Here is a 57,042-nt window from a genome sequence, read left to right on the forward strand (position 1 = left end):
GGCCAAGTACCTGATCGACCCCAAGGTCTCGGTCGCCGTCAAGGAAATGGCGCTGCGTTATGTTTCGGTGGAAGGCGAGGTCAAGAAGCCGGGCGTCTACGAGATTGACAGCAAGGCAACCCTGCTGTCCTCGCTTGCCCGCGCGGAAAGCCCGCTGGTCACTGCCAAGCTCGACGAAGTGGTCGTGTTCCGCACGGTGAACGGCCAGCGCATGGTGGCCCGCTTCAACGTCAAGGAAATCCGCACCGGCATCAGCCCCGACCCGACGATCATCGACGGCGACGTCGTGATGGTGGGCTATTCGGCGACCAAGGGCTTCTGGCAGGATGTCCTGAAGACCGCACCGCTGCTCAACACGTTCGTCGTCTTGAGCCGATAATCGACAACGCCGGGACATGCGACGCCGCAGCCTGAAAGCAGGGCTGCGGCGCATGTCCCCTGAACATTGAAGGACCGGCATGGCTTCGAAACCCGCAGTTCTGGTTACCGGCGGTGCCGGCTACATCGGCAGTCACGCCGTGCTTGCGCTGAAGGACGCGGAATGGCCGGTGGTCGTGCTCGACAACCTGGTGACCGGGTTCCGTTTCGCCATTCCCGAGGACGTGCCTTTCCATGAAGGCGACATCGAGGATGCGGACCTGCTGGCCAGGATCTTCGGCGAACACGGGATCGGCGCGATCATGCATTTCGCCGGGTCGGTGGTGGTGCCTGAATCGGTCGAGAACCCGCTCAAGTACTATCACAACAACACCGCCAAGAGCCGGGCGCTGATCGACGCCGCCATAAAAGGCGGGGTGCAGCATTTCATCTTCAGTTCGACGGCGGCAACTTACGGCATTCCCGAAGTCTCGCCGGTTACGGAGGACAGCCCGAAGTCGCCGATCAACCCTTACGGCACGTCCAAGCTCATGACCGAGATCATGCTGGCCGACGTCGCCAAAGCGCATGATTTCAATTACTGCGCGCTACGCTACTTCAACGTCGCGGGCGCCGACCCGCAAGGGCGGTCGGGACAGTCCACCGCCGGGGCGACGCACCTGATCAAGGTCGCGGTCGAAGCGGCGCTGGGCAAGCGTAGCCATGTCTCGGTGTTCGGCACGGATTTCGACACGCCCGATGGCACCGGGGTGCGTGACTACATCCATGTCTCGGACCTTGCCGCCGCGCACGTTCTGGCGCTGGAAGCCCTGATCGCAGAGCCGCAGCGTTCGCTGACGATGAACTGCGGCTACGGGCGCGGATTCTCGGTACTGGACGTGCTGGACGCGGTGGACCGGGCGACGAACCGGACCATCGACCGCCGCCTCGAAGGCCGCCGCGCCGGCGATCCGGACGCGCTCATCTCCGACAACAGCCGCATCAGGGCCTCCGTGCCGTGGGTGCCGCGTTACGACGACCTGCCCACCATCGTCGAACACGCACTGGCCTGGGAACGCAAGCTCAGCGACATCCGTCCCTCCTGACCGGCGCCGGGCGCCGGGGGTGGGGGAGCCAGCTCCCCCACCTCTTCAGAACGCCACGCTGAGCGAAGCGCGGGCCGACAGGTCGGTGCCGGTGCTGGAGCGCTCCGTACGGGCGGACAGCTTCCAGGTGAAGTCGTAACCGCCCGCCAGCACGCTGGCTTCGCCGATCCATGCACCTTTCAGGCCGTCTCCCGCGATCGTGAAGGCGGACCCAGCGGCATAGTCGTCGCCGCCGTTGAAGTAGGCGGTGGTGCTGCCCAGCCTGCCTGCAAGCACTTCGCGGCGCCCAGCTTCAAGCTGGAAGGTCAGCGGGCGCCAGTCGGGAGAGATCGTGCCCAGAGAGTAGGCCGCGGTAACCGTCGGCGTCGCCGTCAGCATCCTGCTGGTGCGGCTTGCCACGGTCAGCGCAATGGCATCGCTGTCGTCGGAGGTTTCGGAATAGCCGCTTTCCTTCAGCCACATCTGCTCCAGTTCCAGCCTGGGCTTGAGCGTGAAGCGGCGCGACATGTCGAAGCGGTAGGACGCCCCGGCCACGCCGGAAAACAGCCAGCCGTTCCAGCTGCCATCCGCTGCATAGGAGAAATCCGTATCGTCGATGGTGCCGGTATAAGTACGCGCCGAATCGATGGAAATGCGCGCGGCACCCAGACGCGCCCAGGCGATCAGCGGGCCTTTGGCGGTGCGCCAAAATGCGCCGAAGTCATGCTGCCCCAGATCCAGCATCTGCGAGCCGCCATTGTCCTTCACGGTTCCGTTGATCCAGGCATAGGACACGCCGAAATAACCAAGGTCGGTGCGCTTTTCGACACCGCCGGACAGTCCCCAGCCATTGGCCTTGTAGCTGGCGGTGCCGGTGGCGTCTTTGCTGGCGCGCCAGTAGATCGGTTCGAACCAGCCGCCCACGTCTGAAATGTCGAACAGGGTACTGTCGTCGCTGATGTGGCGTGCAGCCAGCCGGTCGGCGGTCGTGACGGCGCGGAACACGCCCCCGGCATGATCGGGCAACATGGTCCCCACCTGGCTTTGCAGCGTTGCCGAATCGGACACGTCGAGCAGGCTGTCGGTGATGTCGTCGTCGTTCTGCGCGGTGGCGTAGATCGCGTCCCACGCCGAAGCCTGCGACCGGGTCAGGCCCAGCTCGCCGGTCGTCTTGCGCGCAAGGGTGAGGTAGACGTTCTGGGCATCGCTGCTGACCGAACCGTTGTAGATGAACGGGCTGTCCACCGAATTGTTCAGCGTGCCTTCGACGTCGAGATTGCCTGACGTCAGCACGGTATAAGTGCCCTCGGCGGTGGCCAGGCTGTTGATCTTCGCGGTGATGCTGGCGCCGTCGGCAAGGCTCGCGCTGTTGGTGACGATGGTGGAGCTTTCGTCGCCGTCGACGTAGACGCCGATGGTGCCGCCCGACCCGACCGTCAGACTGCCGAAGCTGACCGTGGCGGCTTCGTCCGGGATCAGGGTGCCGCCGTTGACGGTGACCGCCAGATTGCCTGCATCCACGAAATTGCCGGTATACGTCGCGGTGTCGCTGATCGTCAGCGCGCCGGTCTCTCCGCCGAAATCCATGGTTCCCGTGAAGGTCGACGTGCCGGCCAGCGAGGCCGTGCCCGTTCCGGTGCCGAAATGGACGTCGCCCGTATAGGCGGTGTTTCCTGACAGCGTCAGAGTATCGTCGCCCGCGCCGAAGTACGTATCACCGACAATGGCGCCGGACGAGACCGCGATCGCATCGTTGCCCGATCCCAGCAGGATGTCGCCGGTGATGCCGGTATAGACAGTGGGGTCCGCCTCGTCGTTGTCCTCGACATAGTCCGCGCTGGTTTCGGCGTCGATGTCGTTGAGATACTGCGTGATGGTGACGCCGGTGGTGTTGGCGGACAGGTCCAGCGCGGTCGTCACGTCGGTGCTGGACCCGCTGGCGGTGATGAAGCCGGTGTTCTCGATTGTCGTCAGCGTGCCGGACAAGTCCTTTATCGCGGTCGTGGTGCCCTCTCCCGACGAAGTCAGCGCCGCAGAGATCGTACCGCTGTTGTAAAGCGTGGACACGGTGCTGCCCGCGTTTATGAGCAGCGCCGTCGCCGACTGGTCGTAGGATGTGGCGTTCAGCGTGCCCGACACGCCGATGCCGTGGGTCAGCGTCACGTTGCCGCCCTGCCCGCCGATGACGACGCCATAGGCATCGGTGTTGCTGTAGTAGGAGTTGGCCGTCACCGAGCCGTCGATCGCCAGTGAATACGTGCCGGCGTTGCCGGTCACCGACCCGACGGTGATATCGCCGGCGCCGCCGATCTGGATCGCCGGCCCGTTGCCATATGCGGTGACGGTGCCGGTCGCTTCCTCGCTGTCCTTGACCCCGTCGCCGTCCTCGTCGGTGTTGCTGGTGTCGGTATCGACTGGCGGCGCCGCGACGACGATACCGCCATCGACGTTGCCTGTGATCGAGACGGCAGCGGTCCCGGTCCGCAGCGCTGCACGGGACAGGACGATGGTGCTGCTGTCATCGTCGGTGAAGCTGTACCCCTTGCTCACTGCGCCCTGAATTGCGACGGTGCCGGTTACATCGCCTGCCACGTCGATCGCGCTGGCCTGGTAGCCGATCGCGGCTACCGTGCCTTCGACAGTCAGGTCGCCGTCGATGCCTCTGGTGGAAATGCCGACCGAGTTGTCGCCGATGACGCTGATCGTGCCGGTGTTGGTTATCGATCCGGTCCAGTCGCCATCCAGCATGATGCCGCCGGAATTCTGGCCTTCCACCGTGATCGCGCCTTCGTTGAGGATGGACCCGGCGGCCGCTCCGGCAACGTGGACGCCATAGCGGCTGCCGGCCGAAGCAACGCCGTCGGTGATGATTTCGTCCGAATCGGCGTCTTCGGGAACGAAGTCCTCCAGAACCTTGATCGTCGCGTCCTCGCCGATGGCGATGGTGGAAGTGGTGCCGGTATTCACGGTGATGCCGGATGCTCCCGCAGCCCCGCCCATGGAGATGGCGCCGTTGACGGTTGCGGTCGCATCGCTGCCGACGGTAATGGCGCTGCCGCTGGCCAGCGTGATCGTGCCGTTGGTGCCCACCGTGACGTTCCCGGCACCGGCGGTGTCGAGCGCGGTGGTGGTGGAGGTGCTAACCGTGGTGTCGGCGGCTGCGGGCGACGCGCAGATGGCAAGCGCGAGCGCGCCCATGGAGGCGGAATGTTTGAACGAGGGCATGAACGGAAAAGTCCCGGACGAAAGGGTATGGGAAACGCGCGCGAAGGCTACGCGCGGTGAAACAGGGCGCGGCGTCAGGTGGCGATGCCGACGACGACGGTGCCCGTGTATCCGGCGGCGATGCTCCCGCTCAGCGCAGGGGTCTGCTGGGCGAGCTGTGCGCTGGTATTGTTGCCAAAGACGTTGTCGGACGACAACGAGATGGCATTGTAGTTGGCGATGCTGGCGGTGTAGCGGCTATCGCCGGAGAAAACCGCCGTATTGGTCGCCGCCGGCATGGCCAGCTGCGAGATCAGCGTTGCGCTCCTGCCGGTGCTGGCGGACGTGAGGCCGCCGGTGAAGATTTCGAAATGGATGTGCGGCCAGCGCCCCGAATAGCACGCGGGGTAGATGGTGGTGAACGTCACCTTGCCCTCGCTGTCGGTCACCTGCACGCCGCGCAGGTAGCTCTCGGTGGTGATCCTGCTGGAATAGAGCGAGTATCTGCCCGCAGCATCGCAGTGCCACAGGTAGACCGCCGCGCCTGCGATGGCGGCGCAGCCGTTGCTCACATCCACCAGTTGCAGCACGATCTGCAACTGCACGCCGTCTGCGGTGTTGGTGGAACCAATGAAGCTGGACCGGATGTCCGAGCGCACGATCCCGCTTTGCGTCAGCACGTTGGAGGTCGCGCCGCTCGCGGTGTTGGTGCCGTCGGCCGGGTAGGGGCCGTTCGTTTCGGTCGGGTCGGCAACGCAGCTTGCGTCCGAAGTTCCGTCAGAGGTCGAAGTCGTGGACGTGCCTGACGACCCCGAGGCGGAAGATGTCGATGACGATGTGGTGGACGACGACGTTGCAGCGCTGTCCGAGCTGAAGGCACCGCCTGCATCGTCGCCTCCGCAGGCTGCCAGAGCTACCGTGCCGCCAGCCCCGACCATAAAACCCAGCGCCCGGCGCCGCCCGTACAGGGCGCGGCCCATCGCCTGCAGATCCTCTGCCAGGCTGTGCCCGTGCCTGTTTTCGTGCGCATGCCCCTGCGCACTGTCCCGATCCCGATAAGCCATGATACCCTCCTCGCGCCGGCGCTGTCGCCGGACCCTGCGAAAAGGACTGTGCGCCGGGCTTTGCGGCCCGATTTCAGGGGGATTGCAGCGGCATTTCGGTCAGATTGCAGGCCGCGCTTCGGTGACGGCGGGCACGAACAGGTAGCCCTCGTTGCGCACGGTGCGGATGATGTCGCTGCCGCCCTGCCCTTCCGACAGCTTGCGGCGCAGACGCGAAAGCTGGACGTCGATGGCGCGGTCGTAATGGTCCGAATCCTCGCCCCGCGACCAGTCGAGCAGCTGGTCGCGCGTCAGCACCCGGCGCGGATGCTCGGCAAAGGCGCGCAGCAGACGGAACTCCCCGTCCGACAGCGAGATCAGCGCGCTGGCCGGATCGAACAGCAGCCGCAGCCCCAGGTCCATGCGCCAGCCCGCGAAGCGCAGGCAGTCTCCGGAGTCCACTTCCAGCACGCCCGCAGGCTGCGCCGGGTTCGTGGTCCGGGGCGCATCGGAAATCAGGGCTTCTGGCGCGGCACGGCGGCGCAGGACGGTGCGGATACGCGCCAACAGTTCGCGCGGATTGCACGGCTTGGCAAGGTAGTCGTCCGCGCCCATCTCCAGCCCGACGATTCGGTCCACATCGCTGCCCACTGCGGACAGCATGATGACCGGCGGCGCATCCGGCCCCATCTGGCGCAGCGCCGTCAGCCCGTCCTCGCGCGGCATCATGACGTCCAGGACGATGAGGTCGAACCGCTCCCCCGCCAGCAGCCTGCGCATTTCGACGGGGTCGGCGGCAGTGGCAGTCTCATAGCCGTGCTTGCCGAGGAAATCGCCGATCAACGATCGGATGCCCTCGTCATCATCGACGATGAGGATGCGGGTGTTCAGGTTCATCAGGCAAGGTTCTAGGATCATTGCGCGCTGATGGATAGTGCATGTTCCCTGCGGATTTCAGCGCCCGATACACCTTGCGACAGCTCTGAAATGTCACTGCAAAGCGGTGAAATCCGCAAGCAATCTGCCCCAGCCACAAATCGGTCCATGGACGATCCAGCTTGCCGCGATACGCATCGGCCAGCCATGATCGCGGACCGACCGGCGCCCCCCGCGCTCGTTGCCGCGCCTCATGGTTCCCCTGCGTTCAAGGCCACCGTCCGGGGTTCCACCGCCAAGGCACCCCGCGGTGTCGGAGCCGTCGACCGAGTGGGTCCTGTAGTCGCACCCGTCCCGCTCGCCGACGGCTCCGAAACATTTCGTTACATTCATCCTGGAGCCATATTCGCGCGTTATTTCCGAACTGCGCATGAAGTCCCGGCGGATAGTCCGGAAACTGACATGAGCGGGTGCTACTCGCCGCCTCGCGCGGTGGAGCAGTCCGCAGCAGGAGATTCTCTCTGGACGCGGCCCGAAAGCGGGCGACGCTCCGGATCGGCCCGAGGTGACCGTTCCCGCAGTCCGTTCCGGATCGCGGGAACGCGGAGCGGGGACAGGAGGGACGTGTCCCTCTCTCCTGTCCCCGCTTCGCAACTCTTCCCGCTCTCCATCGCGATGCGCCACGATCCATCTCGCCTCCGCCGCAGCCGCGTGGCATGGCCATGGACATGAACCCGCCCCCGATCGCGCCGCCGCTTCGGCATTCCTTCAGGCCGCCCTTCCGGGGCAGGTTGGGCATGCCGCTGGCGATGCAGATGGTCGCCATCCTGGTCTGTGCACTCGTCGCGGCGCAGGCGGTGACGCTGGCATTGACGGTGATCCTGCCGCCGCATCCCACCGAACGCTGGGACATGGACGAAGTCGCCGACGCACTGGCCGGAAGGCGCGCTGCCGATCGCCTCGACAGCAAGGTGATGGCCGGGCCGCCCGACGTCAGCGGACAGGGCTGGCTCGTGTCCGAATCGTCGCGCGATGCGCTGGCGCAGCGGATAGGAAGCGCGCCGGGCGACGTCGTGCTGGCGTTCTACACCCAGCTTCCGGTCGGCGGCGTCGCGGTGCCCAGCGATGCCCGTTCGCCACTGGCCGTGTCTGCGGGCCGCAGCGGTGGACTGTCCGCGATGCTGATAACGCAGGCGAATGCGCAGGCGATCCCCGGCGGACCGCCCGCCGGCGGCCGCCCCGGCCCGGCCGGAATGCCAGGCGGGGGCTTCCCTGGAGGACGGATGCCCGGTGGTCACCTTCCCGGCGGTGGTTTTCCGGGCGGCGGAACAGGCCCGCATGTGCCCTCGCGTCCGATGCAGCCCGGTGCGGTCCAGCCGGGGGGCAACCAGCCCGGGACCGTGCGTCCGGCCGGTCCCGCCGGCACGCCGTCCGGGCCGACCACCCCCGCCCGCGCCGGCGACACATCTGGGGCGGGCGAGGGGATCGGCGCGGCACAACGCAAACCCGGCGCGCTGATGCGTCCGGGGATGAACCCGGGTCCGTCCAATCCCGGCATGTCGGGCGGGATGCCGCCCGCCATCGCGCCCGGAGTCATCGGCAACGCGGGCCTGCCCACGCCGACACCAGCACCGGTCCGCCCGCTCGCGGCAACGCCGGTTCCGACGCTGACGGCTGTGGAGCGCCCCGAAGTCCAGCCCACCGCCCCGGCGCCCGTCCTCCAGCCTGCACCGCCGGTTGCCGGCCCTTCAGCACAAGTCCCGGCGGCGACCACACCGCAGGACGCCCGCCCGGCCCCGACCCCCGCTCCCCTGCCGATCCCCTTCCGTCGCACCGCGAATTCGCTGTTCGATGCAGTCTCTCCGCCTTTCATCGAAGGCGATTTCGTCGCCGCCGCCCGGCAGAAGGACGGCACCTGGCTGGCGGTGGCCCCACGCGCCGAACCTTTCCCAAACGCCTGGCAGACCCGCGTGATGCTGTGGTTCGCGCTGTCGCTGGCCATCGTCAGCCCTCTGGCCTGGCTGTTCGTGCGCCGCATCGTCGTACCGCTGCGGGATTTCGCCAAGGCGGCGGAGCAGCTTGGCCGGGATCCGTCGGCCACCATCCTGCCGCTGTCCGGCCCGGCCGAGATCGGCCGCGCCGCCAATGCCTTCAACCAGATGCGCAACCGCCTGCGTGCCTTCGTGGATGACCGCACGGCGATGGTCGGCGCCATCAGCCACGACTTGCGTACCCCCCTTACCCGCCTGCGCTTCCGCATAGAGGACGTGCCCGACGATCAGCGCGAAGGGCTGCTGAAGGAAGTGACCGAGATGGAGGCGATGATCAGCCAGGTCATCGCGTTCATCCGCGACGCCTCCACCCCCGGCCCGCGCCAGCGGCTGGACTTTGCGGACCTGATTGCGGGCAGCGTCGCCGACTGGCAGTTGATCGGCGCCGATGTGGAGATAGAACGCAACGCCCATATCCCGGTCGAGGTCGACCCGGTGGGTATCCGCCGCCTGCTGGGCAACCTGTTGGAAAACGCGGTGAAGTACGGCGAAAGCGCACGCGTGCGCGTGACGCTCAGCGGCGGGGAAGCCGTGGCGGAGATCATCGACGCCGGCCTCGGCATTCCCGAGGATGAATTCGACCGCGCCTTCGAGCCCTTTTACCGCAGCGACGCCGCGCGCCGGTCCGGCCGCAAGGGCAGCGGGCTGGGCCTTGCCGTGTGCCGCTCCATCGCGCGCGCGCATGGCGGCGACGTGTCCTTCGCCCATGGCCGCGATGGCTTCGTGGCGCGGGTCACGGTGCCCGCCGCGTTCGTCCCCACCTTGCGCAAGGTGGCCTGACATTCCCGCCGTCCTGATCCGCAGGGTTTGGGCAGCGCTGGCTTTGGGCTTGGCGGTGTTTTCGCCGCCGGCATGTGCACAGCAGGCGACGGAAACGGATACTGCAGAAACCGACACGGCGGACACGGCGGACACGGCGCAGGTCGCCCCGCTATGGACCGCGACCGCCTCCGCCGGGCTCAGTGACAGGGACGATGGCCCGGACGGCAGCTGGCAGGCGCTCAGCCTGTCCCGCACAGTGGGACGCGGATACGTGCGCGGCACCCTGATGCGCTACCACGGCACGCTGACGCAGGCTGATCTGGCGCTGCCTTCGGACTACTACGTCGGCACGTTGGGGGCGGGCGGCAATTTCGACAACTGGGTGGTGGACGGCTGGGCCAGCTATGGCCGGCAGGATTATGGCCGCATCACGACGTCGCAGGGCAGCCGCGCCAGCACCGGCGCGAAGGGCAGCGACTACTATGCGGCCGGCGGCGACTTCGGACGGGTGGTGCCGCTGGGTCGCCGGTGGTTCCTGACCTCCACCGTCGCCGCCTCCTTCGCGCAGGGCAAGCTGCTGCGCCCCGCCCCGACCGAGGCCGCCGGTAACCCCGATCTGCGCGATCTGGAGACCGAGGAGCCGACATGGTCCGCCAGCGCCGTCGCGCGCATCGACCATGCATTCGGCGCTTCGGGCGAGCACTACATGGGCCTGTCCCTTTCGCGCAACTGGACCAGCAACGGCTTGTCCCAGCTGTGGCTGCGCCCCGGCCACGATGCCGGAACGGGCCTGCCTTTCCGGCTGGACAGCAAGCACTATGCCGACAGCTGGTTGGAAGTGGGCGCCACCGCCAACATGAAACTGACGAAAAGCCTCTACCTCGACCTGTTCGCCACACGTGGCTTTGGGCTGAAGGCAGGCGACACGACGTCCGCGGGCATCACGCTGCGCCGAACTTTCTGACGCGGTAGGGAAAAAGCGTGTCTTCGTTATCGTCTGCTCCACTTTTTGCCTCTAGCAGGGGTTCGGCGGCGCGGGCTGCAGGCTGAAGAGGCATGATGACGGTGCAGGGTTCGACGGTACTGGTGACGGGTGCGGCAGGTTTCATCGGCGCTGCCGTGGCCGAAGCGCTGATGGCGAATGGCCGCACGGTGGTCGGCATCGACAACCTGAACGACTATTACTCCATCGCGTTGAAACAGGCACGGCTGGACCGGCTCGCCTCCCGGCACGGCGACCTGTTCCGGTTCCATGCGCTGGACTTTTCCGACATGGCGGCACTGACGCAGGCCATGGCACCCGTCGAGATTGGCTCCATCGTGCATCTGGGGGCCCAGGCCGGGGTGCGCTATTCGCTGGAGAACCCGCACGCCTACGTCGCATCGAACCTGGCCGGACACGTCAACATCCTTGAACTCGCCCGTGCGCGGCAGGTCGGCCACATGGTCTATGCCAGTTCAAGCTCGGTCTACGGCGGCAACGCCAAGCTGCCATTCGCGGTGGAGGACCGCACCGACAACCCCGTCTCCCTCTATGCCGCCACCAAGCGCGCCGACGAACTGATGAGCGAGACATACGCCCATCTGTTCCGCCTGCCGCTGACCGGCCTGCGGTTCTTCACCGTCTACGGTCCCTGGGGCCGCCCCGACATGGCGATGTGGAAATTTGCCGAGCGCATCCTCACCGACCGCCCGATCGACGTCTACAACCACGGCGAGATGAGCCGCGACTTCACGTATATCGACGATATCGTCGGCGGCGTGCTGGCCTGCCTCGACCGTCCGCCGCTGGACGACGGGCTGGAGAAAGCGGGCGGAAGCGTAAAGCCGCATGCGCTCTACAACATCGGCAACAACCGGTCGGAACACCTGCTGCGGCTTATCGAAGTGCTGGAACAGGCCTGCGGTCGCAAGGCCATGCGCAACCTGCTGCCGATGCAGCCGGGCGACGTTCACGCCACGTATGCGGATATCACGGCGCTGACGCGGGATACCGGCTATGCCCCGTCCACCCTTATCGAAACCGGCGTGCCGCGGTTCGTCGAGTGGTTCAGGGACTATACGGGACTCTGAAGCCGCGCCTTAGAAAACGACTGCGGCAACCCCCGCAATCGCCACCCAAAGAACCGCGTTCGCCATCAGGATGACCGGCAGGTCGAATGGCGGAACTTCGATGAACGTCCTTTCCGTATTGATCATGGCGAACCTGTCTTTTCAGCGTTGCCTGCAGCAACCTCTCAAAGGGAAAACAAAGTCCGTTGAGCGCAGTTCCTGAAAATTTCATCCAGCGTTCAGACTTGTTCCCCATTTCGCGTTGTCCCGACATGGCACCCTGTGCTTTGCGTGGTCGCGCTGTCCTGCAAATTCTGTATTAATACGTAGAATTGTTCGGTTGATTTCACACGCATGACGCCATCTGATTCGCTTGCCGACAAAGTTCACGTGGAACTCGTTCGCAGTCTTTACGCGAACCCGTTGCCATCGAAGATCATGCTCGGCATCACCGCGCTGCATGTCGCGCTGATTTCCGCCGATCGGGCGGACCCCGTAGCGTGATTGCTGGGCGGGTGCGCATTGGCGACGTGCGTGCTGCGGATCGCGATCACCCTGATCCTGCGCGACAGGACGATGACGGCGCCGCTGGACACGGTTCAGGCGCGGCGGCTGGAAAGCGCGTTCGCATGGCCATACTACCTCTTCGCGGCATCGCTGGGGCTGCTGGGCGGCTATGTCTTCGCCACCTTCGGGGAGCGGGCGCAGATGCTGACGATCTGCGTCCTCGTCGGCTATTGCGCAGGGGCGGCCACCGGCACGGCCCTGCGCCCGCCGATCGCGATACCGAGCATCGCCATGGCCATAGCCCCCGCCATCATCGCATCGGCGCTGCGTCTCGATGCCTATCACTTTGCTGTAAGCGGGATCGCAACCGCATTCCTCGTCGGCGGATCGCACAGCGTACTGGCCCTGCACCGCGCCGCCAGCACCGAGATCGCCAGGCGCATGACGTCGGTTTCGCTGGCGCGGCATGACGGACTGACGGCCTTGCCCAACCGCCTGGCCCTGCGCGAATATTTCGACGAGCACGCCTCGCTGCTGGGGCCGTCCAGCATCATCGCGGTGCATTACCTTGATCTGGACGGGTTCAAGCCGGTCAACGACCGGTTCGGCCACGCGGCGGGAGACGAACTGCTGGCGGCGGTAGCTTAACGCCTGCGCGGCGCGGTGCGCAGCGGCGACATCGTGGCGCGGCTGGGCGGTGACGAGTTCGGCGTGGTCCAGTTCGGCCTGAACCGCAGCGAGGAAGCCGAACTGCTTGCCCGGCGCATCACCGCCGCCATCGCGCAGCCCTTCGAACTGGACGGAGACGCGGTGGCGATCACCGCCAGCGTTGGCACGGTCCTGTCCACCGAAGCCGCCGCCGATCTGGAGGCGCTGCTGCGCGCCGCTGACGCCCGCCTCTACGAAGCGAAGCGCGGGCGGGCGCAGCCCCCCGCGCCCTATTGGACGAGCGCGTCCTAGCTTTCGCGCGAGACCTGAAAACCCGCGAACGACTGGTTCACCGGCATCAGTTCCAGCGTGTTGACGTTGACGTGCGGCGGCAGCGAGGCGACCCACAGCACGGTTTCGGCGATGTCGTCGCCGGTCATCGGGTTCACCCCCGAATAGAAGGTGTCCGACGCCGCCTGGTCGCCGCCGTTGCGCACCACGGTGAACTCGGTCTCTACCATGCCCGGCTCGATCGAGGTCACGCGCACGCCGGTGCCGTTGAGGTCGGACCGGAGGCCAAGCGAGAACTGCCGTACGAAAGCCTTGGTCCCGCCGTAGACGTTGCCGCCGGTATACGGATAAGTCGCCGCCACCGAGGACAGGTTGACGATCGCGCCCTTGCGCTCGATCAGGCCCGGCAGCAACTTGTGCGTCAGCGATACCAGCGACACCACGTTGGTGTCGATCATTGTCTTCCAGTTGGCCAGATCGGCGTTCTGCGCAGGCGAAGCGCCCAGTGCCAGCCCGGCATTGTTCACCAGCGCGTCGATCTGCGCGAAGGCCGCAGGCAGGGCATCCAGCGCGGCATCGCGCGCGGCATCGTCACGCACATCGAAGACTGCGGCATGGAAACGGTCGGCGCCCAGTTCGGCGGCCAGCGCATCGAGCCGTTCGGCCCGGCGGCCGGTGCCGATCACGCGCCAGCCCGCCTTCACGAAGGCACGGGCACAGGCTTCGCCGATGCCCGAAGTGGCGCCGGTTACGAGGACGGTCTTCATGCGGATTACTCCTTCTTCAATCTGCCGCCGATCTCAATCCTGAGAAAGAACGGTGACATCCATGCGAAAACGGCGTGCATCCCCCGGCGCCAGCGCGACGACGCCCGGCTTTTCCCGCAGGTCTCCGGTGAACCCGACGGGGTCGGCATGGCCCTGCCACGGCTCGATGCACAGATAGGGCGCGCCCGGCTTCTGCCAGATGCCCAGCATCGGGCTGTCGGGAAAGGATACCGCCAGTTGCGTGCCGCCGGGCGCGCCGAAGGTGACCGAGCGGCTCGACAGCCGATCCCAGATCAGCGCGTCATCCTCGAACAGCGCGGCATCCAGCGGCAGGATGTGGCCGTCCACCGGCGTTGCCAGCGGCTCGGGCAGGATCAGCCCGGTGGGAGCATCGATGCGGCGGATGGGCTGGGGCTCGGGCTGCTCGAAGGCGACGACATGCTCCGCCTTGCCCGCGCCGCCGGGCAGCGGCCACGCGAAGCCGGGATGGAAGCCCAGGCTGAATGGCAGCGGCGCATCGCCCGGATTGATGACGCGCGCCTCGGTGAATAGCGCCATCCCCTCCAGTCGGAACGCCATCTCCAGCACGAAGGCGAAAGGGTAAGCGTTGCGCGTCTCCGGGCTGTCGGTAAGTCGGAAAAGCGCGCTGTCGGCGCCCGCTTCCACCACCTCGAACATGGACCTGCGGGCGAAGCCGTGGCGCGGCAGCGTGTATTGGCGACCGTCCAGCCGATAGGTGTCGCCGTTCAGCGTGCCCACGATCGGAAACAGTAGCGGGGCATGGCCGGTCCAGAACGCCGGGTTGGCATCGGTCATGTAGTTGCGGCCAAGGCTGTCGGTCAGCGACCACAGTTCGGCTCCCAGCGGGTTGATCCGGGCGGTCAGATCGCCGGAGGAAATGGTCACGAAGTCCATGTCTGTCCCCTACTTTCCACGGGCCGCGCACTATCTCATTCCCGTCATCCCCATGAACGCGGGGGATGACGGGATGCGTTAATCACCCCCGCAGAACCGCGCCCAGCTTGGCGGCGGCGGCGGTCACCTTTTCGCTGATCGCCTTGAGATCGGCTTCCTTGTAGCTGGCCTCAAGCGGCTGCAACGTAACTTCCAGCGCCAACGACTTCTGCCCCTCGGGCACGCCCGCGCCGCGGAAGTCGTCGAACAGGCGCACGGCCACAATGTTCGCCTTGTCTGCGCCCTGCACCAGCCGCACCAGATCGCCCGAAGGCAGGTCCGCAGGCACCAGGAACGCGTAGTCGCGCGTCACCGCCTGCAGCGCCGGCGGCGCGTAAGAGACGCGCGCGAACGTGGGCGTACCCTTGCGCGCGGGGATCGCATCCAGGAACAGCTCCGCGACGGCCACCGGACCATCGACGTCGAACTGCTTCGCGGTCTTCGGATGCAACATGCCGAAGCGCGCCAGCACCGTCTTGGGGCCAAGGCGCAGCGTGGCCGACTGGCCAGGGTGGAACTGCGGCCCCGCCTCACCCATGACCTGCAGCTTGTCGACCGGCGCACCGGCTTCCGCCAGCAGCGCCAGGACTTCGGCCTTGACATCGAAGGCATCGAACGGCGTCGCCTTGCCGGTGGCCCAGCCGCGCGGCGTTTTCTCGCCCGCCAGCACCAGACCCAGCGTCAGCCGCTCGTCGCTGGCACCGCCCGCACCGCGCAGATAGCGGCGGCCCAGTTCGAACAGCCGCAGCGACGATGCGCCGCGATCGAGGTTGCGCTTTGCCGCCATCAGCAGGCCCGGCAGCAGCGAGGGACGCATGGCCTTCATGTCCTCGCTGATGGGGTTGGCCAGCACCCACAGATCGCCCTCGGCAAAGGCCTGGGCGGCAGGTTCGGGCAGGAACGACCATGTCACGGCCTCCTGCGCACCGCGCGCCGCGGCGGCGCGGCGGACGCGGCGCTCCAGTGCCTGCGCGGGGGTGGCGGTGGGACGGGCAACGCCGTCCGCACGCGGCAGCGGCACGCTCTCCACCTTGTCGAGGCCGTGGATGCGCACGACTTCCTCGACGATGTCCGGCGCACCGTCGACATCGGGACGCCAGCCGGGCACCGTGACGGCCCAGCGCAGTTCGCCGTTCTCCTCCGTCGCGACGACCGAGAAACCCAGGCTTTCCAGGATGCGCTGCTGTTCGCCGGGAGTGACGGTGACGCCGCCCAGCTTCTCGACCAGCGCGGGCGTGTAGTTGACGATCCTGGGCGTGCCGGGCGCGGCGCCTGCGCGCACCACCTCGGACACTTCGCCGCCGCACAGCTTCACGATCAGGCCGGTCAGCAGGTCCATTCCGGCGTCGAGGAACTGCGGGTCGATCCCGCGTTCGAACCGGCCACGCGCGTCGGACGTCAGGTTCAGCTTGCGGCCCGTCTTCGCGATGCGTTCCGGGTCGAAGTAGGCGATTTCCAGCAGGATATCCGTGGTGTCATCGCCGCAGCCCGAATGCTGGCCGCCCATGATGCCCGCGATGTCGTGGACGCCCGCATCGTCGGCGATCACCGTCATTTCGGCGTCGAGCGTGTAGGTCTTCTCGTTCAGCGCCTCAACCGTCTCGCCGTCCTTCGCGCGACGGGCAACGACGGCGCCGGTCAGTTTGACAAGGTCGTAGGCGTGGGCCGGGCGACCGAACGACAGCATGATGAAGTTGGTCGCATCGACCAGCGCCGAGATCGGACGCTGACCCGCAGACTTCAGCGCATCCTGCAGCCACTGCGGCGACGGGCCGTTCTTCACGCCCCGGATCACGCGGCCATAGAATGCAGGGCAGCCCTCTGCATCCTCGGTGCGCACTTCGACCGGGCATGGGAAGGTGCCGGCGATGTCCTCGACCGGGATCGGCTTCAGCGTGCCGAGACCCGCCGCCGCCAGATCGCGGGCGATGCCGTAGACGCCCATGCAGTCCGGACGGTTCGGCGTGATCGCCACGTCGATGACCGGATCGGCGCCGTGATACTGCGCGAAGGGCGTACCGACGGGCGCATCCTGCGGCAGTTCGATGATGCCGTCGTGATCCTCGCCCAGCTCCAGTTCGCGCGTGGAGCACATCATGCCGTTCGATTCCACCCCGCGCACGGCGGCAACCTTCAGCGCCATGCCGTTGACCGGCACTACTGCGCCCGGCAGGCCCAGCACGCCGACCAGCCCTGCGCGCGCATTGGGAGCGCCGCACACTACGGTCAGCACCTTGTCGCCGGTGTCTACGGTCAGCACCTGCAGCTTGTCCGCCTGCGGATGCTTTTCTGCGGTCAGGACCTTCGCCACGCGGAAGCCTTCCAGCTTCGCGGCGGGGTCTTCGATGCCTTCGACTTCAAGGCCGATGGCGTTGAGGCTGGCGGCAATCTCTTCGATCGTCGCGTCGGTTTCCAGGTACTGCCTGAGCCAGGAGAGCGAGAACTTCATGTCGTCTAAATCCTTCCCGCCTTAGGCCGGTGTGCCGACGCCGCCCGAAAGGGTCGGCACGTCGAGGGCGGAGAAACCGTAGTGGAAGAGCCAGCGCACGTCGCCGTCGAAGAAGGCGCGCAGGTCGTCCATCCCGTATTTCAGCATGGCAAGGCGATCGACGCCGATGCCGAAGGCAAAGCCCTGCCACTGGTCGGGGTCGAAGCCGCCAGCGGCCACGACGCGGCGGTTGACCATGCCCGATCCCAGCACTTCCATCCAGGCATGGCCCGGCGCGTCGCCCGACCCGCCGACGACGCGGCGGCCGCCGGTGTTGGAATAACCCACGTCCACTTCCACCGAAGGCTCGGTGAAAGGGAAATAGCTGGGGCGCAGGCGCAGGACGATATCGTCACGCTCGAAGAAGGCCTTGAGGAAGGCTTCCAGCGTCCACTTCAGGTGGCCGAGGTGAATGTCCCTGTCGATGACAAGTCCCTCGATCTGGTGGAACATCGGCGTGTGCGTGGCGTCACTGTCCGAACGGTAGACCCGGCCCGGCGCGACGATACGCACCGGCGCACCGCCTGCGCTGACTTTCGCGGTTGCCAGCATGGAGCGGATCTGCACCGGCGAGGTATGCGTGCGCAGCAGCATCTCGCGCCCGTCGTCATTGCGGTCCGGGAAGTAGAACGTGTCGTGCATCGCGCGCGCCGGGTGGCTTTCGGGCATGTTGAGCGCGGTGAAGTTGTGCCAGTCGTCCTCGATCTCGGGACCGGTGGCGACGGCGAAGCCGAGGTCGGCGAAGACTTCGGCCAGTTCGTCCATCACCTGCGAGATCGGATGCACCGCCCCGCGCGCCGCGACGGGCGCGGGCAGCGAAAGGTCGATTGTCTCGGCGGCAAGGCGCGCCTCGAGGGCGGCGGTTTCGAGGGTGTCCTTGCGGGTGCCCAGTGCCTCGGTCACGCTTTCGCGCAGGGCGTGGATTTTGGGCCCTTCGACCTTGCGTTCTTCGGGGTCGAGTTTGCCCAGCGTCTTGAGCAGGCCGGAGATAGAGCCCTGCTTGCCCAGAAATTCGACGCGCAGGGACTCCAGCGTATCGAGATCATCGGCGCCCGCGATGCGGGATAGCGCCTCCTGGCCGGTTGCTGCGTGGTCCACTGGTGGTCTGCCTGTCTGGTTATGAACTGTTCGGTTGCGCTCCTTAAGGAGAAGGGGCGCGGATCGCAATGCGTGTGGCCTCGCCGTTCGTCCTCCCCGCTGCGGCAAGGACTTCCCCCGGACGCGAAAAGGGCGCGGACGGCACCAGCCATCCACGCCCTTTCAGTCGCGCGATGAAGCGTAAGCTTCGTGCCGGGTGGCTTACGCCGCCGCCGGCAGAGCTGCCTTCGCCTGCGCGATGACGGTGCTGAACACGCCGCCTTCGTTCATGGCGAGGTCGGCCATCGTCTTGCGGTCCAGTTCGATCCCGGCGAGCTTCACGCCATGGATGAACTGCGAGTAGGTCAGGCCTTCAGCGCGGACGGCCGCGTTGATGCGCTGGATCCAGAGAGCGCGGAAAGTGCGCTTCTTGACCTTGCGGTCGCGGTACGCGTACTGGCCGGCCTTTTCGACGGCCTGACGGGCAACGCGGATGGTGTTCTTGCGGCGGCCACGGTAGCCCTTGGCCTGTTCCAGAATCCGCTTGTGCTTGGCGCGGGTGGTTACACCCCTCTTGATACGGCTCATTCGTCAGTACTCCTCAGTTGAGCCCGTAGGGCGCCCACTTCTTGATAACCTTGGCATCGGCGTCAGAGATGACTTCGGTGCCGCGGTTCTGGCGGATGTACTTGCCGTTGTGGCTCATGAGGCGGTGGCGCTTGCCGGCGACGCCGTGCTTCACCTTGCCGGTGGCGGTGAGCTTGAAGCGCTTCTTCACGCCGCTCTTGGTCTTCAGCTTGGGCATTTTCGTCTCCTTTGATCGGGACACGTCCCGCCGGCCATGGCAGCCCTTTTCGCCAGGCCGACCCGCGAATCTCCCCGAGAGGAGACTCGACCGTGTCGATTGAAGGACGCGCCCTTAGTGGCAGATCGGGCCGATGGCAAGCCGCGTGTTCACCGTCCGGCGCGGCCAAGGCGACTTAATGGTGATGATCGTGCCCGTGCCCGTGCCCGTGCCCGTCATCGTGATGGTCATGATGCCCCGCCATCGCCTCGATCACGTCCTCCAGCCGCGCGGGATCGCCGATCGCCAGGACTTCGCCGCCGGAACTGGCGTTCAGGGGCTCGCCGTTCCAGTCGCACATGGTGCCGCCCGCGCCCTCGACGATGGGGACCAGCGCCGCCCAGTCGTGCAGCTTCAGGCCCGCCTCGCAGATCAGGTCGAGGTTGCCGCTGGCAAGCAGGCCGTAGTTGTAGCAGTCGCCGCCGAACATCATGCGCTTGTGGTCGGTTTTCGCCGCCAAAGCCATGAAGTGCTCACCCTGCTGGTCACCGAAATATTGAGGGCCTGTAGTGGCCATCATCGCGTCCGACAGTTCGCGGCAGGCACGCGTGCGCACCTGCTGCCCGTTGAAGGTGGTGGGATGGCCGCTGGCGCCCACCCAGCGCTCCTTCAGGATGGGCTGGTCGATCACGCCCAGCACTGGCCAGCCGTCCACCAGCAGCGCGATCAGGGTGCCGAATATGGGCCGCCCGCCGATGAACGACACGGTGCCGTCGATGGGGTCCAGCACCCAAGTGCGGTTCGATCCGCCCTGCTCGGTGCCGAATTCCTCGCCGATGATGCTGTCGCGCGGGACTTCGGCCTTGAGGATGCGGCGCATCGCCTCTTCGGCGGCGCGATCGGCAACGGTGACGGGCGATGCGTCTGCTTTGCGATCCCCGGTGAGACCGGTGCGGAAATGCGGGCGAATCGCTTCTCCCGCCGCGTCGGCGAGGCGCAGGGCAAGCGCTATGTCGGAATCGAGTTTCATGATGCCGCTGTGCCTTTCGGATGCCGATGCGGTCAAGTTTCTTGGATTTTCAGGGTCAACCTGCAAGAAAATGTCAGGTGTGTCACAGGCGCTGTCGCCAATCCTGCATTGCCGTGCCAGCTTTGCGCAATTATCGCGTTTCGGGGGCATCTTTTCCGCCAGATACATCCAGAGTGGTCATGCAACGCAGGATTCGTCCTGCGGCCGATCCCGCGATCGCGCCGCAACAGGGCATTACACGCCAAGGGCAACCCTTATCCTACAACCGTGCCCCGGCTGCGGACATCGCGCCGTGGATCGGCCGGCTGTACGTGACCAAGGTGGACATGCCGCACGATTACACGGTTTCGTGCGGGATCTTCAACGACACCGCCTGCGTCCGCATCCTGCTGGCCGGGGACTGGACGGCGCAGACCATCGATGGTCCGGTGACGACCCGGGGCGGAGCCTACTACTTCGGGCCGCATTCCCGGCGCATGCCGGTATCGGTGACGGGCAGCTTCATTTCCGTGGGCTATGCGATAAGGCCCGGCACCGGCACGTCGCTGCGCCTGCCGCACGTCGGCCAGTTCATCGACCGGATCGTCCCCACCGACGTCATGACCGCCCCTTCCGACGACTTCATGAACGTTCTCAAGCCCGGCGCTTCTCCCGAGGAGTGGCTGCTGGCAATCGAGGATCTGGTGCGCAGCCAGGTGGCCGGCCTTGGTGGCCGCGAACCCAGCCCGCTGGCGGTGAAGTTCGAGGAAATGTGCTTCCGCAACCCCGGCCTGTCGGTCAGCGAAATCGCGGAAGAATGCGGCGTGGACCGTCGCAAGCTGGAACGCCTGGTCAGCCGTGATTTCGGGATGCCGCCCAAACAGGCCCTGCGCCGCGCCCGCGCGCTCGACATGGCCAGCCATCTGCGCGGGGTGGCGGATTCGGCGGAAGGCGAGGAGATGGCCCTGCGCTATTACGATGAGAGCCACCTCATCCACGAATTCACCGAGCTGTTCGGCATGTCACCGCGTCAGTTCGTGGCTCGCCCCCAGCCGCTGATGACGCTGACGCTGGAATCGCGCCAGGCGCACCGGCTAGAGGCCCTGCACCGGCTGGAACCGGGGCAGAGCCGACCGTGGGAATGAGGCGCTACACCGCTCAGGCGGGAATGACGGCCTGACCGCAGGGCTCGCGGGGGGCTCCGCTCAGTCGAACAGGCTGGAGACGGAGCTTTCGTCGGCGATGCGGCGGATCGCTTCGCCCAGCAGCGGGGCGATCGGCAGGATGCGGATCTTGTCCGAAGCCTTGGCCGCCTCGGTCGGCTGGATCGAGTCGGTGATGACCAGTTCCTTGAGCGCCGAATTGGTCACTCGGCTGACCGCCGCGCCCGACAGGACGCCGTGCGTGATGTAGGCGGTGACGCTGACCGCGCCCGCATCCATCAGCGCCTGCGCGGCGTTGCACAGGGTGCCGCCCGAATCGATGATGTCGTCGATCAGGATGCAGGCACGGCCCTTGACGTCGCCGATGATGTTCATGACTTCCGACTGGCCCGGCTTGTCGCGGCGCTTGTCGACGATCGACAGCGGCGCGTTGTCAAGACGCTTGGCCAGCGCGCGGGCGCGCACCACGCCGCCGACGTCGGGCGATACCACCATCAGCGACTGGTCGCCGTAGCGGGCCTGAATGTCCGCAGCCATCACCGGGGCGGCGAACAGGTTGTCGGTCGGGATGTCGAAGAAGCCCTGGATCTGCCCGGCGTGCAGGTCCACCGACAGCACGCGGTCGGCGCCCGCTTCGGTCAGCAGGTTGGCAACCAGCTTGGCCGAGATCGGCGTGCGCGGGCCGGGCTTGCGGTCCTGGCGGGCATAGCCGAAGTACGGGATCACCGCCGTGATGCGCTTCGCAGAGGCACGGCGCAGCGCGTCGATGCAGATCAGCAGTTCCATCAGGTTGTCGTTGACGGGGTAGCTGGTCGGCTGGACCACGAAGACGTCTTCGCCGCGCACGTTTTCATGGATTTCTACGAAGATCTCCTCGTCCGCAAAGCGGCGCACGCTGGCGTCGGTGAGCGGCAGTTCGAGATAACCTGCAATCGCGCGTGCGAGCGGCAGGTTGCTGTTGCCGGACATGATCTTCATTTGCGAATCCCCGTGACGGTTCGTGAGCGTCGTTGGGACCGGCCCTGTAGCCGGGTGTCGCCGGAATGCAATAGTCGGGGGGCGGTTTTCGTCACCGCAACGGGTCTGCCGCCCAAGGCTTCGAAAGTTCCAGCTTCGACAGCTCAGCTGCGATGCTCGCCCCGGATCCAGCGCACCGTGCCCGAGCTGGCACGCATCACCACGCTTTCGGTGGTCATGATGCCCCCCTTGCGGTGCTTCACCCCGTCCAGTAGCGACCCGCCGGTGACGCCGGTGGCGGCGAAGATGCAGTCGCCCTTGGCCAGGTCTTCCAGCTTGTAGATCTTGTCGAAGTCCCTGATACCCCACTTGCGTGCGCGGGCGCGTTCATCGTCATTGCGGAACAGCAGGCGGCCGTTGAACTGCCCGCCCACGCAGCGCAGCGCCGCTGCCGCCAGCACGCCTTCAGGCGCACCGCCGGACCCCATGTAGAGGTCGATCGTGGTGTCCTCGTCGGTCACCGCGATCACGCCCGCCACGTCGCCGTCGCCGATCAGCACCACGCCGCAGCCGATCTCGCGCAGTTCGGCGATCAGCGGCTCGTGCCGGGGCCGGTCGAGCACGCAGACGATGATGTCGGACGGCTTGACGCCCTTGGCCGCAGCCACCGCTTCCACGTTCTGGGTGGCCGTGCGGGTAAGGTCGATGATCCCGTCGGGATAGCCGGGCCCGACCGCGATCTTCTCCATGTAGACGTCGGGAGCATTCAGCAGGCCGCCCTCTTCCGCCGCCGCCAGCACCGCCAGCGAGTTCGGCCCGGCCTTGGCGGTGATCGTGGTGCCCTCCAACGGGTCGAGCGCGATGTCGATCTTCGGACCCTTGCCCGGCGCGCCGCCCACCTTTTCGCCGATGAACAGCATCGGCGCCTCGTCCCGCTCGCCCTCGCCGATCACCACGGTGCCGTCGATGTAGAGTTCGTCAAAGGCCTTGCGCATTGCCTCCACTGCGGCATGATCGGCTGCCTTCTCGTCACCCCGGCCCACCAGCCGGGATGCGGCGATGGCGGCAGCTTCGGTGACGCGCACCATTTCAAGGACAAGAACGCGATCGAGGACATGGCTTGCGGGGGTCACGTTTTCAGGCATGTTCACTCCGGAGTCATCCAGGGAGGAAAAGGGTCGGAACCGCTTAGACAGAGGACTTTGCATTGTCGAGAAGCCGCATATTCGTTTTCAGGGCTGCAATCGTTGGCGTTGCATTGACGTCGGTTCCGGCGCTGGCGCAGCAGGGATCGACGCCCGCGCAAAGTGCCGGTGTACTGAGCGACCGCGCCATCGCCGAAAGGATGCTCGGCAACAACGGTCGCGTCACCAAGGACACGTCGCGCAATGCGTGTCTGCGCACCATACGCCAGGGTGAAATCGTGGTCTGCGCCCCCGAAACCGATCAGTTCCGCGTCCCCTCCACCGCGCAAGACGACCCCACGGGCGCCGCCGGCACCCGCGACGGGCGGCTACACACCCCCGACGTGGCAGGCGGCGGCATCTTCAAAGGCAAGCCCACCGCCACCTTCGGCTCGGTGGAGCAGCCCTACATCATCGACCTGTCGACCATTCCCGAAGCGCCTGCGGGATCGGACGCCGATAAGATCGCCAAGGGGGAAATCCGCGCCCCCTGACGTTCAGCCGGGCGCAACCGGCATGTTGTCGATCAATCGCGCCGGCCCGATCCGCGCCGCGACGATCAGCCGCATCGGACGGTCGGAACGCGCGGAAAGCGGCGTCAGGTCATCGGCATCGCGAAGTTCGGCATAATCGATCGAGCGGAAGCCACCCTCCAGAATGTCGGCCTGCAGGCGGGCCAGCGTGACGGGCACGTCGGCGCCGCCCTCAATCGCCGCGATAGCCCGGCGCATCGCGGCCGGAAGCGCGACGGCGGCCTGCCGCTCCTCAGCCGAAAGGTAGGCATTGCGAGAGGACATGGCGAGGCCGTCCGCCTCCCGCACAGTCGGCACGCCCAGCACGGCGTCGGCGGCAGGGCGCGTCAGGTCCAGATCGCGCGCCATGCGGCGGATGACCGCCAACTGCTGCCAGTCCTTCTCGCCGAACAGGGCGACATCGGGCATGACCTGGTTGAACAGCTTGCACACAACCGTCGCGACCCCATCGAAGTGGCCGGGCCGCGCCGCGCCGCACAGCCCTTCGCTGACCCCCGCCACGGCGATGTTGGACGCGAAGCCCGCCGGGTACATCGCCTCCACCGTGGGCGCCCACAGCAGATCCACGCCCTCTGTCTCCAGCAACGCCGAGTCGCGGGCCAACTGGCGCGGATAGGCGTCCAGATCCTCGTTCGCGCCGAACTGCAGCGGGTTCACGAAGATCGAGACGACGACGCTTTTCGCCTGCGCCTTCGCCTCGCGAACCAACGTCAGATGGCCCTCGTGAAGTGCACCCATCGTGGGCACAAGCGCCACCGCCCCCGCCTTGTGAAGGTCGGCAACCGCATTGCGTAGTGGATCAAGGGCATGGACGGTTTGCATTGGGCTTGGCTGCTCCGGTATGATGGGCGCGACCGAAAGGTGCTCTTGGGGGGCATTAGCCCCGCAACACCTTCGGGGGCAATGATTTCAACGTCGGCCGGGCGACCGGCCGCGCGAGCAGGATAACGGTCACGTGACAGCGCATCGCATCGTCTTCGCCAACGAGAAGGGCGGCACCGGCAAGTCCACCACAGCCGTCCATGTCGCCATCGCGCTCGCCTATCAGGGCGCCAACGTCGCCTGCATCGACCTCGATCACCGACAGCGCACGCTCTACCGCTACCTTGAAAACCGCATCGAGACCGAGCGCAAGCGCGAGATCGCCCTGCCCGGCGCCCGCTTCGCGGTCTACGACGGCGACGACGTGGCCGAACTTGACGATCTCGCCGAGCAGATCGCCGAGGGCTACGACTTTCTGGTGTTCGACACGCCGGGCCGCGACGACCCTTTCGCCCGCCACGTCGCCACCACGGCGGACACGCTGGTGACGCCGCTGAACGACAGCTTCGTCGATTTCGACCTTCTGGGGCAGGTCGAGAGCGAAACCTTCAAGGTGAAGCGCCTGTCGTTCTACGCCGAAGTCATGTGGGAAGCGCGCAAGAAGCGCGGCCTCAAGACCATCGAGGAAGGCCGCCGCGAACTCGACTGGGTCGTTGTGCGCAACCGTGTCCAGCATGTGGAAGCGCGCAACATGCGCCGCATCGACGGCGCGCTTCAGGAATTGTCCAAGCGTGCGGGCTTCCGCGTCGCAGCCGGCCTTTCCGAACGCGTCATCTTCCGCGAACTGTTCCCATCGGGCCTGACGCTGCTCGACAAGGGGCACCTGGGCGATCTTGGGACCAGCCATCTCGTCGCGCGGCAGGAGCTGCGCGGGCTGGTGGCGGGTCTCAACCTGCCCATGCCCGCCAGGCGCGAACCGCAGCTGGCGCTGGCGGACTGACGGGTCAAGGCGCATGATCAAGCTGCTCTCCATCGCCCTGCTGGCCTGTCTGGTGTTCCGCATGATCACCAACCGCTGGCCCTGGCAGAAAAAGCTGGCCGGCCCGAAGGCCAGCGGCCCCTCATTCGCGACGGCACAGGCCCGCGCCCTGCTCGGCGTGGAAGCAGGTGCGGATCGCCGCGCCATCGTCGAAGCCCACCGCCGTCGTCTGGCGCTGGTCCATCCCGACCGGGGCGGCAGCTCCGAACAGGTCCACGAAGCCAACGCCGCCCGTGACCTCCTGCTGGCCCAGCTTCCGGCAGAGGGGTGAGCGGGGCGGGCGGCATCACCCCCGGCGACGAGCACCCGATAGCGGCAGCGCTGCGGCGCGAAGGCGCGCACCTGCTGGCAGGTGCGGCGATGCCTTGTCTTGAAGACCTGAAATCCGCCGTCGCGCATCTGCCTTGCGACGAGGCGGGAATCCGACTGCACGGTATCGAGCCGCTGCGACCGATGCTGGCACCCGGCGGCTGCATCGGTGCGCTCGCCGCCGGTATTCTTGGTCCCGGCACCCGCGCTGTGCGCGCCATCCTGTTCGACAAGACCGAAAAGACCAACTGGTCGCTCGCATGGCATCAGGACCGCACGATTTGCGTGCGAGAGAGACGCGAGGTGCCCGGCTTCGGGCCATGGACGGTGAAGCGAGGCCTCCACCACGTCGCGCCGCCAGCCGAACTGCTGAGCCGCATGATCACGCTTCGGGCCCATCTGGACGATGTTCCGCAATCCAACGCTCCGCTCATGGTCGCGCCGGGATCACATGCGCGGGGCATGGTGCCCGAAGCCCGGATCGCAGCGGTCGTGCGCGACTGTGGAATCCGCACCTGCCTCTCGGTGGCGGGCGATGTCTGGCTCTATGCGACGTTGGTTCTCCACGCTTCCGACGTTGCCACGCAGCCCGGCCGCCGTCGGGTGCTGCAGGTCGATTATGCTGCTTTCGATCTTCCCGCCGGGCTGGAATGGCTGGGAGTGTAGCCTTTCCGGATCGATCTGATTTCTGTGATCTTCGGAACAGGACACCAACTTGCCGATCGAGCGGCATTGCAGTCCCACCGAAAGATGCGCCAGATGGATGCAAAGGCCGGATGGATGCAAAGGACTGCCCCGTTCATGACCCAAGCACACCACTTCGATCCCTCCATCCTGCGTGAGTATGACGTTCGGGGCATTTTCGGCGAGACGCTGTTTCCTGCCGACGCCCGTGCCATCGGGCGCAGCTTTGCCGCCTTCGTGCTTGAAACTCTGAGCGCTGGCGCACATGGCCTGAAGCTGGATCAACCGGGATCAGGGAACGCCGGGCGGGACATCTGCCAGGCCGGGAAATCTGGAGTGCAAGGCTCGGCACCGGGCGATCTCAAGATGGACGGTCCCGGAGCCGCTGAGGCGGGTTCTGACGGCTTCGTTATGGCAGCCGGTGTCGACCACTCCGCCGATCCTGCCACCGTGGTCGTGGGTCGCGACGGGCGGCTCAGTTCGCCGGAACTGGAGCAGGCCCTGGTCGCCGGGCTGGTCGAGGGCGGCGTCGATGTTATCCGGATCGGACTGGCCGCCACGCCGATGCTCTACTTCGCCGAAGCGTCAACGCCACAGGTGCATGGCGGCATTCAGGTAACTGGTAGCCACAATCCCGCCGATCACAATGGCTTCAAGCTGGTTCTTGGCGGCGCGCCCTATTTTGGCGAGCAGATCGCGCGGCTGGGCGCCCGCTGCGCCGTCGGCGCCGGCACCGTTCCAGACCGACCTGGTCGCATCCGGGAACACGATGTCCTGCCTGTTTACGTCGCAGCGCTGCTGGCCGGACTGGAGGGCATCCAGCCGAATGACGTTGCCGCCCTGCGCATCGGCTGGGATGCCGGCAACGGGGCAGCCGGGCCCGCTCTCGAACGTCTGACTTCGTTGCTTCCCGGCGAACATCATCTACTCTTCTCCGAAGTGGACGGCCGCTTTCCGAACCACCATCCCGATCCCACGGTCGAGGCGAACCTTGCAGACCTGCGGGCGCTCGTCGCGGCGAAGAACCTCGATTTCGGAGTAGCTTTCGATGGCGATGCCGACCGACTCGGAGTGATCGATGCGCTGGGCCGGGTGCTCGATGCGGACGCGCTCCTTGCGATCTTCGCGCATGATGTCCTGTTGCGGCATCCCGGTGCCAGGGTCATCGCCGACGTCAAGGCATCCCGCGCGGTGTTCGATGCAGTGACTGCACTTGGCGGCGTGGCGGAAATGGCCCCATCAGGGCATTCCCATATAAAATCCAGAATGAAGCAGACCGGCGCACTGCTAGGCGGCGAGACGAGCGGCCACTTCTTCTTCGCCGACGACTGGTTCGGCTTTGACGATGGCCTCTACGCCGCGGTCCGCCTGATCGCCGCCGTCGTGGGCTCCGCAACGCCGCTGGCCGACCTTCGCGACGCGATGCCGCATACCTGCACCACCCCCGAACTGCGCTTCACGGTTGCGGAAACGCGCAAGTTCGCGGTGATAAACGAAGTGCGCGCCCGCCTGGCCGCCTCCGGTGCACAGGTGAACGATCTCGACGGGGTGCGCGTGGACACTGCCGACGGCTGGTGGCTGCTGCGCGCCTCCAACACGCAGGCGGCGCTGACGGCGCGTGCGGAAAGTGACACGCCCGAAGGATTGGAGCGGCTGGTGGGCCGGATCGACGCTCAACTGGCAGCGTCCGGCGTGAGCAGGACACCGGCCTGACGCCAGTTTTTGTGCTGCCTGAAACCGCATCCATGCCGGTGCTTTTCCTCACAGTGTCGATAAGCTGCCCCCGATGACGTCCCCATCTGCCCCCCCGCCCCCCGGCTTTGTTCCGCCCGAGATCGCCGCCTGGTTCGATGCGCGTGGCTGGCGGGTGCGTCGGCACCAGCGCGAAATGCTGGAAGCGGCCGATCGCGGGCAGCACGCACTGCTGGTCGCTGACACCGGCGCAGGAAAGACGCTGGCCGGCTTCCTGCCGACGCTGGCGGCCTTCTGCCCATCGCGCCTCGACGGCAAGCCACCGGAGGGTCTGCACACGCTCTATGTCTCACCGTTGAAGGCGCTGGCCACCGACGTCCAGCGCAACCTCCTTGCGCCAATCGAAGAGATGGGGCTCCCGATCAGGGTCGAGACCCGCAGCGGCGACACCCCGTCCGATCGCAAGGCTCGCCAGCGTGCCCGCCCGCCCCATGTACTGCTGACCACACCCGAATCGCTGTCTCTGCTGCTGACCTATCCCGAAGCGCCGGAGCTTTTCGCCGGGCTCAAGCGCGTTGTGATCGACGAGGTGCACGCCTTCGCCAACGGCAAGCGCGGCGATCTTCTGGCGCTGTCGCTCGGTCGGCTTCAGGCCATGGCGGCGGGGCTGCAACGCGCCGCCTTGTCCGCGACCCTGGCCGAGCCCGACGACTATCGCGGCTGGCTGGCGCCCTGGGGTGAGATCGACGGCGTCGAGCTCGTCCACGGAGAACCGGGTGCACCGCCACAGGTGGAAATCCTGCTCCCGCGCGAAGAACGCATCCCTTGGAGCGGTCATGCCGCCACCTGGGCCATTCCTCAACTGATCGAACAGATACGCGCGCATCGCACCACGCTGGTCTTCACCAACACGCGGTTCCTGGCCGAATACATCTTCCAGGAACTGTGGGACGCGAACGAAGGCAACCTGCCGATCGGCATCCACCACGGTTCGCTGTCGAAGGAGGCGCGGCGCAAGGTGGAAGCGGCCATGGCTGACGGTCGCCTACGGGCGCTGGTCTGCACCGCCAGCCTCGACCTGGGCATCGACTGGGGCGACATCGACCTCGTAGTGCAGATGGGCGCGCCCAAGGGATCGTCACGCCTGTTGCAGCGCATCGGGCGCGCCAATCACCGGCTGGACTGCCCCAGCGAGGCGGTACTGGTGCCGGGAAACCGCTTCGAATTCCTGGAGGCGTTCGCCGCGCAGCAGGCCGTGCGCGAAGGTCAGCGCGACGGTGACCCCTTCCGCCCCGGCGGTCTGGATGTGCTGGCGCAGCATGTCATGGGCGTGGCCTGCGCCGGGTCATTTCGCGAAGATGATCTGCTGGCTGAAGTCCGATCTTGCCTGAGTTATGCATGGGTGGACGAAACAGTCTTCGCGCGGGTGCTGGAATTCGTCGCGACAGGTGGATACGCCCTGCGCTCCTACGACCGTTTCCGCCGCATCGTGCGCGATCGTGACGGAACCTGGCGGCTCTCCCACCCGGAACATGCCGCGCGGCATCGGCTCAACGCGGGGATAATCGTCGATGCCGAGATGCTCGACGTGCGCTTTCGCAACGGGCGCTCGCTCGGCAAGGTGGAGGAAGGCTTCGGGGCCAGCCTGGAGCCGGGCGATACGTTCCGGTTTGCCGGGATGGACCTTGAAGTGGAAGCGCTCAAGGATCTGGAATTGATCGTGCGCGCGGCAAAGCGCTCCGCGACGATCCCCAGCTACTCTGGACAGCGGATGCCGATCTCTACCCATCTGGCCGATCGGGTGCGCGCCATGCTGTCAGACCGCGCGGGATGGTCGCGCTTTCCGGATGACGTGCGCGAATGGCTGGAGGTGCAGGACTGGCGATCTCACCTGCCGGCGCCGGGGCGGCTGCTGGTGGAAAGCTTTCCGCATCGGGGGCTGGCCTACACCAGTTATTACACCTTCGAAGGGTGGAACGCGAACCAGTCGCTGGGTATGCTGGTGACCCGGCGCATGGAAGAGCGCGGGCTGGGCCCGCTGGGTTTCGTGGCGACGGACTATACTCTCGTGGTCTGGGGCCTGAAGCCGGTGGCGGACCCGGCAGCCTTGCTCTCGCCCGATATACTGACACATGAATTCGTCGATTGGGTCCAGCAATCATACCTGCTGCGGCGCGCCTTTCGCGAGGTGGCGGTGATTTCCGGACTGGTCGAGCGGCAGCAGCCGGGCAAGCGCAAGTCGGGGCGACAGGTGACGTTCTCCACCGATCTCATCTACGATGTGCTGCGCAAGTACGAACCCGATCACCTGCTGATCCAGGCCGCCTGGGCCGACGCGCGTGCCCGTATGACGGACGTCGCGCGCGTTGCAGATGTGCTCGATCGCGCCGCGCGCGAGGTGGACCACGTGGTGCTTGAGCGGATCAGCCCGCTGTCGGTCCCTGCCCTGTCGATGATCGGGCGTGAGAGCCTTCCCTCCGGCGCTGCGGACGATGACCTTCTGCTCGAGGCGGAAAGCCTTGCGTCCATGGCGATGCGCGTGGATCCGGGAGAGGAAGAGGGCGCATGACCGCCGACCGTTGAGGCGCCATAAAAAAGGGGCGGATCACTCCGCCCCTTTTGGGTGCCTCTTGCGAGACCAGTCTCTTGAACTTCGGCTTACTTGTCGAAGGTCGCGAACTGTTCGTTGCCGACGAAGCCGAACTTCGTGACGGCAGAAGCCTTGATGACCTGCAGAACCTGTGCCGACAGCTCGTAGCTGGCTTCCGGCTCGGGCTGGAACTGGAGTTCCGGCTCGGGGTTCATGTGGGTCGTCGCTTCGAGCGACTGGATCAGCCGGCCCTGGTCGATCTGGGTTCCGTTCCACAGGATCATGCTGTCCTTGGTCAGCACGACCTTGTTCTTGACCGGATCGATCGGGGGCGGGGTATCCGTCGGAGGCGTGGCGACAGGCAGATCGATGTCGATCGAGTGCGTCGCCACGGGGATGGACATGATGAACATGATGAGGAGGCAGAGCATGACGTCGATCAACGGCGTCGTGTTCATCTCCATCATCGGCGAGCCATCTTCCTTGCCGCCTGACATTGCCATGAGATGTTACTCCTGTTTCCCGCGCGTCAGCCGTTCGGATCGATCGGGTTGGTGATGAAGCCAACCGTCGGATAACCCGAAATCTGGACGTTGTAGATCGCACCTGCGACGCAGCGCCACGGGGCCTCCACGTCGCCGCGGATGTGGACCTGCGGGATGAGATCCGGGTTCGCCATCAGGGCTGCGGCACCGCCTTCACGCTTTACGATGGAATCGAGGCGCTTGAAAGCCTGGTCGCGCAGTTCCTGCGAAGTCACCGGCGTCACGTTGTTGATGTAGATGCGGCATTCGCCGCCGCGGCTGGCGCCCTGGAAACCGGGCTCACCCGCGCTCTTGCCCGAAGCGTCCGTGGTCGAGACGGTGAGGAGCAGGTTTTCGACCTTGTCCTTCGACTCGACGGCTTCGATGACGGGAATGCGCAGCTTTTCGATCGTCTGGATCGCGACCGGAACCGCGATCAGGAAGATGATGAGCAGCACCAGCATGACGTCGACGAGCGGCGTCGTGTTGATGTCGGACATCGGTGTCTCTGCACCGCCTCCGCCCGTGGATATCGCCATAGTCTTATCCTAATCCTTGCGTTGCCTGGGGGTCGGCGGCGACTTCTCGCATGCTTGAAAGCCGCCACCCTTTTCGTGACCCCGACGGGGGCAGGGCATCCTTCGAGGAAGGAAGACCCCGCCTGTTTCCCGTACTCTTACGGCTTGGCGGGAGTGGCCGGCTTGGCGGCGACCGGAGCGGCCTTGGCAGGAGCCACGGCGACGGTCGGCTTGATGGCACCCTTCGAGTTGATGTTCGCGAGAACGTCGTTCGAGAAGCCGGTCAGCAGTTCGGCGATGCGCTTGTTGCGAGCCTGCAGGTAGTTGTAGGCAAGCACGGCCGGAACGGCGACGAGCAGACCGAGGGCGGTCATGATCAGAGCTTCACCGACCGGACCTGCGACCTTGTCGATCGAAGCCGAACCAGCGAGACCGATGGCGATCAGAGCGCGGTAGATGCCGACGACGGTACCGAACAGACCGATGAACGGCGAGGTCGCACCAACGGTGGCGAGGAACGGCAGGCCGCCGGCGAGGCGAGCGTTGATCGTCGCTTCCGAACGCGACAGCGAACCGTGCAGCCAGTCGTGGGCTTCGAGCGAGTCGGTCATCTTGGCGTGCTGGTCTTCAGCGGCGATGCCGTCTTCGACGAGCTGGCGCCATGCGCTGTTCTTCTCGAGCTTGGCAGCGCCTTCACGCAGGGTCGGCGCGCGCCAGAAGGTGCTGCGCACGGTGGCGAACTGGCGCAGAATCTTCGACTGTTCGAACCACTTGGTGAACAGGATGTAGAACGAACCGAAGGACATGATGCCCAGGATGATGACGGTCGCGTAGGCGATGAAACCGCCCTGCTCCAGAGCCTCGGCGAAACCGAACTTGTTCTGCGGTGCGGCCTGGCCGGCAGCGGCCAGGATGTCAACGATAAGCATGCGAGTTACCTCTCAAGAAGAATGCAGGATGTGATCGGCGGTCGGTCCAATTACCCAATGACCGAAGAAGCCGACCCCTTGGAGATTAGTTGAGCTTGTAGACGATCGCGGTCGACGTGGTCGCCGAAATCGGGTTGCCGGCGTCATCCAGTGCCGGGTCATAGCGCGCATAGCGCGTCATGCCGTCGCACGCCGCCTCGTCGAGGTCGGGGCTGCCGCTCGAGCTGGAGACAGAGCAAGCCGAAACCTTGCCGTCGGCACCGATCGTCACGCGAACGCCGACGCGGCCTTCACGCTCTTCACGAGCGGCGCGGGTCGGATAGTTCGACTGGATGCGAGCGGCCCAGCTACCCTGGTTCTTCGCGCGAACGCCACGAGCCTTCGAAGGGCCCGGCGGCGGCGGCGGAGCCGGCGGTGCCGGGGGAGCTGCCGTCGTGATGACCACCGGCGGAGCCGGCGGCGGCGTGATCACGGTCTGCACCGGCGGCGGAGCCGGGGCGATGTTGATAGGCGGCGGCGGCGCCACGATGGGCGGCGGCGGCGTATCGGGCTGCTCCGGCGGAGGCGGCGGCGGCTCTTCCTCCTTCGGTTTCTCTTCCTTGATGTCCACGGTGGTCACCTTGCTGATGACCTTCTTCGCCGCCTCATAGGCCAAGCCGGTGACGAGCGCATAGCCGACGAAGACATGGATCAAGGCGACGATGACGAGAGCAACAACCTTGTTGGTGCTCATTTGCTGGTCAGCGTAAGCCATTCAGACGCTTTACTCCATTACCAAGCCCCGGACAGAGGTCCGCACAGGACATGCCCAAAGGCGCCCATGGACTCCCCCCCCGGAAAGGTGGACCCCATGACGAAAAACCCAAATTACCCACCCTGACGGCTAACAGTCTACCCATCCGACGACAATACGTTACGGGAGGCGAACCGAGGAGCTTTTGATGTTTTTTGCCCCATTTTGAAGACTTCTTAACGGTGAAGCCCCCCCCACGCAACGCCTTTCGGCCCACAAGGGGTTAACGCGCAATTCATGCCCGGTTAGGCGAGATTGATCCAGTGCAATTTTGAATTAACCGCCCGTCCTGATTATAAGCCAACGCAATTCCACGGAGTTTATCGTCGATGCCACTGAATTTGCGCCCCCTTGCAGCGGCTCTCGCGGGTTCTTACCTTGCGCTGGCACCTATTGCAGCGAGCGCCCAGGGGCCGCTCGAAACGCCCGGAGAGGTCACTTACGCAGACGTTGCGGACCTCGCCGATTCGGCAGGCCTTGTCGTGCAGGTGCAGATCGCGAAGATGACCCGTGTCGAAGATGCCCGTGCGCCGGGCCTCACTTCGGGACACGGACGCTTTTATATAGAGGCCAAGACCAGAGCGCTTTTGACCGGCAGGGCACCATTGGGCGAATCGGTGCGCTATCTTGTGGATCTGCCGCTGGACGCCAAAGGCAAGGCCCCCAAGCTGAAGAAGCAGGAGGTCTTCCTGTTCGCCCGCCCGGTGCCCGGACGGCCCGGTGAACTGCAGCTGGTAAGGCCCACTGCGCAGCAGCTCTGGACACCGGCGCGCGAAACACGGCTGCGCTCCATCCTGCGAGCGCAGGTCGCGCCGGATGCACCCGCGAAGGTCACCGGCGTGCGTGACATGCTGTTCGTACCCGGCACCCTTGCGGGCCAGGGCGAGACGCAGATCTTCCTCAACACCGATGACGGCTCCGCCGCGTCCATCACTGTCAGGCACGAGCAGGGCCAGGCGCCCAGCTGGGGCGTGTCGTTCTCCGAACTGGTTGCAGACACGAGCCATCCGCCAGCACCGGAAACACTGGAATGGTACCGTCTCGCATGCTTCCTGCCCCGCACACCGCCTGCCGGCGCCAACGTCTCGGGCACCTTCGCCGAGCAGCAGCAGGCGCTGGCCGATTACCGGCTGGTGCTGTCGCAACTGGGGCCATGCACCCGCACCTTGAAGTAAAGGGCCGAGCGCCAGCACGCTGCGTGCGCAAACGACTGGAAATTCCAACCGGCCTGCCTTAGGGCCCGCTTCCGAAAAGGAGCTGACATGGCCGAACCGCTGAATATTGCGCTTGCCGGACTGGGAACTGTCGGAGGCGGCGTTGTCCGCCTCATCGAGACGAACGCGGAACTGATCGCACGTCGCGCCCGCCGTCCCATCCGCATCGCCGCCGTCAGCGCACGCGACCGCACCAAGGATCGCGGCGTGGATCTGTCGGCCTATGACTGGGTGGACGACACCGCCGCGCTGGCCGCGCGGGACGATGTCGATGTCGTGGTGGAGATGGTCGGCGGTTCCGACGGCCCGGCCCTCGCGCTGGCCCGCAACACGATTGCCGGGGGCAAGAGCCTTGTCACCGCCAACAAGGCGATGATCGCGCACCACGGGCTTGAACTTGCCGCCGCCGCCGAAGCGCGGGGCGTGGCGCTGAAGTTCGAGGCGGCTGTTGCGGGCGGCATTCCCGTCATCAAGGGCCTGTCCGAAGGCGCCGCCGCCAATGCGATCGAGCGGGTGTACGGCATCCTCAACGGCACCTGCAACTACATCCTCTCCACCATGGAGGACACCGGCGCCGACTTTGCCGACGTCCTCGCCGAGGCGCAGAAGCTGGGGTACGCCGAAGCCGACCCGACTTTCGACATCGAGGGCATCGACGCGGCGCACAAGCTGTCGATCCTGGCTGCGATCGCCTTCGGATCGCAGCTTCGCTTCGACACGGTGGAGACGATGGGGATCAGCCGTGTCAAGGCCGCCGATATCGAGCAGGCCCGTTCGCTGGGCTATGTGATCCGCCTGCTGGGCATGGCCGGGGTGGACAGGAGCAGCGGTTCGTCGCGCCTGTTCCAGCGGGTGCGTCCGCATCTGGTGCCGATCGACCATCCGCTGGCGCATGTTGACGGGGCGACCAATGCCGTCGTCGCCGAGGGCAATTTCATGGGTCGCCTGCTGTTCCAGGGCGCAGGCGCAGGCGATGGCCCGACCGCCAGCGCCGTGGTTGCCGACATCATCGACATCGCGCGCGGCGAAAAGGGCGCGGCTTTCTCCATGCCCGCAGGCGAACTGGAAGCGATGGAACCGGCGGAGACCGGCCACCGCGTCGGCAGCGCCTACATCCGCTTCACAGTGCCGGACCGCCCCGGCGTGCTTGCCGACATCACCGCGGCGATGCGCGACGCCGGTGTATCGATCGAAAGCCTGATCCAGAAGGGCGATCCCGATCAGGACGGCGAGGTAATCCTGGCAGTCGTCACGCATCCGGGGCCGGAACGCGCCGTGACGGAAGCGCTGCGCATCCTCGACGGGTCGGACAGCCTGACAGCCAGGCCGCTGGTGATGCAGATCATCGGCGCCTGATCTGCGCGTGACGATGCGGCCCCGGAAGTATCGCCGGGGCCTGCACCGTCGCGCCCGGCTGTCGGATTCAAAAAGCGCAATTGCATCCGAATATGCGACAAATTCTCAAAGACAACGTCATGTGTTCGTGCAAAATACGTGGCACAAGCAGTTCGTCGCCCAGGGGTTCGGGCACTTCGCGCGCTCGCGGCGCGGGAAAAACATGGGAGCACACGTGATGAAGACTTTCGCCTGCGCGCTTGCCGCGCTTGCTGTCGTTTCGGCCACTCCGGCGCTGGCCGACCAGTCGTCCGGTCGCAAGCTGCAGGACAAGGGGCAGCAGCAGATCCCGGTCTGCACCAAGAACCTGGGCACCGTCTCCATCGTCGAGCCGGACAACCAGTGGTGGCGCGAACTGAGCCTGGGCAGCCCCGAAGCGATCCTGCGCGTCTTCGTGCAGAAGTCCGGCTGTTTTACCATGGTCAATCGTGGCCGCTCGCTGCAGAACAGCGCCATGGAACGCGCGCTGGCCGCGCAGGGTGAACTGCAGAAGGGCTCCAACATCGGCAAGGGGCAGATCAAGGCTGCGGATTACTTCCTGCAGCCGGACATCGTTTCCACCAACAACAACTCGGGCGGCGGCGGCCTTGGCGGCGTGCTGGGCGGCGTCGGCGGCCTGTTTGGACGCGGCGTGGGCGCCATTGCGGGCGGCCTCAACATCAAGAAAGGCGAGGCGAACGTGACCTTGTCCGTCGTCAACGCCCGCACCACCGTGGAAGAAGCGCTGACCGAAGGCTATGCGCGCAAGTCCGACGTCAGCTTCGGCGGTGGTGGCGGCGGCTTCTTCGGCGGCACCTTCGGCGCGGCGGGCGGTGGCGGATACCAGAACACCCAGATCGGCCAGATCATCGTGCTCGCCTATCTGGATGCCTATACCAAGCTGGTCACCCAGTTGGGCGGCCTGCCGGTGGACGCTTCTGCAGCGGCACCCAAGGCGAACTGATCTGTCTTGCGGGCGGGGGGAAGCATCCCCTCGCCCCTGCCATTGCGGCGTCAGATGTTACAGCGTGACGCCGCGCTTCCAGATACCGATCGCGCGTTCGTCGTTGCTCTCGTTGCGCGCGGGCTCGCCACTGGCGATGGCCAGGATGCGGGTCAGCAGCTCTTCCGCCGCGCCTTCCATGCCAAGTTCCAGCACAAGCCCGGCGTCGAAGTCGATCCAGCCCGCCTTGCGTTCCGCCAGGGCATGGTTGGAGGCGATCTTCACCGTCGGCACCGGGCTGCCCAGCGGCGTCCCGCGCCCGGTGGAGAACAGGGTGATCGTTGCCCCCGCCGCCGCCAGCGCGGTGGTGGAGACGGCGTCGTTGCCCGGCGCTTCCAGCACCGTCAGCCCGCCAAGAGAAGCATCCAGCGAGATCCTCTCGCCATAGCCGATGACGTCCCGCACCGGGGCAAGGCCACCCTTCTGCACCGCGCCCAGCGACTTTTCCTCCAGTGTGGTGATGCCGCCCGCGATATTGCCGGGGCTGGGGTTTTCCGAAACCGGCTCGCCATGGTCTAGAAAATAGCGCTTGAAGGAATTGACCAGCGTGGAGAGCCGGTCGAACACGTCCCTGCTCGTGGCGCGTTCGAGCAGCAGGTTCTCTGCTCCGAAAATCTCGGGGATTTCGGTCAGGATGGCGGCGCCGCCCGCCTGCGTCACCGCATCGGCCATCAGCCCGATCAGGGGATTGGCGGTAAGGCCGCTCATCGCGTCCGACCCGCCACACTTTACCCCAAGGCGCAGCTTCGCCAGCGGCACGTCCTCACGGCGGTCCTGCGCCATCAGCGCCATCAGTTCGGCGACTAATTCCTGCCCCGCAGCGAATTCGTCGCCCGCCGACTGGGCACGCAGCACGCGCAGACGGTCGCGGCGGTCTTCGGGGATGCGCTGGAGCAATTGCTCAAGCTGGTTCGATTCGCAGCCCAGCCCCAGCAGCAGCACCCCTCCGGCATTGGGGTTCAGCGCCAGCGAAGCGATGACCGCCGCCGTCCCGTCAAGATCTGCACCCAGCTGCGAACAGCCGAACGGGTGGTTGAAGGCATGGACTCCGTCCACGCCCGGTGCGTCAAGCAGGTTGGCCTTGGCCGCCAGCCGCTCGCCCAGCCGGCCAACGCAGCCGACAGTAGGCAGGATCCACAATTCGTTGCGGGTACCGACGCTTCCGTCCGCGCGGACATAGCCCTGGAATGTGCGCGGTGAAGCCGAAGCGCGCACTTCCTCGCGCGCGCCGTCGAAAGCATAGGCCTGCTCGCCCGAAAGCGCGGTGCGCACGTTATGGGTATGAACATGCTCGCCCACCGCGATGGCGCGGGTGGCAAGGCCGATCGGCGCGCGATAGCGGCGCACCGGCGCGCCCTGTTCCACCTCCCTGACGGCGAACTTGTGCCCCGCCGGGATTGCATCGCGCAATCGTACCGGCTGCCCGTCAACGAGCACGTCCGCCCCGGCCTCCAAAGGCTGGAGGGCGACGGCGACGTCATCTTCGGCACCGATCTTCATCACGGAAACTGCGGGAGCAAGCGTATCGACCATGCCGGTTCAATACAGCATTGCCAGCGCTGGCACAACTCGGTAATCGGGCTGCAAAGTCCCCATGTCTTTCGGGAGTACCCTGATGTCCACGTCTCCGCGCAGTCTGTCGCTGCACCCCGACCGGCTGCTGCCCGCAGATCCGGCCACGCGCGCCATCGCCCGCGAACTCTATGCGCAGGTAGCGGACCTGCCGATCATCAGCCCGCACGGCCACACCGACCCGGAATGGTTCGCCACCGACGCGCCCTGGACCAACGCCACCGAGCTGCTGCTGGCGCCCGATCACTACCTGTTCCGCATGCTCTATTCGCAGGGCGTGGACCTCGATGCGCTGGCCGTGCCGCGCAAGGGTGAGCGCGTTTCGGGCACCGACCCGCGCGAGGCGTGGCGCACGTTCGCGGCGCACTGGCACCTGTTCCGCGGCACCCCGTCCAGCATGTGGCTGCCGCATGTCTTCTGCGAAGTGTTCGGGATCGACGTGGCGCTGGATGCAGGAACGGCGGACCACTATTACGACACCATCGGCGAAGCGCTGGCCTCTCCCGCATTCCGCCCCCGCGCCCTGTTTGAGCGGTTCAACATCGAACTGCTCGCAACCACCGAAGGCGCGGGCGATGCCCTGCAGCACCACAAGGCGATCCGCGAATCGGGCTGGCAGGGCAAGGTCGTCACCACCTATCGCCCGGATTCGGTGATCGATCCCGAGCATGACAGCTTCGCGCGCGATCTGGTCCGCTTCGCCGACCTGTCCGGCGAAAACGTCGAGACGTGGGCCGGCTACCTCGCCGCGCATCGCAAGCGCCGGGCGGACTTCCGCGTCGCCGGGGCGACGGCGACCGACCACGGCTTCGTCACCGCACGCACGGCCAACCTCTCCACCGCCGAGTGCGAGGCGCTGTTCGCCAAGGTCATGGGCGGCAAGGCCGATGCAGACGAAGCGGAGCTTTTCCGCGCACAGATGCTGACGGAAATGGCCCGGATGAGCGTGGAGGACGGCATGACCATGCAGATCCACCCCGGCTCCACCCGCAACCACAACGCCCGCCTGTTCGCCAGCCATGGCCGCGACAAGGGCGCCGACATTCCGCGCGCTACCGAATATGTCGAGGCGCTGCGCCCGATGCTCGACCTGCTTGGCAACGAGGCGAACCTCAAGGTCATCCTCTTCACGCTGGACGAGACGACCTATGCCCGCGAGCTGGCGCCGCTGGCGGGGCATTATCCATGCCTCAAGCTGGGCCCGGCCTGGTGGTTCCACGACAGTCCGGAGGGCATGCGCCGCTTCCGCGAAATGACCACCGAGACGGCGGGCTTCTACAACACCGTCGGCTTCAACGACGACACCCGCGCCTTCCTCTCGATCCCGGCGCGCCACGACGTGGCGCGGCGGATCGACTGCGGGTTCCTCGCCCGCCTCGTCGCCGAGCACCGCATGGCGGATTGGGAAGCCGCCGAACTGGCGCAGGAACTGACCGTCGGACTGGTGCGCAAGGCTTATGGCCTCGAAACGCCGGTGCGCGTGGCGGAACCGGCATGACCCGGCTGTCGAACACCACTCTGGGCGCGCTACCCGCCACGGTCGCGCAGCCGCAGTATGACCGCTCCGCCGTGAAGAACGGCGTCGTCCACTTCGGCCCGGGCGCCTTCCACCGCGCGCATCAGGCAGCCGCGTTCGATACGCTGCTGGCGCACGATCCGCGCTGGGGGCTGACCGGCGTCAGCCTCAATTCGCGCGGGGTGGCCGATGCCCTGAACCCGCAGAACGGCCTCTATACTCTGGCGCTGCTGGACACCGAGATCGCATATCGCGTGATCGGCGCGATCGGGCGGGTGCTGACTCGCGACGAGCCAGAGGCGATCCTTGCCGCGCTGGCCCATCCCGACACCCGCATCATCTCCTCCACGGTGACCGAGAAGGGGTATTGCCTGTCTGCCGACGGAACGCTGGACTTCGCCAATCCGGCGATCGCAGCGGACCTTGCCGCAGCGCTGGAGGGCGAGTGGACGCCCGGTTCCTTCACCGGCTGGCTGGTGAAGGGGCTGCAGGGGCGGCGTCTTGCCGGGCTGCCGGGGGTGACCGTGCTGTGCTGCGACAACCTGACCGACAACGGCCGCAAGCTGGAAGCAGCCACGCTGGCGCTGGCGGAAAAGATTGATCCCGACACCGCGCGTTGGATTGTCGACAACGTCACCTTCCCCAACGCCATGGTCGATTCGATCACGCCCGCCACGGATGACGCGCTGCGCGCCCGCATCCTGGCGGAAACCGGGCTGGAAGATGCCTGGCCGATCCAGCGCGAGGCTTTCACGCAATGGGTGATCGAGGATCGCTTCGCCGGCGAACGTCCGGCGCTCGATCTGGCCGGCGTAACCTTTGCCGCCGAAGTCCGCCCGTTTGAAAAAGCCAAGCTGCGCCTGCTGAACGGCGCGCATTCCTCGCTGGCCTACATCGGGCTGGGCCGCGGACTGGAAACCGTGGCGGACGCCATGGCCGATCCGGAACTGGCCGCCTTTGCCGAACGCCTGATGCGTGACGACATCGCGTCTTCGCTCACTCCGCCGCCGGGGCTGGACCTGGACGGCTACATCTCCGACGTCCTTGCCCGGTTCCGCAATCCCGCGATCCGGCACCTGCTGGCACAGATCGCCTGGGACGGGTCGCAGAAGCTGCCTTACCGCCTCCTCGACACCACGCGCGAGGCGCTGGCGGCAGGCCGCAGCATCGAACGCCTGGCCCTGCCGATCGCGGCATGGCTGCGTTTCCTGGCCATTGCCGCGCGCGACGGGCGGTCCATCACCGATCCGCTGGCCAAGGTATTGCTGGCCCGCGCCGCAGACTGGCGGCAGGTTCTGGCCCTGCACGACGTGTTCGGCGATCTTGGCGAGGACGCCCGGTTCGTGCAGGCGGTGGAAGCAGGGATAGTGGCGCTCGACGCCGGCCGACTGGAACCGGTGACGGCCTGAAGCAGTACCGACGCCCGTCACTCCCGCTACGGGGTGACGGGCGGGTATGACTTACTCCGGCGCGATCGTGCGACCTTCCAGCCGGGCAACTGCGTGGCGCACCACCTTGTCCAGCGCCTCCCTGGAAAAGAACCCGCCCGGGATCAGGCAGCGCTCGATCAGGACGCGGCGGAATGCGGCGAACGTCTCGGGCGAAGGCGGCACCGGGTTGGTCCAGAAGGCATCCAGACCGTCCTGGAAGGTGATCTCGGCGATGTCGTAGACCGCATGGCCCAGCACCACCACCGGCAGGCCTGCTGCCAGCGCGAAAGTGCCGCTGGTGCTGTTGATCGTCACCACCCCGCGCGCGCCTTCGGTGATCGCCACGATGTCGCCGGTCGCAAGGTAATCCACCCGGTCCGCCACGCCAAAGCGCGCGGCAAGGTCCGCGGTTTCCTGCTGCCAGTCGCGCACACCGTTGTCGAGCGGGTGCTCCTTGACCACCAGCCGGGTGCCGGCTGGAGCATGGGCCGCGAACGATCCGATGACCACGTGCAGCGCGGGCAGGATACCTGCGAACGGCGAATGCAGGCGGATCTGCGCATCCGAATCGAGCTGCAGCGGAAACAGGAAATAGGGCTCGGAGGAGGCCGCCAGCATGGCCATCAGTCTGGCGGAAGACTCTTCCCGCTCCTTGCGACGAAGCAGCTTGCGCAGCCATCCCATGCCTTCGACGACAGGGTGCCAGGGGCGGTGATTGCTCCATCCCGGATAATGCCACCGTGTGGTGACATCGGCGAAGTTGTACGCCAGCCCTTCCAGCGCGCGACGGCGGAACGACGCGCTCATCCTGGCGGGTGGCGGCACAGGGGGCAGCGCTGCCGCCGTTTCGCGATACCACGCCGGATCGCGCGGCAGAGAGGAATGACCGTTCACCCCGCCCAGTTCGAGGGTCACCCAGTCGGGCCGGATATAGCCTTCCTCGAAGACATGGACCGGCACGCCCACCTCGCGGCAGATGCGGATCGCGGGCATGTGATGGTCGCGGCAGTCGCCGAACAGCACCACATCGGTGATTCCCCGCTCACGCAGGATCGCGGCGAAGGCATCGGGCCATTCGGCCAGCGTGCCTCGATACTCGATGCCGTTCGGCAGGCGCCAGAACGCGCGGTCGCCACCGTTGAAATTGACTTTGTGGACGGAGTGCCCGTCACGGATCAGCTCCTGCCCGAGACGCCGGAACAGCGGCCCCATCAATCCCTGCAGAAGGAGCACCGTGCGGGGCCCACGCCCCTGACCGCCGTTCGGAATATCTGTCGCCACAGTTCGAGTATCAGGCATCCGGAAAAGACTTGCTCCGTAGGGATATCGAGATCGACAGCTGAACCTGGGCTGTCGCAACCCAGATTAAATCCGTTAGTGGCCCGGTTGACATGCAGCAAGTCCGTTGACCTCCACACCCGACCGTTCATCCCCAATGACGGAGACGCCGGATGACAGCCTTGGCCGCGCTCGCTATGAGGCCACCCCGCCGCCCGCAGACGGGTCTGGCGCAGGCGATGGTGCGAACCCACAGTGATCTTTGACGGACTGACATTCGCGGCCTCGCTGGCAGGAACCCTGCTGGGTTCGGCCGTGCTCGACGCTCTGGTGCGCCCCCGCGCTTTCCCCGGAATGCGGCTGCTGCGCGGTTCATGGCTGCTCGCCTGCATGGCCGCAACGCTATACGGCCTGTTCCTGGCGCTGTGCGGCAATGGCGCCGTGGCCATGGCCCTGACGCTGGCCATGCAGGCGCTGCTGGCCCTTGCGTCCAATGCCAAGCACGCGATGCTGGGGGAGCCGCTGCTGTTCTCTGACCTTGCGCTGGTAGGCGCGGTGTTCCGCCATCCGCAGTTCTATCTGTCCGCCGTGCGGATGTGGCAGCGCGTGGCCGCCGGATGCGTGGCGGCGGCCTTGCTGGGGGTCATCGTCTGGCTGTCGCGCGCAGACCCGGCAGCCCGCCTTGCCGGCCTTGCGCTCGTGCCGGGCGGGCTGGCGCTGCTGGCGCTTTCGCTGCGTCTGCCGCCATGGCGCCGATTGGCCACAGCCCCCGATGCGCATGGAGATACCCGCCGCCTGGGCCTTTGGCCGACGCTGCTGCTATATACCCTGCGTTGGCGGCAGACCCGCGATCCGGCGCCCTGCCTGCTCGTCATGCGTCAGCCGGTGGTCGATGCGCCCGAACTCGTCGTCGTCATCCAGTGCGAGAGTTTTGCCGATCCGGTCGAGCTCTTCGGTGATCCGGCACTCGCCCTTCCCGGCCTGAGCGCGGCGCGGGGACATGCCGCGCAATGGGGCAACCTTCAGGTCAGCGGCTTCGGCGCCTACACCATGCGGACCGAGTACGGCGTGCTGTTCGGGCGGGATGAGGGAACGCTGGGCTTCCGGCGCTACGACCCATATCTGACAGCCACCGGAGAGGGGTCTTACGCCCTGCCCTCACGGCTGAACGGCATGCGCAGCCTGTTCGTCCACCCGCACGACATGCGCTTCTACGGGCGGGACAGGATCATGCCCGCGGGCGGCTTCGCGGAGCTGGTAGGCGAGGACCGCTTCGCTCCGCCCGGACCGGGTGAGGGCCGCTACGTCACCGATGCGGCGATGACCGACGTGATCGTGGACCTTGCGGCGGACGCCGAGCAGCCCACCTTCATCTATGCCGTCACCATCGAGAACCACGGCCCCTGGGCGCCCAATGCACGTGGCGGCGGCGGCAGCGACCTGACTGACGGCTACATGCGCCTGGTTCGGCACGGCGACGCCATGCTGACCGCCCTCACCCGGCGTCTGGGCGCGCTCGGCCGACCGGCGCTGCTGGTGTTCTTCGGCGACCACCGCCCCAGCATTCCCGGCGCCAGCATTCCTCCGCCCGCCGACGCCGGGGCTGCCCGCCATACGCCCTACGTCATGATCCGGATCGACGCGGACGGGCGGGTCTTGCCCGGCGACAACCGCCGTGTCGATCTGACCCCTGCGGCACTGCACCATGCGGTGCTCGACGCGGTGCTGGGGCAGCCGGCGCCTACTTCTCCGGGGGCGTAAGTCCGCCCAGAACGCGATCTCGCAAAGGCCGTGGCAGCAGGCGATCCAGCCAGCGCAGTGCCACGAAAGGCCACGGCAGCACCAGATGCGCGCGCCCCGCTTCCGACGCCCGCACGATCCGATCCGCCACAACGTCAGGCGCCATGAGCATGGGCTTGGGGCCGGGCACCTTGCGGCCCGCCGCCGTATCGATGAACCCCGGCGAAACCAGCGTCACGCAAACGCCATGCGCCTTGACCGAAAGCCGCAGGGCATCGGCGAAGCGCGCCAGCCCCGCCTTCGTGCCGGAGTAGGCTGCTGCAAAAGGCAGCGCATGGAAGGCCGCAGCGCTGCCCACCAGAACGATCCGGCCGCTGCCCCGACGCGCCATCGCATCCGCCAGAGCCGCAGCCATGGCAGCCGGTGCGGCAAAGTTGACGATCGCCAGCCGCGCAACCATCCCCGCCTCCTCGACCAGATCGCCCGGCGCCCGCACGTCGCCACGCCCGGACGAGAACACCGCTATGTCAAACGGATGTGCCGCATCTTCCTGCTGCAATGCAGCAACGGCAGCGCCCACATCGCTTATATCGAGGCTGCGGACAGTGACTTCGGCACCCGCCGCCCGGCACTCGGTAGCAACCATTTCCAAACGCTGCGAATCGCGTCCCCACAGGCTCAGGATAACGCCCGGACCGGCGTGGCGGCGGGCCACCGCACTACCCAGGCCACCGGACGCTCCGGTCACCAGAACTCGGCAGTAAGAAAATTTACGGGTTTCCTCTGATGACTCCGTCATCCGTTTGCCACTGCCGTTCGCATTCGCACACCGCTTGCCATATGTTCACCCCGACTGAAGGCATTTCGACTTGACAGCCAAGCCTACCTCCTGTCCAGCATCAGGTCCAATGCATGCACCGGTTTCCAGTTCTAAACGCATCAGACTGTTCAAAAGTGAACGTCTGGAAAAGCTTACGCTGATCTCACCGCGAACGTTCGCGTTGAGCTGGTCAGTGCTGCTTCCGTTGATCGCGTTCGTGGGTTGGCAATCGGGCGGTCGGCACGCTCCCGGACCTCTGATGATGGCGGGCCTGATCTCGGCTGGTCTGCTGGTCTGGTCGCTCTTCGAATATGCGATGCACCGCTATCTGTTCCACCTGGACTCGGACGTGCCGGTGCTGCGCTGGTTCGTGTACCTCATCCACGGCAACCATCATGCCAGCCCCAATGACCCGCTCCGCGGCCTGATGCCGCTGCCGGTCAGCGTTTCGGTTGGGTCGCTGGTCTGGGTCGCGTGCGTGGCGCTGCTGGGCACTGCGGGAACCTGGCTGTTCCTCGGTTTCATGATGGGATATGTCTTCTACGACGCGATCCACTTCGCATGTCACCAGTGGCAGATGCGGGGGAAGATCGGTCAGATGTTCAAGCGCCACCATATGCGCCACCATTACGTCGACGAAGACGGGAATTTCGCGATTTCCGCGCTGTTCTGGGATCGCGTGTTCGGATCGCGGATCCGCTCGCTCAAGCGTGGTGCCCCCGCGGGTGGCCACGATCTGGCGAACGGAGCCTAGTCAGGGGACGAGTAGCGTGAACAAGTGGCAGCAGACCCTCAATTCGCGGGGCTGGAAGATCCCCTTCGTCAACAAGTCGCTGTTCCAGATCGGCAAGGAGCTTCGTCCGAAGATCGACGCCGCGATCATGCGCAACTCGCTGATCCCCGATGCTGCGGTGCAGGACAAATCGTTCTTCCCCTGGATCGCCGAACTGGAAAGCAACTGGCAGGCGATCCGTGACGAGGCCGTGCGCATCCGGGCAGAGGACATACCTTCGCTCGGGGACATCTCCTTCGACCATGGCCGCATCGCCGCCGATCGTCGGTGGCGCGCATTCTTCCTCAAGGGCTACGGCTACCGTATGCCGGGCAATGCCGCTCGCGCGCCGGTCACGGCCGCGCTGATCGAGAAGGTTCCGGGGCTGGTGACAGCCAACTTCTCCGTCATGGAGGCAGGCGGCCATATCCCCCGTCACTGGGGCATGACCAAAGGCATGCTCACCTACCACCTCGCGCTCAAAGCCCCGCGTGAGCAGGAAAAATGCCGGATGCACATAGAGGAGGGTGAGCGCCTGCATGTCATGCATTGGCAGGACGGCCAGTCTTTCCTCTTCGACGACATGTTCAACCACGAAGTCTGGAACGAAAGCGACGAGGACCGCTACATCCTCCTCATCCAGATCAAGCGGCCCTGCCGGTTCTGGGGCAACCTGATCCAGGAGATGTTCCTTAAAGGCGTGCGCCATTCGCGGTTCGTCAAGGACATCCGCAAGGCTATCGAACGCGAGGCAGGCAAGGGCGCCACGCCTGCAGGAGCATGACACCGCTGCGTCATGAAAATGTTGCATTAATGACACAATCTTTTACGTTCTCCTTCTGACTGCGTATTTCACCGAAACCAATGCTGCATCTGCGTCGTTCCTTTGCCCGACAGGGTAACCAAGGAATACGTATGAAATTTAAGATCATCACGCTCGCCGCACTAGCTGCCGCAGGCTTCGCCGCACAGCCCGCACTGGCGCAGGATACGGCTGGCGACGAAGTTGCCGCAAACGGCACCTCGTTCCGCGGCATCCGCCTTGAAGGCAATGTCGGTGGCGACCGTTTCCAGTCGCAGGGCAATCACAACGACAAGTTCGGCTTTGGCGGCACCGTCGGCTTCGACGGCACGATCGGCAACAAGATCGTGATCGGCGCCGAGGGCAGCTTCTGGAAGCCGGGCAGCGGCAACGAAAATTCCACCCTGCTGGGCAACGGCAACGTGGTGAACCACAAGGCATTCGAGGAATGGGGCGCGGCCGTTCGCGCGGGCTACCTCGTCACCCCGCAGTTCCTGGTCTTCGGCAAGGCAGGCTACGTCAATGGCGAACAGCGCAAGAGCATCGAAGGCCCGGCGGGCAACACCCTGGTCTACGATCACTATCGCGCGGACGGCTACCAGGTCGGCGGCGGTGTTGAATACACCGTGCTGCCTGCCGCCCGCACGCCGGTCTATGTCAACGCCCAGTACGTCTATTCGAACTACCACGGCGACACCAGCCGCCAGCGCGTGATGGCAGGCGTGGGCATCCGCTTCAAGTAAGCGCGACAACCTTTAGATACGCGAAGGCCGGGCGAGTGCACTGCACCCGCCCGGCCTTTTCGCATCGGTTCTGGACCAAAAACGGATCCGTCAGGCGTCCGCTTTCGCGGCCGCTGCAATCATCGCCAGAACCTGCCCGTTCAACTCCGCGCTGCGTTCGGGCGTGGCTGCTTCGGTGTAGCAGCGCAGTTCCGGCGCATTGCCGCTAGGCCGCAGGTGAATGATGTCCCCGCCCGCGAACGTGATGCGCAGGCCGTCCGTGACATCGAACGCCACCGCTTCCCCCGCCAGCGGGCCGAACATCGCGCTCAGGCGTTCCAGCACCGCATCGCCCGAGCCTTCCTGCAATTGCGCCAGCAGCGCCTGACTGCTTGCGGTGGGATAGTCCTGCAGGCGTTCGCTGAACGTATAGCGCGCTGGCAACTGGCGCTGCAGCGCCGACAGCGCCACCCCGCGCGCGCGCGCATCGGCCAGCACGGCGATCATCGGCAGTACCGCATCGCGCGTCGGCAGCGCGCCAAGTTCGCGGCCATTCTGAGTTACGGGCGTACCCAGCAGGAACCCGCCGTTCGCCTCGTAGCCGCAGGCGGTCGCTCCTTGCGCGATCAGCGCGTTCATCGCCTCGATCACGAAGGGCGAGCCAATTCGGGTCCGACGCACTTCGTCGAACAGACCCGACAACTCCAGCGCGGTGTTGCAGCTGACCGGCGTTGCCACGGTTTCCACGTGCAGGGCGCGCGCGCACAGGATACCCAGCACGTCGCCACGCAGCCACGTGCCGGTTTCGTCTGCAAGCAGGGGGCGGTCTGAATCGCCATCGGTGGACAGGATGGCATCGAGTGCCAGCTCTGCCGCCCAGCCTCGCGCCAGTTCCTGGTCTTCCGGGCGCACCGCCTCGGTATCGACGGGAATGAACACCTCCGACCTGCCCAGCCGCACCGCCTCGCCGCCCAGCCGCTCCACGATGGTGGCAACCACGTCGCGGCCCACGGCGGAGTGCTGGTAGATACCCAGCTTCAGCCCCTTGAGCGGGTCCGGCCCGAAGAAGTCGGCATAGCGGCGGACGTAGGCCGCCTCGACATCGATCAGCGGCCCGCAATCCTGCGGCGCCTTCAGCATCCCTGCATCGTCGAACAGGTCTGGCAGGGTCACGTCCTGCGCGCGCATTGCCAGTTCATCGGGCTTGAGCACTTCGCCGTCGATACGGTTGAACTTGATCCCGTTGCGGTCTGCCGGGATGTGGCTGCCCGTTACCATTAGCGACGGGATGCCTTGCGCGAACCCGTAAGCCGCCACCGCCGGAGAGGGCACGAAGCCGCAATAGGCCACTTCCCCTCCCATGTGCCGGATCGCCGCCGCGCAGGCCGCGAGGATTCGCGGCGTCGAAGGGCGAAGGTCACCCGCGATCGCCACCGCCCGGCCCGGCTCGAACTGGCCGATCGCGGACAAGTGCTGCAGGAATGCGCAAGTATACGTGAAGCAAACCCGGTCCGTCATCGCGACCACCAGCCCACGCGCCCCGCTGGTGCCGAAGGCGACACCCGATTCCACCATCATTTCGGAAACGGACACGGTCTGGGTCATTGGCTGGGGTTCCTTGGGCAAAATGCTGGTGTAAACGGTATCGGGCGGGTTTGCGAAAGCTGCGTTACGGTCAGCGATGACGATTGTTCCATGGCGCCTGCGACAGGGCAACATGTCTTGCCCCGCTCACACCCACTACTTGGCCTGCAGGGCTTTGATCGCGCGCGTGACGATGGCCATGTGTTCGGCCCAGCTCGGGTTGTGCCAGCCGGGCAGGCGCGCCATCTGTGCGCGGTGTCTCTCCCCACGCGCCGCATGGTCGAGGATCGCCGTCTTCCAGCCTGGTCCGTCCAGCGGATCGAGATAGTCGGGCACCGTGCCGCCGACTTCGCGCAGTGCCGCAATGTCGCTGCAGATCACAGGCGTCCCCACTGACAGCGCCTCTGCCACCGGCATGCCATAACCTTCGGCAAAGGATGGCATGACCAGCGCACGCGCTCCCCGCAGCAGCGCGGAGAGCCGCGCATCGGGGCACCCCCCCAGTTCCTCCACATGCCCGACGAGCGCCGGGCAGCGTTCGAGCATGTCGACGATCTGCTCGTTCTCCCAGCCCCGGCGGCCGATCACGATCAGGCGCGGTACTTCGGCAGCGGGCAGCGTCTCGGCCAGATGGCGCCAGAGGTTCAGCAGCAGCAGGTGGTTCTTGCGCGGCTCGATGGTGCCAAGGCACACGAAGTAAGGCCGCTCGGAAGGTTCGGGCGGGGCGGGCGGCAGCGTCTCGGTCCCCAGCAAGGCGACATGGATCGGGGTGCCGGGCCGCAGCCACGGCTGCAAGGCTCTGCCGGTGGCGGCGGAGTTGACGATCGCCGCGCCACCGCTTTCCCCGCAGGCCTGCGCCACCGTCTCCATGCGCCGCCGGTGCAGCGCTGCGCCCGAAGGCCGGGCATATTCGGGAAACTCGATGGGGATCAGGTCATGGACCAGGCACAGGAACTTCGCCCGCTCCCGCGACAGGATGCGGAGTACCTTGCCTGCATTGGTCAGGTGATGCGGCGATGCCTGCACATAGATCGCCGGGGCCGAGCCAATCGCCCGCCCCGTCGGCAGCAGCCCCGCCAACTGCGGCATGACCGAAGGCAGCGAGCGCTGGCGCGGCGCATCGGCCTCGCTGGCCCAGCGGCGCTCCAGCTCGTCCAGATAAGCCAGCGCAGCCTTGCGCGGCACACGGCCATATCGTCCTGCCGGATGAACGGCGGCGAACGCCAGCGCTTCGCCATAATGCTCCAGCAGCCCGCGCGCATAAGCCATCTCTACTCGGTCCACGCCGGAAGGCGTCGAATAACGCAAGCGCGAGATCAGGCGCGAAATGTCCAGGATGACGGTCATCGGATCAGGTTCATCAGCTTGCCCTGCCAGCGGCGCAGCGGCGCCACCCATTGCAGGCGATTGGAGGCAGTGGCGGTGGCCATGCGGGAGACCAGGACTTCCGGCGGGCACGGCAGCCCGGTCACCGGGTCGAGATAGCGCGGGTAGAGGATCAGCACGCCCGCCACCAGCGCGTCGAGCGTCAGCGTACGGGTGCGTCGGTCGGGCACGGCGCCAAGATCACGGGTCAGGCCCCAGCCTGCATAGAACGGTGTGCCGTGGCAGGTCACGTCGCGCCCGCGCATCAGCGCTTCGAACCCGGTGAGGGAGGTCAGCACATGCACTGCGTCCACGGCGTCGAGCAGCGGCGCCATGCCGCCGCCGCGCACCACCCGGTCGGCATGCGCCAGGATCTCTGCGTCAGGTACAGCGCCCTTGCGGTGCCCAGCATCGACGTCGGGGTGCGGGCGGAACCAGATTTCCGCGTCCGGTTCCAGCGCCCGCGCGCGGCGCACCAGTTCAAGGTTGGAGGCCAGCCCGCCGCCGCCCGCGCGCACGGACATGTCGTCCTCGACTTGCCCGGGGACAAGGATCAGGCGCTTTCCGGTTTGGCGCGGGGGCACGGTTGCAGCGGTGTCGGCGGAATACTTGCTGATGCCCGCCCTGACGATCGTTTCGCGCAGGGCCGCCGCGCGCCGGAGCAGTCGGGGCGGCATGTCCGCGCCGTTCAGCACCGTTTCGAGGTCGCTGGGACCGCGCGGATCGAAATGGATGCCGGACGCATCCACCACCACCGAGGACGGCGGCACCAGATCGACGCCCAGCCCGACCGAGCGCACGAAGCCGTCCTCCACCCGCACCAGCGGCACACCCTGCGACCGCGCCGTTTCCAGCAGGGCAAGCGACACGCGCGAAGGCCAGATCGCCACGGAGCCGCCTCCCTTGCGCGCGATCTGCAGTGCCCGCGAGGCCGAGCCGACCACGGCAAGCCGCCGGGCAGGATGCCACAGGAACCGGCGGATCTCGGTACGCTTCCACCAGGCCATGCCGCAGGCCGCCCGGATGGTACGGTTTGCGTCCAGTGAAGTGCGCCACAGGTGGAGCAGGTCCACCGTCTTTTCGATGTCTGACACCTCGCCGGTGAAGGGATCGCGCCAGATCGCGGCGTAAAGGGCTTCGGTGGCACGACGATCAAGGGTGGCGGCGTCATCGTTCGGCGCGCCGAAGCGGCCGGGGGACAGTACCTCCACCGTGACCCCCGCGATGCGGGCCAGCGCCACCCATTCGTCGTCGCCATGGGCTACCAGCCTGCCCGCGCCCGGCAGTACGGTCCATGGATCGACGTCCGAACGCCATTGCTCGTCCGCCAGCGCCTTGTGCCAGTCTCGGCCTGATGACGCGGCGATCCAGAGCGATCCGGCGCGGCGAAGGCCAGTGACCTCGGCGGCGGTCCGGGGACGCAGCACGGTTTCCGCTGCAGACGCCAGATCGGCGGGCGCATCCCAGAACGCACCGCCTACCCGCGCTTCGCGGATGCGGGCGAAGAGGCTTTCACCATCGTCGGGCACCCGTCCGGGCGCGGGGCGCGAAACAGCGGCGTCAGCCCAGGGAAACGGCGGGGCGCGCAGCAGGGGCACCTGACGGGGCGCGGGGGTGCTCATGGCCTCCGACCCCACTCGGTGAGCATGGGCGCGCCGCCTGCATTCCTGTCGATAACGCCATAGGCCCCGGTCGGCAGCTTCATGTCCGATGCCGTGGTCAGCCCGGCGGCAATCAGCGCGAAGCGGGCCGCGCCGTTGCTGGTCACCAGCAGCACCGGCCCTTCCGGCGCTTCAAACAGCGTGCGCCAGCCCGCGATTCGCTCTTTGGCATCGACGGTCCAGCCCGGCGGCGGCACTGCGGATTCGTCCCACGCGGAAAGGGCCTCTGCCCCGATGCGGGCAAGAACGGCATCCTCGCTCTGGTCCTCATCAGGGCCATGGTCGATCTCGCGCAACCAGTCGCATGACTGCGGCTGCGGCGCTTGCGGAAGATGGCTCAGGATCGCCGCCGCCGTCTGGCGCGTGCGGGCCAGCGGAGACACAAGCACCTGCGTGAAATTCCACCCCTGCGCCGCGAGATGCGTGCCCAGAGCGTGCCCCTGCGCCAGCCCCGCCACCGTGAGCGGCAGATCGGTACGCGCGCCAATGCGGCGCGGCGGCTCTCCGGCCTCGAAGGTGTTGCCGTGACGGACGATTACGAACATGGCCGCCGCGCTATCAGGCCGGGAAGGGATCGCCTAGTCGCCTGATGGTTTCTTCCGCCAGCGCGAGATCCTGCGGCGTGTCGATACCGGACATGGCGTGGCTGGGCGGATCGACTTCGACCGTCGCGATCGTGCGCCCGGCTTCGAGGAAGCGCAGCTGCTCAAGTCCTTCCAGCGCCTCATACGTGCTTTGCGGAGCAGCGCCGAACCACTCCAGCGCGGCCATGCGGTAACCGTAGAGGCCAAGGTGCTGCCACACCGGCGACACCCGGCCTGCCGCGCGCATCTTCGCCTCGTCGCGCAGAGCAGGGATGATGGTCTTGGAGAACCACAAAGCGCGCCCGTCTTCGGCCCGGATACAGGTGGTGCCGCTGAACGGCGCGGTTTGCTTATGTGTGCGCAGTCGATCCAGCCGGTCCCAGTCGAGACGATAGACCGGCGTTGCGACATCCGCCTCACCCCGGCGCAGGGTTTCGAGCAGCCCGGCCACGACGGCGGGCGGCACGAACGGCGCATCGCCCTGAAGGTTGACGACGATCTCCGACCGGTCGGCGCGCGCCAGAGCCGCCGCGCAAGCACGCGACGAACCGGAATCGCACTCGGGCGGGGTCATCACCACATCTGCGCCGATTGCGCGGGCATGATCGGCAATGCGGGCATCGTCGGTCGCGACCACCACCTCGCAATCGCCCGTCAGCTCGGCGGCGGCACAGGCGATGGCGACCACGCGCTCAAGCAGGGTGCGCCCGGCAATGGGCAGCAGCGGCTTGCCCGGCAGGCGCGTCGATCCGTAGCGCGCCGGAACGACGATAAGGTCGGGGGTCAAAGTATGGCGCCGAAAATACGTGTCAGGCAACGCCCGCGCGGACGATGTCGTGCATGTGGACGATGCCTGCCAGCTTGCCCTCTTCCTCGACGAACAGCACCGAAACGGCGTTCTCGTTCAGGATACGCAGCGCTTCGGACGCCAGCATGTCGGACGTGACGGTCAGGGGATTGATCGTCATGTGCAGGCCGATGTTGTCGTTGAGGTCGTAGACCGCGATGCACCGGCGCAAATCGCCATCGGTGAAGGCGCCGACCAGCCGGTCTTCTTCGTCCACCACGGCGGTGCAGCCATAGCGCTTGCGGCTCATCTCGATCGTGGCGGCGGTCAGCGAGGCGTCACGGCCGACACGCGGGACCGCATCGCCCACGCCCATGATCTCGCCGACACGGGCCAACTGGGCACCCAGCTTGCCGCCTGGGTGGAAGACGCGGAAATCGGAGGAGGAAAAGCCGCGGGCCTCGATCAGGGCCACCGCGAGGGCATCGCCCAGCACCAGCTGCAGCGTGGTGGAAGACGTCGGGGCCAGTTCGTTGGGGCACGCTTCGCGCACGGCCGGCAGGGCCAGGCAGATGTTGGCCGCCCTGCCCGCCGTGCTTTCCGCATGGGACGTCGCGACGATCAGCGTCACGCCGTACGCATGGCAATAGCGGAAAATATCACCCAGCTCGGCGGTTTCGCCCGACCAGGTGATCGCCAGCACCACGTCCTGCTTGGTGACAAGGCCAAGGTCGCCATGGCTGGCTTCGCCGGGGTGCAGGTACAAAGCGGATGTTCCGGTGGACCGCATGGTCGCCGCAATCTTGCGGGCGATGTGCCCGCTCTTGCCCATTCCGGTGACGATCACGCGCCCGCGTGTGCCCGCCAGCGCCTGGATCGCGCGGTCGACTTCCCGGCTCAGTTCCGGTGACTGCAGCGCTGTCCGCAGCGACTGAAGCGCCTCAAGCTCGATATCGAGCGTCTTGAGAGCGGAATCGGCATGTCGTGTCTGAAAGAGTGCGCTTTTCATACCACCATGAACTTTTTTTTGTCTTTCGGCGCTTCCCACGCGGGGAAGCGTGGCCAAAGCGCAGATTATTTCACGCGGCTATTCCAAAAGATCAGGGATTGCCAGCCTGATCGTTCCCGGCCAAGGAAAAGCCCTTGGCCCGTCATGGCCCCGGCGTAAATCGGGCCGACCATGACAAGCGGCAGGTTTCAATAATTTAATCTGCTCACCTTCGGAAACTACTTAGCTGACAAGGCTTAATCCATGATCCTTTGCGGACACTCCATCGGCCCGGCGACCCCTCTATTCGCAATCGCGGGGCCATGCGTCATCGAAAGCGAGGAACTGACGCTTTCCGTAGCCGAAACGCTTGCCGGCATTGCGCAGCGGCTGGGAATCCTGCTCATCTTCAAGAGCTCGTTCGACAAGGCGAATCGCAGTTCGGACAGATCCTTTCGCGGGCTGGGCATGGATGAGGGCCTGCGCATTCTGGAAAAGGTGCGCGACGCCACCGGCCTGCCCATCATCACCGATGTCCACGAACCCGCGCAGGTCAGCGCCGTGGCGCAAGTGGTGGACGTGCTGCAGACACCGGCATTCCTGGCGCGCCAGACCGATTTCATCGCCTCCGTGGCGGCTTCGGGCAAGCCGGTGAACATCAAGAAGGCGCAGTTCATGGCGCCTGCCGACATGAAGCAGGTCGTCTCCAAGGCACGCAATGCGGCGGCAGCGGCAGGGCACGATCCCGATGCCTTCCTGCTGTGCGAGCGGGGCACTTCGTTCGGCTACAACACGCTGGTGTCCGACATGCGCGGACTGTCGATCATGGCCGACACGGGCTGCCCGGTAGTGTTCGACGCGACTCACTCCGTCCAGCAGCCCGGCGGGCTTGGCGAACGCTCCGGCGGGCAGCGTGAATACGTGCCGCTACTGGCCCGCGCCGCCGTGGCGGCAGGCGTCGCCGGCGTGTTCATGGAAACCCACCCGGACCCGGATCAGGCCCTGTCGGACGGCCCCAACGCCCTTCCGCTGGACCAGTTCGAAGCGGTGTGGACCCGCCTGCTGGCCATCGACGCGGTAGTGAAGGCCTGAGAACAGGGGCCTGACTTTTTACGGTTGCATCCCGGCGGACATTGGCGCAACCGACGCCCATGGCCGCTGGCGACAAGAACGTGACAGTCGGGAAAATGCTGCTGACGCCCTTGTGGGCGGTGCAGCTGCTGACCGGCGCGAAGAGCTTCCTCGACAATCCGCTGATCGGGTCGCGGCGGCTCAACGCGCGCGGGCTGCATGTTGGCCGGGTGAAGCTGGCCGCCGCCTTGTGCGCATGGCGCCGCCGCCGGCTGGCGCACAAGGTGCGTCCCGAATGGCGCGAGGCGTTCGACCGCGACGGCTTCGTGGCGATCCCCGACATCGTCCCGCCGGCCGAGTTCCCGGCCCTGCGCGCTGCCCTGCTGACCTACCGCGCCCCGGCGCGCGAAATGCGCCAGGGCGATGCGGTCACCCGCCGCATGGCGATCGACCCGGCGATGCTGGCGGCGATCCCGGCCCTGCGCACCCTGCTGGAACGCCCCGACGTGGTCGCCCTGTTCCACTACGTCGCGGGCTTTCGCACCACGCCGCTGCATTACATCCAGACGATCGCCAGCCACGTCGCTTCCAATGAAGCAGATCCGCAGGAGGCGATCCATGCCGACAGCTTCCATTCCTCGCTGAAGGCCTGGCTGTTCCTGAACCCCGTGGCGCAGGACGAGGGGCCGTTCACCTTCGTGCGCGGATCGCATCGCTTCACGCCCGAGCGCCTTGCCTGGGAGCATCGCCGCTCCTTGCCCGATCCCCGCACGATAGACCGGCTGTCGGCGCGCGGCTCCCCGCGCGTAACCGATCACGATCGCGAAGGCATGAACCTGCCCGCGCCGGAAGGGCTGGCAGTGCCCGGCAATACGCTGGTGGTGGCAGACACCGTGGGCTTCCACGCGCGCGGCGCCTCCGTCCGTCCGGGCGAGCGTGTGGAAATCTGGTCCTACGCCCGCCGCAACCCGTTTCTGCCATGGCTGGGTGGCGACCTGCTCAGCCTGCCGGGCATTGCCGAGCGCCGCGTGAACTGGCTGTGGGCCCTCCGCGACCGATTGGAAAAACGGATCGGCCAGCCCTGGCGGCCAGTCGGCGTACGCACACCCACGGATCGGCAGGATTAG

At 66.3% G+C, this 57,042-nt stretch carries 50 protein-coding genes and 1 pseudogene (2 of these 51 only partly in view); 24 read left to right on the plus strand and 27 right to left on the minus strand.

Annotation, left to right across the window (positions count from 1 at the left end; translation table 11 throughout):
• Both GGR40_RS07835 and galE read left to right on the plus strand, forming a co-directional pair.
• Positions 1–379: the 3' portion of a polysaccharide biosynthesis/export family protein gene (locus GGR40_RS07835; protein WP_429275668.1), read on the plus strand. 326 nt of this gene lie to the left of the window's left edge; the window shows 379 of its 705 coding nt (coding positions 327–705); its start codon lies off the left edge, out of view; it ends in the stop codon at positions 377–379.
• Between the two features lie 79 nt (positions 380–458).
• Positions 459–1,463 carry a UDP-glucose 4-epimerase GalE gene (galE, locus tag GGR40_RS07840; RefSeq protein WP_429275669.1) on the plus strand — a complete coding sequence of 335 codons (1,005 nt, stop codon included), beginning with the start codon at positions 459–461 and terminating at the stop codon, positions 1,461–1,463.
• A gap of 45 nt (positions 1,464–1,508) precedes the next feature.
• Here the strand turns inward: galE and GGR40_RS07845 are convergent, their stop codons facing one another.
• The 3 genes from GGR40_RS07845 to GGR40_RS07855 all read right to left on the minus strand — a co-directional run bounded on the left by GGR40_RS07845 (position 1,509) and on the right by GGR40_RS07855 (position 6,607).
• Entirely contained in the window at positions 1,509–4,640 is a 3,132-nt protein-coding gene (locus GGR40_RS07845) for an autotransporter domain-containing protein (protein WP_429275670.1), read from the minus strand.
• A 101-nt stretch (positions 4,641–4,741) separates the two neighbouring features.
• On the minus strand, positions 4,742–5,710 hold the full coding sequence (locus tag GGR40_RS07850) for a dioxygenase family protein (RefSeq protein ID WP_429275671.1): 969 nt from the start codon (positions 5,708–5,710) through the stop codon (positions 4,742–4,744).
• A 99-nt stretch (positions 5,711–5,809) separates the two neighbouring features.
• Positions 5,810–6,607 (minus strand): response regulator, encoded by a 798-nt coding sequence (locus GGR40_RS07855; protein WP_429275672.1) that lies wholly within the window; start codon positions 6,605–6,607, stop codon positions 5,810–5,812.
• 686 nt (positions 6,608–7,293) lie between these two features.
• Here GGR40_RS07855 and GGR40_RS07860 point away from each other — a divergent pair.
• The 4 genes and pseudogenes from GGR40_RS07860 to GGR40_RS07875 all read left to right on the plus strand — a co-directional run bounded on the left by GGR40_RS07860 (position 7,294) and on the right by GGR40_RS07875 (position 12,897).
• Positions 7,294–9,396: an ATP-binding protein gene (locus GGR40_RS07860; RefSeq protein WP_429275673.1), complete on the plus strand. Its 2,103-nt coding sequence runs from the start codon at positions 7,294–7,296 to the stop codon at positions 9,394–9,396.
• Between the two features lie 55 nt (positions 9,397–9,451).
• Complete coding sequence (locus tag GGR40_RS07865; protein WP_429275972.1) at positions 9,452–10,342, plus strand: autotransporter outer membrane beta-barrel domain-containing protein; 891 nt, start codon at positions 9,452–9,454, stop codon at positions 10,340–10,342.
• Positions 10,343–10,437: 95 nt separating this feature from the next.
• Positions 10,438–11,451 (plus strand): SDR family NAD(P)-dependent oxidoreductase, encoded by a 1,014-nt coding sequence (locus tag GGR40_RS07870; RefSeq protein WP_429275973.1) that lies wholly within the window; start codon positions 10,438–10,440, stop codon positions 11,449–11,451.
• A 927-nt stretch (positions 11,452–12,378) separates the two neighbouring features.
• Positions 12,379–12,897: pseudogene (locus GGR40_RS07875) on the plus strand (diguanylate cyclase domain-containing protein).
• On the opposite strand, the gene GGR40_RS07880 reads toward GGR40_RS07875, so the two are convergent.
• From GGR40_RS07880 to hisN, 7 genes are all read right to left on the minus strand, one after another.
• Positions 12,894–13,643, minus strand: coding sequence for an SDR family NAD(P)-dependent oxidoreductase (locus GGR40_RS07880; protein WP_429275674.1), 750 nt, complete (start codon positions 13,641–13,643; stop codon positions 12,894–12,896). The pseudogene GGR40_RS07875 and the gene GGR40_RS07880 sit on opposite strands and share 4 nt — an antisense overlap.
• Positions 13,644–13,676: 33 nt before the next feature.
• Complete coding sequence (locus GGR40_RS07885; RefSeq protein ID WP_429275675.1) at positions 13,677–14,558, minus strand: aldose 1-epimerase family protein; 882 nt, start codon at positions 14,556–14,558, stop codon at positions 13,677–13,679.
• A gap of 82 nt (positions 14,559–14,640) precedes the next feature.
• The gene (pheT, locus tag GGR40_RS07890) at positions 14,641–17,046 is read right to left on the minus strand and encodes a phenylalanine--tRNA ligase subunit beta (RefSeq protein WP_429275676.1); all 2,406 of its coding nucleotides are present in this window, start codon (positions 17,044–17,046) and stop codon (positions 14,641–14,643) included.
• Positions 17,047–17,067: 21 nt separating this feature from the next.
• Positions 17,068–18,183, minus strand: coding sequence for a phenylalanine--tRNA ligase subunit alpha (gene pheS / locus GGR40_RS07895; RefSeq protein ID WP_429275677.1), 1,116 nt, complete (start codon positions 18,181–18,183; stop codon positions 17,068–17,070).
• A 201-nt stretch (positions 18,184–18,384) separates the two neighbouring features.
• The gene (gene rplT / locus GGR40_RS07900) at positions 18,385–18,750 is read right to left on the minus strand and encodes a 50S ribosomal protein L20 (RefSeq protein WP_429275678.1); all 366 of its coding nucleotides are present in this window, start codon (positions 18,748–18,750) and stop codon (positions 18,385–18,387) included.
• A 13-nt stretch (positions 18,751–18,763) separates the two neighbouring features.
• Positions 18,764–18,967 carry a 50S ribosomal protein L35 gene (rpmI, locus tag GGR40_RS07905; protein WP_008829613.1) on the minus strand — a complete coding sequence of 68 codons (204 nt, stop codon included), beginning with the start codon at positions 18,965–18,967 and terminating at the stop codon, positions 18,764–18,766.
• A gap of 175 nt (positions 18,968–19,142) precedes the next feature.
• Positions 19,143–19,976, minus strand: a complete 834-nt coding sequence (hisN, locus tag GGR40_RS07910) for a histidinol-phosphatase (protein ID WP_429275679.1) — start codon at positions 19,974–19,976, stop codon at positions 19,143–19,145.
• A gap of 179 nt (positions 19,977–20,155) precedes the next feature.
• On the opposite strand from hisN, the gene GGR40_RS07915 reads away from it, so the two are divergent.
• Entirely contained in the window at positions 20,156–21,100 is a 945-nt protein-coding gene (locus tag GGR40_RS07915) for a helix-turn-helix transcriptional regulator (protein WP_429275680.1), read from the plus strand.
• 60 nt (positions 21,101–21,160) lie between these two features.
• Here GGR40_RS07915 and GGR40_RS07920 read toward each other — a convergent pair whose 3' ends face one another.
• Positions 21,161–22,096, minus strand: a complete 936-nt coding sequence (locus tag GGR40_RS07920; protein WP_429275681.1) for a ribose-phosphate pyrophosphokinase — start codon at positions 22,094–22,096, stop codon at positions 21,161–21,163.
• A 143-nt stretch (positions 22,097–22,239) separates the two neighbouring features.
• The gene (gene glpX / locus GGR40_RS07925; RefSeq protein ID WP_429275682.1) at positions 22,240–23,220 is read right to left on the minus strand and encodes a class II fructose-bisphosphatase; all 981 of its coding nucleotides are present in this window, start codon (positions 23,218–23,220) and stop codon (positions 22,240–22,242) included.
• Positions 23,221–23,333: 113 nt separating this feature from the next.
• Between glpX and GGR40_RS07930 the strand changes: the two genes are divergently transcribed.
• Entirely contained in the window at positions 23,334–23,753 is a 420-nt protein-coding gene (locus GGR40_RS07930) for a hypothetical protein (RefSeq protein ID WP_429275683.1), read from the plus strand.
• A gap of 3 nt (positions 23,754–23,756) precedes the next feature.
• On the opposite strand, the gene panC is transcribed toward GGR40_RS07930, so the two are convergent.
• Complete coding sequence (gene panC / locus GGR40_RS07935; RefSeq protein ID WP_429275684.1) at positions 23,757–24,614, minus strand: pantoate--beta-alanine ligase; 858 nt, start codon at positions 24,612–24,614, stop codon at positions 23,757–23,759.
• A gap of 133 nt (positions 24,615–24,747) precedes the next feature.
• On the opposite strand from panC, the gene GGR40_RS07940 reads away from it, so the two are divergent.
• From GGR40_RS07940 to GGR40_RS07960, 5 genes are all read left to right on the plus strand, one after another.
• Complete coding sequence (locus GGR40_RS07940) at positions 24,748–25,554, plus strand: division plane positioning ATPase MipZ (RefSeq protein ID WP_429275685.1); 807 nt, start codon at positions 24,748–24,750, stop codon at positions 25,552–25,554.
• Between the two features lie 13 nt (positions 25,555–25,567).
• Entirely contained in the window at positions 25,568–25,864 is a 297-nt protein-coding gene (locus GGR40_RS07945) for a molecular chaperone DnaJ (protein ID WP_429275686.1), read from the plus strand.
• Positions 25,861–26,568 (plus strand): phytanoyl-CoA dioxygenase family protein, encoded by a 708-nt coding sequence (locus GGR40_RS07950; RefSeq protein WP_429275687.1) that lies wholly within the window; start codon positions 25,861–25,863, stop codon positions 26,566–26,568. The genes GGR40_RS07945 and GGR40_RS07950 overlap by 4 nt, the downstream gene beginning before the upstream one ends.
• Positions 26,569–26,703: 135 nt before the next feature.
• A complete protein-coding gene (gene pgmG / locus GGR40_RS07955) occupies positions 26,704–28,299 on the plus strand; it encodes a phosphoglucomutase/phosphomannomutase PgmG (protein WP_429275688.1) in 1,596 nt (531 codons plus the stop codon).
• 73 nt (positions 28,300–28,372) lie between these two features.
• Positions 28,373–30,847: a ligase-associated DNA damage response DEXH box helicase gene (locus GGR40_RS07960; RefSeq protein WP_429275689.1), complete on the plus strand. Its 2,475-nt coding sequence runs from the start codon at positions 28,373–28,375 to the stop codon at positions 30,845–30,847.
• An 89-nt stretch (positions 30,848–30,936) separates the two neighbouring features.
• Here GGR40_RS07960 and GGR40_RS07965 read toward each other — a convergent pair whose 3' ends face one another.
• From GGR40_RS07965 to GGR40_RS07980, 4 genes are all read right to left on the minus strand, one after another.
• Positions 30,937–31,371, minus strand: coding sequence for an ExbD/TolR family protein (locus tag GGR40_RS07965; protein ID WP_429275690.1), 435 nt, complete (start codon positions 31,369–31,371; stop codon positions 30,937–30,939).
• A 26-nt stretch (positions 31,372–31,397) separates the two neighbouring features.
• Complete coding sequence (locus GGR40_RS07970) at positions 31,398–31,931, minus strand: ExbD/TolR family protein (RefSeq protein WP_429275691.1); 534 nt, start codon at positions 31,929–31,931, stop codon at positions 31,398–31,400.
• A gap of 137 nt (positions 31,932–32,068) precedes the next feature.
• A complete protein-coding gene (locus GGR40_RS07975; RefSeq protein ID WP_429275692.1) occupies positions 32,069–32,839 on the minus strand; it encodes a MotA/TolQ/ExbB proton channel family protein in 771 nt (256 codons plus the stop codon).
• Positions 32,840–32,924: 85 nt separating this feature from the next.
• Positions 32,925–33,593: a TonB family protein gene (locus GGR40_RS07980; RefSeq protein ID WP_429275693.1), complete on the minus strand. Its 669-nt coding sequence runs from the start codon at positions 33,591–33,593 to the stop codon at positions 32,925–32,927.
• Positions 33,594–33,961: 368 nt separating this feature from the next.
• Between GGR40_RS07980 and GGR40_RS07985 the strand changes: the two genes are divergently transcribed.
• The 3 genes from GGR40_RS07985 (at position 33,962) to GGR40_RS07995 (ending at position 37,184) form a co-directional block, all read left to right on the plus strand.
• Entirely contained in the window at positions 33,962–34,807 is an 846-nt protein-coding gene (locus tag GGR40_RS07985) for a hypothetical protein (protein WP_429275694.1), read from the plus strand.
• Between the two features lie 87 nt (positions 34,808–34,894).
• On the plus strand, positions 34,895–36,202 hold the full coding sequence (locus GGR40_RS07990) for a homoserine dehydrogenase (RefSeq protein WP_429275695.1): 1,308 nt from the start codon (positions 34,895–34,897) through the stop codon (positions 36,200–36,202).
• 217 nt (positions 36,203–36,419) lie between these two features.
• Complete coding sequence (locus tag GGR40_RS07995; RefSeq protein WP_429275696.1) at positions 36,420–37,184, plus strand: CsgG/HfaB family protein; 765 nt, start codon at positions 36,420–36,422, stop codon at positions 37,182–37,184.
• A 57-nt stretch (positions 37,185–37,241) separates the two neighbouring features.
• Here GGR40_RS07995 and GGR40_RS08000 read toward each other — a convergent pair whose 3' ends face one another.
• Positions 37,242–38,756: a UxaA family hydrolase gene (locus GGR40_RS08000; RefSeq protein ID WP_429275697.1), complete on the minus strand. Its 1,515-nt coding sequence runs from the start codon at positions 38,754–38,756 to the stop codon at positions 37,242–37,244.
• Between the two features lie 82 nt (positions 38,757–38,838).
• Here GGR40_RS08000 and uxaC point away from each other — a divergent pair, with 82 nt between their 5' ends.
• Both uxaC and GGR40_RS08010 read left to right on the plus strand, forming a co-directional pair.
• The gene (gene uxaC / locus GGR40_RS08005) at positions 38,839–40,293 is read left to right on the plus strand and encodes a glucuronate isomerase (RefSeq protein WP_429275698.1); all 1,455 of its coding nucleotides are present in this window, start codon (positions 38,839–38,841) and stop codon (positions 40,291–40,293) included.
• Positions 40,290–41,720, plus strand: a complete 1,431-nt coding sequence (locus tag GGR40_RS08010; RefSeq protein ID WP_429275699.1) for a mannitol dehydrogenase family protein — start codon at positions 40,290–40,292, stop codon at positions 41,718–41,720. Before uxaC ends, GGR40_RS08010 begins: the two co-directional genes overlap by 4 nt.
• A 51-nt stretch (positions 41,721–41,771) precedes the next feature.
• On the opposite strand, the gene GGR40_RS08015 is transcribed toward GGR40_RS08010, so the two are convergent.
• Positions 41,772–42,974: a capsule biosynthesis protein gene (locus tag GGR40_RS08015; RefSeq protein ID WP_429275700.1), complete on the minus strand. Its 1,203-nt coding sequence runs from the start codon at positions 42,972–42,974 to the stop codon at positions 41,772–41,774.
• A gap of 300 nt (positions 42,975–43,274) precedes the next feature.
• Here GGR40_RS08015 and GGR40_RS08020 point away from each other — a divergent pair, with 300 nt between their 5' ends.
• Positions 43,275–44,780 carry an LTA synthase family protein gene (locus GGR40_RS08020; RefSeq protein WP_429275701.1) on the plus strand — a complete coding sequence of 502 codons (1,506 nt, stop codon included), beginning with the start codon at positions 43,275–43,277 and terminating at the stop codon, positions 44,778–44,780.
• Here the strand turns inward: GGR40_RS08020 and GGR40_RS08025 are convergent.
• On the minus strand, positions 44,761–45,507 hold the full coding sequence (locus tag GGR40_RS08025; protein ID WP_429275702.1) for an SDR family NAD(P)-dependent oxidoreductase: 747 nt from the start codon (positions 45,505–45,507) through the stop codon (positions 44,761–44,763). The two genes, GGR40_RS08020 and GGR40_RS08025, sit on opposite strands and share 20 nt — an antisense overlap.
• Before the next feature lie 331 nt (positions 45,508–45,838).
• Here GGR40_RS08025 and GGR40_RS08030 point away from each other — a divergent pair, with 331 nt between their 5' ends.
• The 3 genes from GGR40_RS08030 (at position 45,839) to GGR40_RS08040 (ending at position 47,896) form a co-directional block, all read left to right on the plus strand.
• Positions 45,839–46,333, plus strand: a complete 495-nt coding sequence (locus GGR40_RS08030) for a sterol desaturase family protein (RefSeq protein ID WP_429275703.1) — start codon at positions 45,839–45,841, stop codon at positions 46,331–46,333.
• Between the two features lie 16 nt (positions 46,334–46,349).
• Complete coding sequence (locus tag GGR40_RS08035) at positions 46,350–47,135, plus strand: aspartyl/asparaginyl beta-hydroxylase domain-containing protein (protein WP_429275704.1); 786 nt, start codon at positions 46,350–46,352, stop codon at positions 47,133–47,135.
• Positions 47,136–47,266: 131 nt separating this feature from the next.
• Complete coding sequence (locus tag GGR40_RS08040) at positions 47,267–47,896, plus strand: outer membrane protein (RefSeq protein WP_429275705.1); 630 nt, start codon at positions 47,267–47,269, stop codon at positions 47,894–47,896.
• Between the two features lie 90 nt (positions 47,897–47,986).
• Here GGR40_RS08040 and GGR40_RS08045 read toward each other — a convergent pair whose 3' ends face one another.
• From GGR40_RS08045 to GGR40_RS08070, 6 genes are all read right to left on the minus strand, one after another.
• Entirely contained in the window at positions 47,987–49,480 is a 1,494-nt protein-coding gene (locus tag GGR40_RS08045; protein ID WP_429275706.1) for a phosphomannomutase, read from the minus strand.
• Between the two features lie 135 nt (positions 49,481–49,615).
• A complete protein-coding gene (locus tag GGR40_RS08050; protein WP_429275707.1) occupies positions 49,616–50,806 on the minus strand; it encodes a glycosyltransferase family 4 protein in 1,191 nt (396 codons plus the stop codon).
• On the minus strand, positions 50,803–52,446 hold the full coding sequence (locus GGR40_RS08055) for a capsular polysaccharide export protein, LipB/KpsS family (protein ID WP_429275708.1): 1,644 nt from the start codon (positions 52,444–52,446) through the stop codon (positions 50,803–50,805). The genes GGR40_RS08050 and GGR40_RS08055 overlap by 4 nt, the downstream gene beginning before the upstream one ends.
• Positions 52,443–53,030, minus strand: a complete 588-nt coding sequence (locus GGR40_RS08060; protein ID WP_429275709.1) for a histidine phosphatase family protein — start codon at positions 53,028–53,030, stop codon at positions 52,443–52,445. The genes GGR40_RS08055 and GGR40_RS08060 overlap by 4 nt, the downstream gene beginning before the upstream one ends.
• Before the next feature lie 13 nt (positions 53,031–53,043).
• The gene (locus GGR40_RS08065; protein WP_429275710.1) at positions 53,044–53,856 is read right to left on the minus strand and encodes a 3-deoxy-manno-octulosonate cytidylyltransferase; all 813 of its coding nucleotides are present in this window, start codon (positions 53,854–53,856) and stop codon (positions 53,044–53,046) included.
• 22 nt (positions 53,857–53,878) lie between these two features.
• A complete protein-coding gene (locus GGR40_RS08070; RefSeq protein ID WP_429275711.1) occupies positions 53,879–54,865 on the minus strand; it encodes a KpsF/GutQ family sugar-phosphate isomerase in 987 nt (328 codons plus the stop codon).
• Positions 54,866–55,108: 243 nt separating this feature from the next.
• On the opposite strand from GGR40_RS08070, the gene kdsA reads away from it, so the two are divergent.
• Together kdsA and GGR40_RS08080 are read left to right on the plus strand one after the other, a co-directional pair.
• Positions 55,109–55,936 carry a 3-deoxy-8-phosphooctulonate synthase gene (gene kdsA, locus GGR40_RS08075; RefSeq protein ID WP_429275712.1) on the plus strand — a complete coding sequence of 276 codons (828 nt, stop codon included), beginning with the start codon at positions 55,109–55,111 and terminating at the stop codon, positions 55,934–55,936.
• A gap of 95 nt (positions 55,937–56,031) precedes the next feature.
• Positions 56,032–57,042, plus strand: coding sequence for a phytanoyl-CoA dioxygenase family protein (locus tag GGR40_RS08080; RefSeq protein WP_429275974.1), 1,011 nt, complete (start codon positions 56,032–56,034; stop codon positions 57,040–57,042).
• Positions 57,039–57,042, minus strand: partial view of a glucose-1-phosphate thymidylyltransferase RfbA gene (rfbA, locus tag GGR40_RS08085; RefSeq protein ID WP_429275713.1) — the end only. Its footprint extends 923 nt past the window's final position; the window shows 4 of its 927 coding nt (coding positions 924–927); the start codon falls outside the window, past its right edge; it ends in the stop codon at positions 57,039–57,041. The genes GGR40_RS08080 and rfbA overlap by 4 nt on opposite strands.

Origin of the sequence: Novosphingobium gossypii (assembly GCF_050433305.1) — a bacterium.
In the GTDB taxonomy this organism is placed as follows: Bacteria; Pseudomonadota; Alphaproteobacteria; order Sphingomonadales; family Sphingomonadaceae; genus Novosphingobium; species Novosphingobium gossypii.

Bases quoted from the DNA above. Each gene is read 5' to 3' on its own strand.
- galE (WP_429275669.1), top strand. From the start codon at position 459: ATGGCTTCGAAACCCGCAGTTCTGGTTACCGGCGGTGCCGGCTACATC.
- GGR40_RS07845 (WP_429275670.1), bottom strand. From the start codon at position 4,640: ATGGGCGCGCTCGCGCTTGCCATCTGCGCGTCGCCCGCAGCCGCCGAC.
- GGR40_RS07850 (WP_429275671.1), bottom strand. From the start codon at position 5,710: ATGGCTTATCGGGATCGGGACAGTGCGCAGGGGCATGCGCACGAAAAC.
- GGR40_RS07855 (WP_429275672.1), bottom strand. From the start codon at position 6,607: ATGATCCTAGAACCTTGCCTGATGAACCTGAACACCCGCATCCTCATC.
- GGR40_RS07860 (WP_429275673.1), top strand. From the start codon at position 7,294: ATGAACCCGCCCCCGATCGCGCCGCCGCTTCGGCATTCCTTCAGGCCG.
- GGR40_RS07870 (WP_429275973.1), top strand. From the start codon at position 10,438: ATGACGGTGCAGGGTTCGACGGTACTGGTGACGGGTGCGGCAGGTTTC.
- GGR40_RS07880 (WP_429275674.1), bottom strand. From the start codon at position 13,643: ATGAAGACCGTCCTCGTAACCGGCGCCACTTCGGGCATCGGCGAAGCC.
- GGR40_RS07885 (WP_429275675.1), bottom strand. From the start codon at position 14,558: ATGGACTTCGTGACCATTTCCTCCGGCGATCTGACCGCCCGGATCAAC.
- pheT (WP_429275676.1), bottom strand. From the start codon at position 17,046: ATGAAGTTCTCGCTCTCCTGGCTCAGGCAGTACCTGGAAACCGACGCG.
- rplT (WP_429275678.1), bottom strand. From the start codon at position 18,750: ATGAGCCGTATCAAGAGGGGTGTAACCACCCGCGCCAAGCACAAGCGG.
- rpmI (WP_008829613.1), bottom strand. From the start codon at position 18,967: ATGCCCAAGCTGAAGACCAAGAGCGGCGTGAAGAAGCGCTTCAAGCTC.
- hisN (WP_429275679.1), bottom strand. From the start codon at position 19,976: ATGAAACTCGATTCCGACATAGCGCTTGCCCTGCGCCTCGCCGACGCG.
- GGR40_RS07915 (WP_429275680.1), top strand. From the start codon at position 20,156: ATGCAACGCAGGATTCGTCCTGCGGCCGATCCCGCGATCGCGCCGCAA.
- GGR40_RS07920 (WP_429275681.1), bottom strand. From the start codon at position 22,096: ATGAAGATCATGTCCGGCAACAGCAACCTGCCGCTCGCACGCGCGATT.
- glpX (WP_429275682.1), bottom strand. From the start codon at position 23,220: ATGCCTGAAAACGTGACCCCCGCAAGCCATGTCCTCGATCGCGTTCTT.
- panC (WP_429275684.1), bottom strand. From the start codon at position 24,614: ATGCAAACCGTCCATGCCCTTGATCCACTACGCAATGCGGTTGCCGAC.
- GGR40_RS07945 (WP_429275686.1), top strand. From the start codon at position 25,568: ATGATCAAGCTGCTCTCCATCGCCCTGCTGGCCTGTCTGGTGTTCCGC.
- pgmG (WP_429275688.1), top strand. From the start codon at position 26,704: ATGACCCAAGCACACCACTTCGATCCCTCCATCCTGCGTGAGTATGAC.
- GGR40_RS07960 (WP_429275689.1), top strand. From the start codon at position 28,373: ATGACGTCCCCATCTGCCCCCCCGCCCCCCGGCTTTGTTCCGCCCGAG.
- GGR40_RS07965 (WP_429275690.1), bottom strand. From the start codon at position 31,371: ATGGCAATGTCAGGCGGCAAGGAAGATGGCTCGCCGATGATGGAGATG.
- GGR40_RS07970 (WP_429275691.1), bottom strand. From the start codon at position 31,931: ATGGCGATATCCACGGGCGGAGGCGGTGCAGAGACACCGATGTCCGAC.
- GGR40_RS07975 (WP_429275692.1), bottom strand. From the start codon at position 32,839: ATGCTTATCGTTGACATCCTGGCCGCTGCCGGCCAGGCCGCACCGCAG.
- GGR40_RS07980 (WP_429275693.1), bottom strand. From the start codon at position 33,593: ATGGCTTACGCTGACCAGCAAATGAGCACCAACAAGGTTGTTGCTCTC.
- GGR40_RS07985 (WP_429275694.1), top strand. From the start codon at position 33,962: ATGCCACTGAATTTGCGCCCCCTTGCAGCGGCTCTCGCGGGTTCTTAC.
- GGR40_RS07990 (WP_429275695.1), top strand. From the start codon at position 34,895: ATGGCCGAACCGCTGAATATTGCGCTTGCCGGACTGGGAACTGTCGGA.
- GGR40_RS07995 (WP_429275696.1), top strand. From the start codon at position 36,420: ATGAAGACTTTCGCCTGCGCGCTTGCCGCGCTTGCTGTCGTTTCGGCC.
- GGR40_RS08000 (WP_429275697.1), bottom strand. From the start codon at position 38,756: ATGGTCGATACGCTTGCTCCCGCAGTTTCCGTGATGAAGATCGGTGCC.
- uxaC (WP_429275698.1), top strand. From the start codon at position 38,839: ATGTCCACGTCTCCGCGCAGTCTGTCGCTGCACCCCGACCGGCTGCTG.
- GGR40_RS08010 (WP_429275699.1), top strand. From the start codon at position 40,290: ATGACCCGGCTGTCGAACACCACTCTGGGCGCGCTACCCGCCACGGTC.
- GGR40_RS08030 (WP_429275703.1), top strand. From the start codon at position 45,839: ATGATGGCGGGCCTGATCTCGGCTGGTCTGCTGGTCTGGTCGCTCTTC.
- GGR40_RS08040 (WP_429275705.1), top strand. From the start codon at position 47,267: ATGAAATTTAAGATCATCACGCTCGCCGCACTAGCTGCCGCAGGCTTC.
- GGR40_RS08045 (WP_429275706.1), bottom strand. From the start codon at position 49,480: ATGACCCAGACCGTGTCCGTTTCCGAAATGATGGTGGAATCGGGTGTC.
- GGR40_RS08050 (WP_429275707.1), bottom strand. From the start codon at position 50,806: ATGACCGTCATCCTGGACATTTCGCGCCTGATCTCGCGCTTGCGTTAT.
- GGR40_RS08055 (WP_429275708.1), bottom strand. From the start codon at position 52,446: ATGAGCACCCCCGCGCCCCGTCAGGTGCCCCTGCTGCGCGCCCCGCCG.
- GGR40_RS08060 (WP_429275709.1), bottom strand. From the start codon at position 53,030: ATGTTCGTAATCGTCCGTCACGGCAACACCTTCGAGGCCGGAGAGCCG.
- GGR40_RS08070 (WP_429275711.1), bottom strand. From the start codon at position 54,865: ATGAAAAGCGCACTCTTTCAGACACGACATGCCGATTCCGCTCTCAAG.
- kdsA (WP_429275712.1), top strand. From the start codon at position 55,109: ATGATCCTTTGCGGACACTCCATCGGCCCGGCGACCCCTCTATTCGCA.
- GGR40_RS08080 (WP_429275974.1), top strand. From the start codon at position 56,032: ATGCTGCTGACGCCCTTGTGGGCGGTGCAGCTGCTGACCGGCGCGAAG.